The following is a 54,792-nucleotide window of genomic DNA, read 5'->3' on the forward strand; positions in this document are numbered from 1 at the left end:
TCGGTCAACCTGACCACGTCTTTGACCACTCCCATGCCCAAGATCGTCTGAAACCGGGGGCTTGAGGTCAGTGATCCAAAACGGCGGCTGAAACTGATGGTCTGGATCACGCAACACGCCGGATTTTGCCTCCGTCGTTATAATGAGTATAGTGGGTACTCGGTTCTCGTAAGAGAGCCGTCCTGAGCATCTCACGCTCAGGTAAATGCCCCTTTAGCTCAGCTGGCTAGAGCAGCGGACTCTTAATCCGCGTGTCGAGGGTTCGAGTCCCTCAGGGGGCACGGTTTGGAAGCGAGGTCATCGTTCAGCGAGGTCCATGGTTCAAATCCATGCCCCGCTACCAGGAAAGTCTCAGGTTTCACATGAAAAAAGTCTGAGGCTCTTTCTATATCATCAAGCGTCCATGTTGTTTTCCCTGCTAGCTTCGAGGAAAGCGTCGGCTGAGTAATCCCAAGAACCTTTGCTAAATCTTTTTGATATACATTTGTAATTGCCATTGCCACTTTCATATTTGTTGTGACATTGTTCCTTAGATGCAGATGCGTTTGTGCGGCAGTCATCTCTATAGTCTGTATTTCTTCCATATTTAAATTATCGAATATTTCATTGACAAATACAAAATAGACACGCCGGAATAGATTAAATCTATCTATTTTGCAGTACTATATAGATATGGTCAATATGGATTTAAATAAAGATAGTCTCAAACGAAAAATTCGCATATTTTGTGCAGAGCGAAATTGCACGATGAGCCAGGTTGCAAAAGAGATAGGAATTTCCCAGCCGACTCTTTCGTCGAAACTTAATGGGCACACTCGTTTTTCCGCTAATGAAATCATCGGTCTTGCACATCTGCTTGGCGTCACTCCTAATGATTTATTGCTTTCGGATCGGGGGGTGGAGTGATGTGTGTTTTTGTGGCTGGTGTGGGAGGCCCCCAGCGGGGGTGGCCTGCTGGGGGTGGTTTCCAATATTCATGGTTTTTGGATTTGGAAAGAGGGGCCGGGTTGGTTGGCGGCCCGTGCTCGAGTTTACGGGATGTTCCTGGGATTGGTGGCCGTTCGGCGTGTCGTGAGGCTGTCTTGCGGGCTGCTTGTTTGCGGTCTCATCCGTCGTATCGGGTTGGGAAAGCTGAGGTGATGTGAGTGAGTTGGCAGGCGAGTAGTTGGGCGTTGAGGGAGGCTCCGGCGGCGACTCCTTATGCGCGGCTTGTGTTGATGGCGTTGGCGGATCGTGCGCATCCGGATGGGTCGCGTTGTTGGGCGCGTGTGGAGGTGTTGGCCGCTGAGGCTCATTGTTCCCGGCGGACGGTGATCTCCTGTTTGCATTCGTTGGAGGAGTCGGGGGCGATCAGCCGGGGGGATCAGTCGTTGGCGTGTTATGACGAGCGCGGCCGGTATCTGGCTCCGCAGCATCGGCCGATCGTGTGGAACCTGAACATGGGGGTGACTTTGGAGTCTTTGGAAGAGGATCCCGACGTGCATGAGGGGCCGGATGGTTTCGACCGGCCGGATGCTGGTTCTAGGGGTGCAAAAGTTGCACGTCTGGAAAATGGCGGGATTCCAACGGTTTCCAGAGGTGCAGAAATTGCACCTCGGAATCCCAGAGGTGCAAATGATTGCACGTCTAGAGGTGCAAACTGTTGCACCTCTAATAAGGAAGAACAGAATATAAACATAACTACCCCCCTAGGGTCCCCCCAGCAGGGGGACGCCGACCAGGGTGAGGGTGATGACGGCTGCTCTGAGGGGCTTGCCGAAAAGGCTGGTCGTGTGGGGGAGGTGTTGGCCGCGGCGGGCGTGGTGTTGCCGGCTGGGTGGCCGGATCGTCGTGAGCTGCGTTGTCTGCGCGCTCTTCTTGGCTCGTACGGCCTGGATACGGTGCTGGCGGTGACCGGCTGGGCTGTCGGCCGGTCGTATTGGCTTCCCCGCGTCTCCTCGCTGCGTGGCTTGGCTCGGGTGTTCGAGCAGGCGCGCTTGGAGATGATCTCGCAGCGGAATCCCGGCCCGGCCGGGACGGTGGGCTCGCGGCCGGCGCATCGGCATTCGTGGGCGTGCGAGCATACGCTCGCCGCCGTGGGCGCGTCCTGTCAGGATGATGTGTGCGCTGATGGCGGGTTGTTCGCCCGGGCGGTGCGAGCGGCCCGGCTGTTGAACGAGGGGCGCGATCCGGATTCGGTTTGCGGCCTGTTGGACGCCGCCCAGGATGAGGGGAGGGGTTCTCCCGCTTCGCCTGCGGGTCTTGCTGCCGTCCCTGGCTCTGGTTGCGGGGGCTCGCCTGCCGCGCCGGCTGGTGCGTCTGGTGGTGGTTTCCGGTCCCGGTTCAGCCGGTTCCGGTGAACAGAGTAATGATCCATGGTTTTCGTTGATGGAGGTTGGTATGAACGGTTTTCGCAGGACCGATTCCGCCGGTAAGGGTGTCTTCTCTTGGCTGGGGCGGGCGCGGTGTCGTAGCTTGTCGCGCCAGCGGGCGGATGAGCTGTTTTTCGCGGATGGTCGGCGGCCGGATACGGTGGCTCACGCCCGCCGCTTCTGCGCGGGTTGCCCGGTGAGGTTGGAGTGCGCCGCCTTGGGGGTTGCGGTGCGTGCGGAGTTCGGCGTGTACGGGGGTGTCCCCGGGTATGCGCGTAAGACGCTGTTGGCGTGGCTGCATGAGGCGCGGCCGGAGGTGGATCTGGCGTCTTTGGGCGAGGTGGATCTTTTCCGCCTGGCGGCCGGGTGGATCGAGGAGGATCCGTCGGTGTTGGGTCGTTCGATTCGGGAGGCCAGTCGGCGGCATAACAGCGCGTACCACCGGCGGCGTCACGCCACCCGTACCAGTGTGGATACGCCGCCTGAGGCGGCGGAGGACGCGCGGTGGGTGGAGGTGCCGTCCGGCTCCTGGCAGCCCACCCTGTTCTAGGAAGGGGGGTGTGTTGTATGCGTGATGGTGATCTGCTGGTGGAGCGTGTATTGCTGCTGGCCCGCATGCGGGCGGTGGCGGCGGCCGTGCCGGCGGCGGCTGGTGGGCCTCGTTTGGCGCAGACGGGCGTGGACGCTTCGCGCGCCACGCTGGTCGGCCTCATCCTGGCCGGATTGGCTGTCGGGTTGCTGCTGGTGCGCCGCCGGATGGCGGCCGGCCGCGGCTGAGCCCTTTTTATGTCCCCCACCGCCCCCGCCGCGGGACGATGATAAGGGGAACCCCTTCCCGATGGGGGAGGGGAGGCATCGGACAAAACCGAGTAAACAGCAAGAACAGGCTTGGCCTCCTGGCTGGGCCGTTGAGTGCAAGGAGTGCATGATGCAGGATATGATTCTGGCCGCCGGACAGGTGGCCGTGGCCGCGGCGGGCGGCCAGGTGGTGACGGACGTGTTGAACACGCTGTCCACGTGGGTGATCATCGGCGGCGGCTTGTGGGGCGTGTTCGGCGGCGTCACCCTGGCCGGGGGGTTGAAGGACCACGCGGGTCCTCAGATCCAGTCGGGCGTGTGGCAGCTGGTGGGCGCGGGGATCATCATCGCCGTGGCCGCCATCTTCAAGACACTCGTATAGAGGGTTCCGATGCTGAATCCATTCGACGGGCTGAAGGATGGTCTGAAGCTGCTTTTGAACCAGATCGGCAGCGGTGCGGGCGGGAGCGTGACCGACCTGCTGACCAAGACCCCGGCGGGCCAGTATCCGCAGGCGTACAGGACGGTGACCTCGATCGCGACGACCGCGGTGAAACCGGTGGCGATGACGGTCCTGGCCGTCGTTTTCAGCCTGGAGGTCCTGAAGGCGAGCCGGCATGTGGAGGATGACGGGACTCGCGGGGTCAGGACGATCGTCTCCTCCTTGTTCAAGATCATCCTCATCTACCTGGCGGCGACTAACGCCGGCTGGCTGTGTCAGCTGATCACCTACCTGATCCAGCAGATGGGCACGGGGGTGTCCAAACTGGCCACGGCTGTCGCGCCCGGCGGCGGCGGGGGAGTGGAGGATCTGGGGGACAAGATGCTCCAAGCCGGCAAGATCGATGACTCCAACACGTTCCAGCAGCTTTTGGCGGCGATCTTGCTGATCATCCCTTTCATCATCTCCAAGCTGGCGGAGGTGGCGGTGAACCTGCTGGTGATGCTGCGTTTCGTCGAGCTGCTGATCCTCACGGCTTTCGGCGCCCTGCCGATCGCCTTCCTCGGCTTCGATGGGACGAAAAGCTGGGGTGAGGGGTACATCCGCGAGTACGCGTCCTGCGCGTTCAGCAACGTCACGCTGCTGATCGGATTGGGCGTGTATAAGGCGGTGGCCGACGACCTGTTCAAAGTGGGCGACTTGGCGCATCTCACGTTGAATCAGCTGGTCTTCCAGCATTGGCAGGCGCTGGTGGAGATGAGCGTCCTCATGATCGGCTTGGTGCTGATCAGCCAGAAGGCGTCGAAGGCCCTGTTCGGGCAAGTCTAGTAAAAGGGGAGGTTTTCTCATGTTGGTGATGGATGTTCCCACGGACATCAATCAGGTCGATCCCAGGCAGTGGTTCGGCTATACGGGCCGGCAGCTGGGGTGCCTGGCGGGGGTGGGCGTGTGCGCCGTCGGGGCGATCGTCTGCCAGTTCACGGTGGGCGGCCAGGTGGCGGATACGGTGAACCAGGTGGTGATCATACCGATCGCGCTGCTGGTCTTCCTGGGCTGGTTCCGCAAGAGCGGCCTGTCCTTGGAGGATTGGCTCTCCCGCTATTGGCAGTGGAGGATGGTCCTGTCCCGGCGTCCCCTGCTGTGCCAGGGGAGCATCCCCTCGCAGCGGCGGGTGGCCCGCCGGGAGTTGAAGAGGGTGGATGAACACGCCGCGGCCGCACCCACGCAGGGGGCGCACGCCCCGGACGCCGGCCACCCATGAGCGGCGCGTCTTTTATCGGATATCGGATTAATCGGATGATTTTAGGTTTTTTAAGGAGGTTTCCCCCATGTTCGGATTACCGGTGAAGGATAAGGAAGGCAAGAGCGCGCCGGCGGGCGCGGATAGGAGGCGGGCGCGGCTGGCGCGCCGGCGGGCGGCCACCGCGTCGTCGATGATCTTCCTGGATGGTTTGCGACCGGATGGCGTCGCCTATGTGGGCGACGGCTGGTGGAGCGTGACCGTGATGATCAGTGACGTGAACTACCAGCTGGCGACGGTGGAGGCTCAGAAGAAGATCCTGAACGGGTGGATGGGCACGTTGAACATGTTCGACGAAAACACGCGTATCCAGGTGACGTCCGCGAACCGGGTTCTGGATGGGGCCGGCTTGTCGCGCGGCGTGCGCATGGAGGGGCGGGGCGACCGTTTGGACGCGTACCGGCGGGCGTTCAACGATCTGGCCGGCGGCCAGTTGAAGGGGTTGGCGTCGAGCACGGTCACTGATAAATATGTCACGATTTCCGTTCAAGAGGCGGATCAGGACAGGGCGGTGGGCCGTTTGAACCGGCTGGTCGCTTCCCTGCGGTCTCAGCTTGCCGCGATGGGCTGCCAGGCTGACCAGTTGGATAGGACGGGCCGGCTGCGGGTGTTGCATTCCATGCTGCAGCCTGGGGAGCCGTTCACGTTCAGTGAGGAGGCTTTCGCCCGGGCGCCGAAGGATATGCGGGCAAAAGATTTCATCGTGCCATGGGCGATGGATTTCACGGATAAAGACCGGATCAAGCTCTCCAGCATGGATGAGGTGTGGATGTCCCATGTCTGGCTGGATTCGTGGCCGGCGCAGCTGACGGATACGCTGGTGTCGGATTTGGCGGATATCACCGCCAGTATCGTGGTCACCGTGCATATCCGGCCGTGGGATAGGGCTGATGGCCTGGAGAGGGTGAAGGCGAAGCAGGCGGGGGTGAAGAGCGAGTATGACCGGAGCGTGCAATCCCTTGCCCGGCAGGGGCTGACTGCGGAGAGCGTGCCGGATTCGATTACGGAGCGGGTGGATGAGATGACCAGCCTGCTGGACCAGCTGCGCAGTAGTAATCAGCGGATCCTGGATACTTTGGTGTTAGTGAGTGTGAGCGCATCAAGCAAAGATGAACTTGATATGGTGATTTCCGAAGTTCAAAGAGTCGCTCGACGGCTTTCCTGCCGGATGAGCGTGACCCGGTACATGATGCCGGAGGCGTTGAACGCCATGCTGCCTTTGGGCGATAATAGGCTTCCCATGAGGCGTGCGTTGACCACGGACAGCGCGTCGATTCTCATCCCGTTCACCGCTCAGGAGATCATGGAGCCTCATGGCCTGTTCTATGGGGTGAATGAGAGGAGCGGCAATCCGGTGATCGTGAACCGGGCGGCGCATATGAATTCGAATGGGTTCATCCTGGGTACGACCGGGTCGGGCAAGTCCCAGTCGGCGAAGGCGGAGATCGCGCAGCGCGTCCTGGATTCGGCGGACCGGGTGGTGATCATCGACCCGGAGCATGAGTACGTGCAATTAGCGCAAGCTCTTGGAGGCACGGTAGTCACCGTTTCGGCGGATTCCGCCCAGCATATGAATCCTTTGGACATTGATCTTATGGGGTCGGATGAGACCGACCCGGTTCGCGCAAAAGTTTCGGTAGTGCTTGATTTACTGGGATCCCTGATGGGAGGGACGACTGGTCTCAGTCAACTTAAGCGCAGCATGATCGACACGGCGGCCATGAACGTGTACCGTATCGCCCGATCTCAGCTCAATGCGACTGGACGGTATGACCAGCCGACTCTCGTGGATTTGAAAGAGCAAATTCGTCGCCTGTACGTGCAGGTGGACAACCCATCCCCGGAAGCGGCCGACCTGGTCACCGAACTGGAGATGTTCACCACCGGCTCCTCGTCGGGTTTCGCCCACCGGACGAACGTGGACCTGACGGGCCAGTTCCTCGTGTTCGACGTGTCCGCCCTGGCCGGTGAGGTGCAGACCTTCGGCATGATGGTCATCCTGGACCAGATCTGGAGCCTGGTACGCGCCAACCGGGACACCGGGTTGCGCACCTGGCTGTACGTGGACGAGTTCCACCGCTTCTTCCATAACGAGTATTCGATCCGCAGCTTCCTGGACATCTACAAGCGGGCCCGCAAATACGGGCTGGGGGTCACCGGTATCACGCAGAACATCGACGAGCTCTTGAGCAACGATCAGGCGCGGCTCATGCTGTCGAACGCGGACTTCCTGCTGCTGATGAACCAGAAGACGACGGACGCGACCATGCTCCAGGAGCTGCTGGAACTGTCGGACGAACAGGTGAGGCTGATGACAAACGCTCGATCGGGTAATGGGCTCTTGAATACGAACGGAGTTTCCTTGGGAGTGGATAATCGGATGGATCAGGGGAACCTGCTGGCCCGCCTGTACTCGACCCGGTTCGGTGATAGCCTCCCGGTCCTTCCCACGTCGAGCGTGAAGGAGTAAGCGTCATGCCTGCTTATGAGCCGGGGGAGCATCTGGCTTCCGATAACCTGTATGTGCAGGCGTCCAGCGCCCGCCAGGCCGCCAAGGTGACCGTGAAAACCGTGAAGACGGCCGCCGCCGGAGCCGCCACCCCGGTGGGCAAGGCGGCGGGCGGCGTGGCGCATGGGGTGAAAGCCGCCGTCAGGCGGGTACGCCATGGCAAACGCCTGGGGCCGAAGATCACGGTGAAAGGCCGGTTGCAACGCCGCCTGTACCTGGCCAAACGCGGGTTGAAGGCCGCGCCCAGGAAGGCGGGCAAACGGGTGGCGAAAGCGGTGGGCGGTTCCCCCGCCGCCTACGCGAAGGGCGTGAACCGCATGTCCGACGCGGCGACGCGGGCGCTGCAGACCTCGGCCGGCGACGAGACCAGCCAGGTCGCCAGCCAGGCGACCGCCCAGCTGGCGAAGACCCCCGCCCGCGGGGTGAAGACCATCCGCGGCACCATACGCAGCGCGAGGAAGGCTCGTCGGGCGGTGAAAAGGGCGCGGCTGGCCGTCAAACAGGTCAAATACGCGCGCACCGGCATACAAGCGGTGAAGGCCGTCGGCCAGGTGGTCGGCAGCTCCCTGTCCGCCCTCGGCATGATGGTCCTGCCCCTTTTGGCCGGCATCCTGGCCATCGTGGCCATCGCCGGCATGTTCACCAGCCTGATCCCCTCCGGCGCGGCCGCCTGCACGCCGCAGCAGGTGCAGGCCGCCAGCTTCGGCGCTTCCAGCGGGAAGCTGGAAGGGTTGGCCACCAGCCAGCGGCTTGGAGCGAGTGTCGTGGACTACCGGAAGATGGGGATCAGCCCCACCTGGTTCGAGAATGATGCGAGCGGCTACCAGTATGAGCAGTGCACCTGGTGGGTGGCCAACCGGTGGAAGAGCCTCGGCCTTGAGGTGGACCATCATATGGGCAACGGGGCGCAATGGGCCGCCTCGGCCAAACGCCTGGGCTACCCGACGGGGACCACCCCCCGGCTGGGGGCGATCGTCAGCATGCAAGGCGGCGTGCTGGGCGCGTCCCTCGGCCCCTACGGGCATGTGGCGGTCATCGAGCAAATCGACAAGGACGGCAGCGTCTGGGTGAGTGAGTCCGGCACCATCCTGTTCGGCCGGTATCACGCGCCGATCCTGAGCAAATACACCAAGAGCCAGCTGGACATGGCCTCCGGACGCTACACGTACATCTACTCCACCCGGGGCAAGCCCGCCGCCCAGGCGTCCTCCGGAAGCAGCGACTCCTACGATTCCTACGGCTGCCAGGCGGATGATGGCCAGGCGGGCGACACAGGAGCGTCCAGCAAGGACGCGAAGGCCGCCCAGGCGTACGCGCACGAGCAATGCGTGAAACGGTATGGGTGGGGCGAGACGGACTGGACGGCGCTGGTCAAACTGTGGAACAAGGAATCCGGCTGGAACTATCGGGCGGTGAACAAGGGCAGTGGCGCGTATGGCATCCCCCAGGCCCTGCCCGGCGGTAAGATGGCCAGTAAGGGGGCCGATTGGAAGACCAACCCCCACACGCAGATCGACTGGGGCCTGCAGTACATCCACGACCGGTACGGGTCGCCGTCCGCCGCGTGGAAGCACAGTCAACAAACCAACTGGTACTAAAGGAAGAAGGCAAACATGGACAATCAAGGCAAGAAGGACAGCCGGCTCATCCTTTCCGGCATCGTCGGCGTGATCCTCCTGGTGATCATCGGAGTGCTGGCGGGAATCCTCATCGGCTCCCGCGCCTCCCGGCCCGCCGCGCAGGCGGCGGCATCCACGACGGTGTCCGCCGCGCCGAAGGAGACGATCGATCCCCGGTATCTGTGGCATGGGATGGACATCCGCAAATCCGGCACGGGCGTGTATCCCGGCATGAGCAAGGAACGCGCCTGCCAGCAGGTGGCTACGGAGGCCGCCTACTGGCTGATCAACGGCACCGAGCCGGATCGGACGAAACAGATCTTCCAACGGTTCTTTTTACGTACCGTGGAGGAAGCCAAGGGTTCAACCGCGCATTGGATCGATCACGCCGAACCACCCTACGTGGCCAAGCGGTTCGACTCCTCATCGCTGATCAACCAGGAAGGGCCAACCACGGCATGGTGCGCCGTCGCGATCGATGGCGGCCAGCACCGCCTGGATGGGCAGACCGTTTCCAGCCAGCAGCCGGAGAAAGGAACCCTCATCATGCAACTGTCTCGCAAGGATAAGACCAGCGCGTGGAGCGTAATCAGCTTGTGGTACAACTACGATAATTACGAGTCCGATATCAAGCAGCAAGGAAACGACTAGTGGACTCTGACCCTATGACGTGCCCCCGGTGCGGCGCCTTGGCCGCTTCCGGGGCTCTTTTCTGCCCGGTCTGCCATGCGCCGCTGGCCGGACAAAAGGACGGGGACCACGACCTGTCTTGGCAGGATCCCGCGCCAGGCATCCAGGATGACGCCCACGCGCCGGCTGCCGCGGCGGGGGCCGCTTGTGGGCCGGGTCGTCGCCGGCGGCTCCTGCCGGTAGCCGTCCTGGTGGTCGTCTCCGCCATCCTCCTGCTGGCTGGTGGCGTGTGGTGGGGTTTGCAGTCCGCGCGCGGCGTGTTCGACTCCTATATGGCGGCCATCGCCTCCGGGGACGTCCGCCAGGCCGACCGGCTGTCCCTCGGCTCGCAGAAGGCGGGTCTGACGGTCGCGCCCGGCCGGCGTATCAGCCGGGTGGCCGTGTCGATGCGCGGGCGGGACGCGGCCCTGGTCTCCTGGAGTCTGGATGGCCGACGCCAGGAGGCGATTATCCGGGCGAGGAGAGTCGGAGCCGCCTACTGGAAGGTCAGCCAGGGACTGGCACGGAAGACCAGGATCAGCGGCATCACAGCCGACGTGACCGTGGAAGGCCACCGGCCTGTTGCCCGTCACCTGCACCTACACCTTCCATCAGGGGGATGCGGAAATCACCCGCAGCATCCAGGTCACCGGCTTCGCCAAAGGCGGCTGGAGGGAATCCGATGGCAGGATCCTGATCACCTTCCAGTAGCTCCGGGTAGCAGGATGCCCCCACCAACAGGTGGGGGCATCCTTTTGTATGGATCGCCTGGTTTTCACAGCCGGTTCATCGTGAGCGTTGGGAGCGTGTGGGGATGGGGTGTCCTTGGCGGTCGAGGCCGCGCAGGCGCGTGTTGTAGGAGGCGAGGAGGTCGATGACCTGCGGGTCGTCGTCCAGGTACCAGGCGCTTAGTTTCGTGTTGAATTCTTGTTTTTCGGGGTCGGTGACGGGGACGGTGAGGACGTGTGGCTGGTGGCGCATGATGAGCAGGCCGTTGGCCGCGAGGAGTGCTGTGCGCTTGTTGCCGTCGCCGAAGGGTTGTATTTTCGCCAGCTGGGCGAACAGTCTGGCCGCGTCGAGCAGGTTGCCTGGGCTGCGGGTGGCGTCCTCCAGCAGTTTCGTGATGGTGTTCTCGTCTGGTATGGGTGGGATGTAGTCGCCTTTCATGGTGTGTACCATGATGTTGGATCTTTTGCGCAGCGCGCCTGGGTCGAGGGCGGCGGTGCGTGTCATGCTGGCGTTGATGTCTTTCAGGTAGTCGAGGGTGAGCCCGTGGGAGTAGTCATAGTGGAGCATGCATCGGGAGGCGGCTTGGAGGTCTTGCAGGAGGGCGAGGTCGCCTCGGGAGCCGATGACGTGGGGGTTGTGGGTGGTGAGGAATTCCTCGGTGGCGATGTAGGTGGATGCGAGGTTGTCGAATGTGTGTCCCATCGAATAGAGCAATCCGGTTATCTGTTTGGTGGTGAGCATTTTCCTTTCCTTTCGGCCTCACATGGTTCAATGACTTGTATCCTACCACTGTCTGCCCATCCGCATGGCGACGGTTCTCCTTCCAGGCGAAGGGGAAGGTTAGTCGAGTTTTTTGCTGTGGAAGGGTTTCAATCCTCGTAGGATGTAGATGCTGGTGGTGTTGTCGAGGCGGCCGAGTTCGTCGGGGGTGAGGAGTTCCCTTTTCTGGCTTGATTGTTGGATGCTGTAGGAGCCGTTGGTTCCTCGGTTTTCCGTGGTGCTGCGTGTGGTGATTGTTTGGCTGCCGAGGATTTCGCTGTACCATTTGGTGGTGGTCAGGTCGTTGCCTCCGAGGAAGAGTTTGCTGTCGCAGTTGGCGGCGATGGTCTCCCAGTCGTCCTTGTAGAGGGCTTTGATCTGGCTGATGGTCTGGAGGATGACGCTGACGCTGATGCCGCGGCTTCGCATGGTGCTGATGAGGGTGGGGAATCCGGGGATTTTGCCGATGTTGGCGAATTCGTCGAGCATGCAGTGCAGGGGGATGGTCAGGCTTCCGGTGGGGTTGTGGTCGGCGCGGTAGGTGGCCGAGGTGAACAGGCATTGGTAGAAGATGGCGGCCAGGTAGGTGAAGGTCTGGTTGGTGTCGCTGATGATGATGTAGATGACGGTGGGCTTGTCCCCTACGGTGTCGAGGCGCATGGTGTCGTCGGAGAGGATGTCCTGGATGCGGTGGGTCATCAGTCCTGCCGTCTGGTTGGCCAGGGTGGTGATGATGCTTGCCCTGGTCTCGGCGGGGCCTTGGCTGTAGGTGCGGTATTGGGAGCAGGCGAAGGCGAGGCCGTCGAGGGCTCGGCGGGCTTCCTCGTCGTAGTCCTCTCCGGCTTGGTGGGCGTCGTCGATCCATTCGTTTGTTTCGTTCATGAGGTCGTCGATGGGGCTGGCCTGGTCGGGGTCGTTTTCCGAGGCGCGCATCCGGCTGAGCATGCTGGTGACGTTGTTGAGGCTGCGGTCGGCTGGTTCGGCGCTGAAGTAGGTGTAGGCGAGCAGGCTGGTGAGCAGGCTGCGGGCGGCTTTGTCCCAGAAGTCGCCGCTGGTTTTGTTTTTCCCGGTGTTGGTGAGGATGTTGTCGGCCAGGCGCATGATGTCGCCTTCCGGGTCGTCGGGGTTCATGTAGTCCAGGGGGTTGAAGTGGTCGGAGGAGGCCATGTCGATGAGGTTGAAGGTTTTCACCTGCCATCCGACTTGGCGCATCATGGTGGCGGTGCGGGCGCGTATTTCGCCTTTGGGGTCGGTGATGGCCAGGCTGATGGGCGTGTGGTGGCGGGCGAGGTTGGTGAGGTTGGGTAGGACGTAGCCTCTGGTTTTGCCGCTTCCGGATGCGCCGGTGACGAGCACGTTGAGGTTGCGGTGGGTTTTGTGCGTGTCCAGGCTGAGCCGTTGCGTGGCTGTCATGAGCAGGGTTTTGCCGGGGTCCTTGTCCGTGTAGGGGGTCATGTCTTTGGGGTCGGCCCAGGCTGCGGATCCGTGTTCCTCCCCGTCGCGGCGGGTCTGCCGTCCGGCCCACTGGTACAGGAGGGTGAGCAGGATGAGGGTGGCGGCGATCAGGGCGGCGGTCAGGTCGATGCGGTTGAGGCTGGGCCGGGGGTTCTTCCAGGCGTCCAGGCTGGCGTTGAGGCTGCGGGCGGGGTCGTGGCTGGCCTGCCAGGTTTGTCTCACCGGCCGGCTGATGATGTCGCCGGCCCAGGCGGCGATCAGGGGCGGGATGATCCATGCCAGGGGATGTTTTTTGCTGCTTGTCATTGGTTTTCTCCTTGAGTGTCGTCTTCTTCTTCCTGTGTCCATAGGGGCCTGTCCACCCAGGTGGGGGAGGGTTGGGCGTGGTCTTCCTGCTGCTCGCGCCAGCGGGCGGCGGCCTGTTGTTTGATGTGGTGCATGAGGGCTTGTTTCGTCCATTTGTCTTGCCCGTCTGGCGGGCGGAATCTTCGTCTGGGGTCCGCCTGCTGTAGGGCTGCCAGGCGGAGGGCGTTGGCCTCCATCCGGCTGGCCTGCTCGAGGGCGTCGCTCATGGCTTGCTGCTGGGTTTGCTCGTCCACGTCCAGGCTGTCGGGCGGTTCTTCCGTCGGTTGGGCTTGGTTGGGGGTGAGCGTGCGCCGGGGCGGGCGCGGCCAGGCGTCGCCCGCCTGCTCGTCGTCCTCGTCCTTGCTGGTGGAGCGTGTTGGCCAGGCGGGGTTGGCGTGGCTGGGGGTGATGAGGATGCTCATTGATGGCCGTCCTGTCTGCTGGTGTGGGTGGCCATGTTGAGGATGCGGATCTTCATGTTCTCCTCCCGTCCGTCCAGGCTGGTGGTGGCGGGCGTGGTGATGACGCCTTTGATGATCACGTCCTGACCGGGTCTCCAGGATTGGCTGGCGACCCAGGCGGCGGTCTTCCGGGTGGCTTTCGCCTCCACGTAGATGACCTGGTCCGCCTGGTCTTGCCGGCTGGTGTGGCAGGCGATGGTCAGGTAGTAGACGGCGCCGCCCGCCGTGGGCGTGTATTGGCGTGGCGGGCCGGTGAGGTTGCCGTCCAGCCAGACGGCGTCCCCCGCGTGCGGTGGGTTGTCCATGCTTCTCCTTTCCGGGGCCTGTGTCCGCTTACGTCTTCTATCTTCGCCCCGCGGCGGGCGGGGAGGGGGACATAAAAAGGGCTCCGGAAGACGGCCTGGCCGATTGGTCGTCTTCCGGAGCCTTTCTCCTGGTGTTTACCTGCTGCGGGGCGGTCGAGGCCGACCGGCCGGGTCAGGCTTGTCCTGGGCCGGTTCCCGCTCCTGCCTGTGTGTGAGGCTGGGGTGCAGACGTCGGCGGATTTGGGGGTCGGCCGCCTGGTAGATGCGGTCGGCCAGGTGGGTGATGATCCTCTCGGAGAGGGCTTGGCGGGCCAGTCCTGTGCGGCTGTCCAGCAGGGTGGCCAGGGTGGGGTCCTGTGTGAGCAGGCCGCTGGCGGCTTGGTCGGCTTGGCTGCGCGCGTCCAGCAGGTTGTCGGCCTGGCGGGCGATGGGGGTTGCGTAGGCGGTGATGGCCTGGCCGCTGACGGTGTCCGCCGCCTGGATGGCGGTCTCGTCCAGGCTGGTGCGGGCGGCGGCCTCCTGCTGGTAGTCGGGGTCGTCCCGCTGCTCGTCGAGGCGGGTGGCGTTGTCTTCCAGCTGGCTGGCCGCGTGGCTGATGGCCGCTTGGGATTAGGTGAGTTCCTGCTGGCTGAGGGGCTGGCTGCTGATGTGGAGCATGCGGTCGGCCACTTGGCGCCAGGCGGCGTCGGCTCCGATGGCGTTGGTGGTGGCCAGGTCGGTGATGCCGTGGTAGCCGTCGCCGATGTCCAGGCGGTCCTTGTATTCGCCGTCCACGCCGTCGATGTGGTAGTGGATGGTCAGGCGGATCTTCTCGTAGCCGATGCTGCTGGCGGGGTGGCGGAAGCGGGTGGTCTGTTTGGCGTCTTCGATGCCGGAGAGGATGTAGTCCGCCTGGTTGAGGTCGAGGGTCGTGTTGTCGGCGATCAGGCCGAGCTCGGCGGTGTCGATGGTGACCTGGATGCTGTCGGGGTCGCCGAAGCTGGGCGTGTTCTTCAGCCGGCTGCGCTTGTCCTGCTGCTCCTGGCTGATGGTCTGCGCGTACGCTTGGCGGGCTCGTTTGACGGCTGCGGCCAATGCCCAGGGATCCATGACGAGGATGTGGCGGCGGGTGGAGCCGCGGCCTTTGAACAGTTCCAGCTGCCGGTCTTCGCGGATGCTGACGGTGACCGGCTGCCGGTTGGCTTTCTGGGTGAGCATGCGGTCGCTCATGAACACGTCCAGGTTGTAGTAGGCGACGTCCACTCCGTTCAGGTAGGTGCCTTTGGGCATGGTGACCAGGGCTTTGTCCCACTGGTCGCCGTTGCGGTCGGTGATCTGGTAGGTGTGGACGAATCCGGATGGGAAACTCATATGAGCCCAGCGGGGTTCCTTGTCTGGCTGGGGGTGTGGTGTGGTGCCGCTCATGGTCTTCTCCTTTCGGCTTGTGGGGCGGTTACTGTTTGCGGCTGATGCCGGTTTTCAAATTCTGCTTGTGGGTGGGTGCGGCCGCGGCTGATCCATGGGCGCGTGTGCGTGCGGCTGCGCCTTTCTTGATGGAGTCCATGACCTCCTTTTTCGTCAGTTTGGCTCCTTTCCTGGCCTGTTTGGTCTGGTGGATGTTCTTCTCGCCGTATAGGTCGAGGTGGTCCACGGTGGCCGGATGGTCGTTGAGCCACTGGTTGGCTTGGGCGATGGTGGGGTTGGTCTCCAGGAAGGCGTCGGCTTCCTGCCGGCTGATCAGGCCCTGCTCTACTTGGTCGTGGATGAGGTTCTTCTGCCGGCTGGTGGCGGGCGTGGTCTGCCAGTGGTCCGGCCGCTCATCCCGCCCCGTCCGGGCCTGCTCCTGCGTGGGTTGGGCGTGGTCTTCCTGCTGCTGGCCGGCCGGCTGTTGGGTCTGCTTGGGGGTGGTCTCCTGGCGGATGTGGGCGAGGTTTCCGGCGACGGTCTGCATGGCTGGGTCGGAGAGGGCTTGGGCGGTTTGTTCGGCGTCCATGACCGCGTCCTGGATGTCCTGGATGCTCATGTCCGGGTTGAGCCGGTGGATGGCGTCCTGGACGAAGGGCGCGGAGATGGTGGGGTAGCTGATGATGCCCGTGCCGTCCTGCTTGTCGAGGGCGAGGTTGAAGTTGATGCCGGAGCGTTGCAGCTGACGGGCCAGCTGTTTGGATTGCTTCTCGTCCAGGTCGAACCGTTTGATCTGGCCGCCGGTGATCTGGTTGAGCCGTTTCAGGCTCATTCGCCCGGTGTTCAGTTTCTTCTGGGTGTGGGCGTCGAGTTTGCCCAGTCCGGCCGCGCCCGCGCCGAGGATGGTCTTGAGGATCCATTGGATGGTGCGGGCGGTGACCCGGATCCCGACGAGGGCCGCCTTGCGCGATCCTTCTTGGATGAGCTGGGTGGCTTGTTCTTCCATTGGCATGGTGTGCTCCTTTCATGTTGCTTGATGGCCTTGGTGGTCTCTTCCATCATCGCCCCCGGCCGGGGGTGGTGGGGGTCATAAACGGCGTGCGCCCTTATCGGCGCGGGCCGGTTGTCTTCCGCTCCTGGCTGGTTTCCCGCCGTTGGTCGCGGGCGGCCTGGCTGAGCGTGCGCAGCTGCTCGTCGAGGGTGGTGATGGCCTGGCTGAGCGTGTCCAGCTGCTTGTCCAGGCCGTCCAGCTGCGCCTGGCTTTGGTCATCCTGGTCGTCGCGGGCGGCCAGGCGGCCGATCAGGTCCTGGCGGGCGATCATGAGGCCGGTGAGCGCGTCGTCGGCGCGCATGAGCTGCCGGGTGATCGTGGCGGCCGCCTTGCCGGCGTCGCCGCCGCCGGCCTGGTTGATGAGGGTGATCGCCTTCGCCTGGCGGGCGATCTGGTCGGTGATCTGCTGCTGGTGGCGCATCCAGGCGGCCTGGCGGGGCGAGTCCGCCACGATGGGCTTCTCCTCCCGTCCGGGGCGTTCCGCCAGATGGGTGAGGTCCCGCCAGGTTTCCGCGGGAGCGCCGAAGACGCCAAACAGGTCCATCATGGAGAGCTTGCCCGCGCCTTGGCCGGCCCGGTCGGATACGGGGATCTGGCCGTCCTGGCCGAAGTAGACGCGGACGGTTTTGCCGGCCCTGGTGGTCATGCTCTTGGGTATGGTGATCCTTTTGTCGCCGTGGGTGTGGGGGATGATGATGCGCATGGTCTCGGGGTCCTCATAGTCGATGAGCCGCTGGTTGACGCTGATGTGTTTGAGGGCCTGGTGGTTGAGTTTGACCATGACGCTCCTCTCGTCGTAGGCGACGCCGAGCCTGCCGTCGCGGTATTTGCGGCCGGTGGTCAGGTCCGTGTAGGTCAGGTGCGTGCCACGGATGGAGCATTCCACCTGGTAGTCTCGCAGCGCCTGTTTGAACTCGATGAAGGTGTGGGCGTCGGTGCAGGCGCGGTCGATCATGTCGCGCACGCGCTGCTTCTGCCCCTCTCCTTTCAGGCTGGCGTAGTAGTCGGCGCCGCGCAGCCACCGGGTCGGCGCGGCGTGCTTCTCCTCCTGGTTATGGCGGGGGCTGAGGGCGAGTCCGTATTCCTGGCAGAGCTTGTCGCTGATCGGCGTCCACCTTTTCATGAGCGTCGTTTTGTCGAGCCGCATCTTGTAGTGGGTGCGGCTGTTCGTATTACACAGGATGATGTGGTTGTGCAGGTGGGCGCGGTCCACGTGCGTGGCGATCACGTACTTGTAGTCGCCCTCCTGGGAGAGTTGGTGGGCGAATTGGATGCCGATGCTGTGCGCCATGCCGGGGGTGAGGGGGTCGTCGGGGTCGAAGGATTGGATGACGTGCCTGGCCAGGGTGGTGTTGCTTCTGATGCCGGCGATGGACCGCTTGTTGTCCCAGTTCATGGCGTCGGCCATGGTTTTCGGCTCCTTCAGCTGGTCGGCGAAGGGCATCAGCCAGCTGGCGGATACCAGCCACCCGTCTTGCGTTTTCCCTGGCTTGGTGATGTATTTGATGGCCTTGTCCAGGCTTTTCTTGATCTGGCCGACTTTGACGATCGCCATCATCGCCTCCCCTGGTAGGCGCCGGTCAGTTGGGCGGCGATCAGGTCCTGGCTGTCCTGGTGGAGCTGGGATAGGGCCTGGTTCAGGCGGGTGAGGCTGGCGTTGATGTCGGCGAGGAGGGCCGCGTCCGCCTGGTGGAGCGTGTTGGCCAGGCGGGCGATCTGGTTGACGTTGGCGGCCACCCCGGTGATCTGCCTGTCCACCAGGCTGGTGTCCACGGTTTGCGTCACGGACAGGTTGAAGGGCTCGCTCAATACGCGCCTCGCCCATCGGCTGAAGGTCACGTCCTGGCCGGCGGTCTCGCACTCGTAGCGCATGCGGATGAGTTCCCACTCCTTCTGGCTGAACAGGATCTCCCTGCGGATTGTGTAGTCTTTCGCCTTGTGTCTGCCCATGATGGCCTCCCGTCTTCTTAAGGGATCAGTGGCTCCATCATCGGCCGGGATGGCCGCCGGTGGGGGCCATAAAACCCGCCCCTCAGGCTGGGGTTTTTCTTCCTTCCCTGTCTTCCTTCCCGGCCTCCTAGAGGCCGGGTTGTGCGAGGGGTCCGGGTGTCCCGACAAGGACCGCCGAAGGCGGTTTCGCCTATTCTCCGGAGAATAGGCTATCCTGGCTATTCCGAAACGGGGCCTGCGGCCCGTTTCGGACGAACGGCCGGAAACCGTTCGATTAGTTGGGGAAGAAGAGGACAAACAATGACGATGGAGCTTGTAATTTAATGAGCTTTTAGGAGACGTGTTGTACTATGAGCTTGGTATGTGAGGGATGAAATCCTTTTGCTCGTTTAAAGAAGGTTCGCTATGATGCACGAGGAGACGGTGGCGGTAGAACAACTGGAGGTGTGGAAGGAAAATCCTCGGATTGAGCCTGCCGCTAGCGAGTCTGAAGCAATGAGAAGGATTTATGAGGCGAGTGATGATAAGCCGGAGAAATCACGCAGACAATTCATGAATCTTGTCGAGTCGATTGCAGTGAACGGGTATCAGAATCTTGTCGAGCCTATCCTCGTTCTTAAAAGTGGTGATCACTATATAGTGCAGGATGCGAATCGGAGGATCACCGCCCTCAAAATGCTAAACTATCCTAATCGGTTTTCCAATATTCTTACCGTGTCTGATAAAACAAGGTTGGAGACTTTCGTCAAAGAGAGTCAAGGAACGATTGATCGGGATTTGAACGTCGTGGTCTTTGACGACACAAAGGAGGACAAGGAATCGCTCAAAGCGATTTTACAGCGTTTGCATAATGGTCCTCAGGATGGAGTGGGAACTGTTTCCTGGACCACTGAAGCCAAGCAACGTTTTACGGGAAAAGAAACTTTTTCAGATAAGCTTGAGGGCCCCTTTTGCGATCAGTTCAATCAGACCTTATCGGATTATTTCGGTGGCAATAGTTCTATTACCACGGTTCATCGGCTTATTAATGCGAAGCCTGCTCGAGACTATCTGGGTATTGATGATCCGGAAAACCCGACAACGGAGCAGCTTGATAAAGTTCGTTCATTAGTGGATACAATTAAGGACTACGCTCAGTCTCGTGGAATTCCGGCTTCCCGAATTAATGTAGCGACCCTTAATAGTGAAATCATCACCCATCTAAGTGAACAGCCTCCTTCTGCGGAGGAGCCGGATATTCCTGAGAATGGGGCAGGAATTGATGTCTCTAATTTCAAACTCAGCGTTGATTCCCCTCTTAGACGTGTGGAGAATCATATCGGAGCGAAGTGGAACAATTCGGTTTCAAATATGATTGTTGAGGACAGGTTTGAACAGATCAACGTGCTTCTTATGGCCTACGAGAAATACGGTAAGCTGACTGGAGACCAGACTGATAGGATTCAGAAACTCTCCTTATGCTGCCCCTCTATACGTGTTCTATTCGAGCTTGGCATAAGAGTCGTAATGGACAACGCTGGGCTTCTTACTAATATTGATATGAAAGGGTGGACGTCGTCCTCGACGTCTCATGGTGACCATGTGAGGGTCATATTGCAGGCAATTCGACAGGATAAGACGTTTCTCACCTATTTATCCAGCCATGGGGTTTTTGGATTGGGGTTCAAAAAACTGCAAACTATCCTCCGGCCGGAAGCGGTTGTCGCATCGGTGGATAAGTCTGAGGATACTGCGCACACTTCCAACATGAACATGTCTCGTGATGATCTCATGCCGATGTTTAATGATGCTGTGCTTTTTGCTTATCTGTGCGAGCAATATATCGTTTACAAGGAGAAAACGAGCTCGACAACAGCTGGCCAAATCTAATAAATGCCCCTACGATAGATGATATGAAAGCGCAAACTCTTACGAATGGGTCTCGGACTCCTTTGCGGTATCCAGGGGGGAAGGGGAAGGTGACCCGTTTTGTCGGGCATCTTCTTGAAATCAATCATGTGGATGGTACGTACATTGAACCGTTCGCGGGGGGTGCTGGCGTCGCCATTAATCTTTTGCTCGCAGGCTATGTGCGAAGAATTATCATTAATGATCTTGATCCTGGGGTATCCGCTTTCTGGCGTACTTTGACGCAGGAGAAGAACAAACTGGTACGTGAGATAAAAGAAGTCCCCTTTGATAGCCATACCAGTCTTGATGAGTTCACGGCTTCTGATCGTGAACAGTACTGGGAGAGGATTCATAATCGCTACCTGTATGATCGGAATCGTTCTCAAGCGGATATCGCCTTTGACTTCTTCATGCTGAATCGTATGAACGTCAGCGGGATCCTTAAAGGAGGTCCCATCGGAGGCCACTCGCAAAATGGGGCCTACAATATCGGGGCGCGATTTAGTAAAGAAGCGCTCATTCGGCGTATAGAACTCATCGCAAATCGTTCAAACGCTATTACGGTCCTTAATGACGAAGGCAGTCATTTTTGTGACAAACTTTTTGATGGCCGTATACCCGGAGCTCATTGCGATAACACTTTTATGTTTGTAGATCCACCGTATTACAAACAAGGCCAGAACCTTTATAACGCTTACGCGACAGATCGAATGCACAAGCTTATCGCAGAAAAGCTCCAGGATAAAGGCGCGGAATGGAAGTGGATTGTCACTTATGATGATGCCCAATATATCCGTAATATCTATGATGATCGACTGAATCGTTTTGAATACGACATCACTTATTCGGCGAATAAAAGAGGAAGATTCAAAGAATTGCTTTTCGCTTCTCCTTCTACGAATGTGGAATCATATGACAATGTCAATCTTGTAAAGATCTGCTAGACATAGATCCTTCTTAGCGCGGCTTAGCCATCATCATAATTATGTCCCTCCCTTTTCCCTTTCAGTGTTTGAATTGAAGATGCAGCTATACACGCATTTGAAAGGATGAAAGAATGTTGGATGGTGATTTGCGGGCGGCTCAGCGCAGGCTAGTGAAGGATTCCTTCGCGGGGAAGATGGCCGCTTTGAAGAGGCAGGAGCGCGAGTTCTCCGCGCTTGTCGGTGACTTGCTGGCCTTGCGGGATTTGCATGATCGGGTGAGGCGGGAGGCGGCCGCGTATCGGGATGAGTATTTGGCGCGTAGTCGTGCTCGTCTGGTGGAGGAGCTGGGGGTGAGTGGGGTTGAGGCCCGTTACATTTTCTCCGACATCACCACCGAACCCGTTGCGGCCGACGCTACAGGTGGCCAGGATGGGCAGGAGCGTGATGGGGGTGTGGGGGATCCTTCCGGGGTCGGCGTTGGGGAGTAGGGTGGAGGGCCACGTGCGGAAGGGAGCATGATGATGGTCATGGCGGATGCGGGGGAGACGATTCTCGCGGTGATATTGACGTCCACGCCGGACATGCGAGCCAGATCACCCTGGGAGTAACCCTCAGCCAGCCTCGCCTCACGCAAACCGGACATCACCCCTCCTTTTCGCCCATATAATTGAACTCCACCTCGTAGCCCGCCGCCCGGTAGACGTCGGCGACCGCTAGACTATCCGCGTCGGCGACCTGCCAGTCGCCCCCATCGGCATGGACCCGATCATAAGCAGCCTGACTCCGATACCAGGCGACCCGCATACGCCCCGCCTGGGAGCCTTTGGTGGCATCCTCCTCCGCCTCACGGACCATCCCCCGCCGCCGGCCGGCGAAACGGCCAGGAGAGCCGGGTAGGGCGGGCCGCTGTCACTGGGGATGGTCGTCCGGTCGTCGATACGACCGCCGCGGACCTTGAGCAAGGGTACAATGAGTAGTCATAGGATTTTGTTAGGGAGGTTGTGATGACCACTGTGATGATGGATACGCACGTGACGCCGCGGGTGGATGTGTTCCTGGCCGCTCATCCTTACGCGAGCGAGTTCGTGGTGGATGAGGCGGCCCTGAGGGCGGATGGGGCCAGTGTAGCGGCTTTCAAGGCCTATTTGGATGACAAGCTTCTGCATGAGGGCGTGGACCGTCTGGAGGAGGCCGGCCGCCTCTTCTATGGGGTGAAGACGAGCGTGGCGCAGGAGGCCGCCGAGAGCCTGGGCTTCGCTTCGCATGATCTGGAGCATCAGCCCTGGTTCAATCGTTATTTCAGCCGTGCGGTCGCCTATGAGCCGCATTACGCCCCCCAGGACGTCCTGCGTTCCCTGGAGGAATGGGATTCTAGGGGATGGAGCCGTATTCATGAGCCTGATGACTTCCACCCGAAGCGTTAAGGGTCGGCGGTGAGCGACGAGGGGAAACGGTGGAGGCGGCTGATCCATTTCGACCTGCTGGACGCCGGATTGGACTACTTCCACCTGGATTCGGCGGCCACTTATCATCATATCCGCGTGTGGATGGATGAGCATGGATTCGACCACGACCAGCTGTCCGGATACATCTCCCGCAAGCCTCTTACGGATGACCAGGTCATGCAGGTCCATGAGGCTTTCATCATGGATAATCCGCAGATCGCCGCCTGCTGCGAGGGGTGGAGGGCCACGGAGATCGGCGGCGACCTGGAACTAGGCGCGCGCACCACACGCTTTGTGAAAAGGTACGGTCCCGATTATGAGCGGATGAGTCGGATGGCCAGGCAAGTGCGCGACTTGCGCAACCAAGGTAAGAAGATCTCCTGGCGGACTGTCAGGGACGTCATCCGCTCCTGGGGCGGCCGCGGCCGGACGGATGGGGAGGGTCCCCGGCGTGGGCGGGGTCGGTAGCTTCGCCTTATAAGAGCAGGTCGGCGAGTTTTTCGTTGATGGCTCGGCGGTGTTCTGGGACGATACGCTGGTAGTGGTCAAGGGCCACTTTTTCGCTGACGTGGCCGAGGTCGTCCATTGCTTCTTTCAGGGTGCCTCCTTCGATCATGAGGAGTGTGGCGTGGCTGGCTCTGAGGGTGTGGAAGGTGATGTCCGGCCGTCCTGCGGCTCGTCGGGCGGCGCGGAAGTGGCTTTGGAGGGTCGTCGGGGCGAGGATGGCGACCCGTTTCCCTGGGAAGAGTTGGGGGTTGGTGGCTTGGCAGTATCTGGTGATGTGGTCGTGGATGTAGCCGATGAGTTTGTGGGGCAGGGGGACGATGCGGTGGCTTCCGCGGGTTTTGGCGGGGCATAGTTGCAGGGGTCCGGTGTCGGAGGGTCCGCGGTTGATGGAGTGGTGGATGTGGAGGGTTTCGGTGGTGAAGTCGATGTCGTCTTTTTGCAGGGCGCATGCTTCTCCTATGCGTAGGCCGCCGGCGAGGGCGGCGAGGTAGATGCTGAGCCGGTCGTAGTCGGGCATGGCGTGGTAGAGGGCGTGTAGTTCGGTTTTGGTGATGGGTTGAACTGTGGTCCGTTCTGATTGGGGGTGTGGTGGTATGGGTAGGTCGAAGGGGTTGGTGGCGATGAGTTTCCCCCATGGCCCGCAGGTGCCGTCCTTGGCGGCGGTGAGGAGTGATTTGAGTCTGAGGCATTGGCGTCTCCAGGAGTGGGGGCCTTCGGCGTGGGGCTGGTCGTACCAGGCGTGGATCCTGTCGTTGGTCATCTCCTGGATCGTCAGGTCGCCGAACGCGGTGATGAGGTGTTGGACGTCGGCTTTGAGGTTCCTTTTGGTCGCTCCTTGGGCCAGTCGTCCGGTGGGCAGGCGGTATTCCTCCGCCCATGTTCGGGCGAAGGTGGCGAAATCCACTGATGGGTAGGGGGTCGTCGGGTTCCGTTGGGAGGGGTGGACCCATGGTTCCAGTCCGAGTGCGTCGCGGTCTACTCGGAGGCGTTCTTGGTCGAGCCATTGGTGGGCGAGGGTTTCCTGTCCGGGTTTGAAGTTTCGTTGGACTTTTTTGCTGTGGTCTTTGGGGTTCACGTATCGGGCTTGCCATGCTGTGAGCCTGCCGTGTTTGTCGTGGCGGGCGATGACGGTTCCGAATTGTGAGTAGCGTGGTCTTCTCGTCATGGTGCCTCCTTCCGCACGTGGCCTTCAGGTTAGTGGCACTCATTGACGCACCTATAAGCGTGATGCGCTAATGTTTGTCGGCCAGGTAGTGGCGGAGGGCTTGGTCGACGAGGTTTTGCAGTTTCATGTCGTGGTCGGCGGCGTATCGTTTCGCTCTTTTCCATGTGTCCGGGTTGACTTTCAGCCCGGTGGGCTTCCATGTCTCGCCGCCGGTTGGGGTGGCGTGGGCGAGTTCCTGGATGGTGTGGCGTCTGGCGTGGGGGGTGAGGTTCAGGTTCTTCATCTTCAGACTTCCTTCCTCGGGTCGATGGTTTGTTCCATTTCCTGCCATGCTTGGGCGTACTCCCAGAGTTTGGTGGGTTTGTGTCCCATGCTGGTTTTGATGTCCTGCCGTTTGCGGATCCGGCTGTCGAAGATGGGGGTCTTCCACTGGGTGAAGGCGTCTAGGACGGCTTTCATGGCGCGGGTGGCCGGCTCGACGCGCACGAGGAGGATGGCCGCCGGCGCTTTGAGGGTTTCCAGGGTGGCCCAGGCCTGCTGCACGTCCAGGGGGCTGTCCGAGCAGGGGATGATGGTGAAGTCGGCGGTCTCCAGCGCGGCTTGGAGGCCTGGGCCGGTGGGGGCCGAGTCCACGATCTCGATCGCCCGCGTCGTCCTGGGCCGTTTCAGGGTGGCCGGATTGGCGGGCAGCACATTGAAATCGAGAGGCTGGTTTTCCTGGGCGGCCAGGTCGGCCCATTGGCTGGCTGACCCTTGGGGGTCGGCGTCCAGGACGACGGCCCGGTGGCCGCGCAGGCTGGCCGCCTGGGCGAGGTAGATGGCGGAGGTGGTCTTGCCCACTCCCCCTTTGGCGTTGGCGATGGTGATTCTCATGGTTGCTGATTCCTTTCCTGTGTTTTCGTGTGATTTCACACGTGTGTGATTGTGTGACGGAGTGAAAGGGTTTTCGTGTGAAAGTGTTATGGGTTCGGAAAATAAAAAGGCTAGGAAAAGCCTGGGGGAGAAAGGCCTCTGATCGCCGCCACTATCATGGTCCACGGCGCGAGCGGATGGGCGGAGGGGATAAGCAGAACGAGGAGGACATCGAATCGTAGGATCAGGCGTCGAGGGTTCGAGTCCCTCAGGGGGCACGGTTATCGGATGCCGTGTCATCCGGAAACATTGTTGACTTTGACCGTTGGCCTTCTCAGACAGAAGCCATCGGCTTTTTCTTTTTTCGAGCTCCTTTATCTGCTTTACCGCTGGGGAGCCGGTCTGATTGCTGAGAATCCGATTTGACCTGGGACCTTGCCTCCTGCTAGCCTTTTACCTATTAGGAGGGTGCTCAGTCTCCCTCGCCGAAAACGTCCGAAAGAGAAAAGAGCATGCCAGAATATCAGGATTATCAGAACGCTCCTCAAAACTCCGCCCCCCGGTGGTCTTACTGGGCCTGTGGGATCCACGCCCAGCATGGGTTGACCCAGATTGCTTCCAATGGTTATCTGGGGGTGGATGAGAACGGGGTTTGCGTCCTTTTCGACAACGAGTGCAACGAAATCGACCGCGCTCATCTGACCCAGGCCAAGGTCCGTCTTTCTCGCATGAAAGGGGACAAGCTCACTTTGGATAAGAGTTCCTACGCTTTGGAATTCGCCTCTTTGGGGCGGGCGACCGCCGGACGGGCCTTCGGTCTGATCGGGGCCCTCGCCGCCCAGGTCGCCGCCTCCCGCAGCTCGAATCCGGATCGCCGCAGCCCGGAGGAGAAGCGCCGGGATTTCCAGGCCGTCGTCGAGCAGCTGCCCGCAGCTTAGGGCGAGGCCGCCGAAGACCGGAATCCCCGCGATAACCGGGATTCCCGCGACAACGACAGGTAGAAGAGCACTACTGAATACCGCAAGAACGCCAATCGATAGACCAGAACATCCAGAACCCGCATTGGAGAAGAGCATGTCAATCCCAGAGCAGAACCCACCAGAGCAGAACCCCTCTTATGGCAATGGCTATCAGCCGGCGCCAGGTCAGGGCCAAGCCCAGCCCCAGCCTCAGGGCCAGGCGGCTTGGGACCAGCAGCCCCAAGAGTTCCAGCAATTCCAGGAATCCCCGGAATTCCAGCAGCAGACGGTCCAGCAGCCGCCTCAGACCACCGCCCAGCAGCCTCAACGTCCTCGGGCGGCGGACAACCAGCCTTGGTACGGGATTCCTTTTGTCGAAGCGATCAAGCGCTTCTGGCTGAAGTACGTGGTCCTCTCCGGCCGGGCTTCTCGCAGCGAATACTGGTGGCCTTTCCTGGTCAACTTCGCCGTCCTCTTCCTCCTCGCCTTGATTCCCGGCAAGGTTGGGAACTGGCTTTTCTTCCTCGCCGCGGTCTGCGTCTTCCTGCCGGCCCTGACGGTCGCCGTGAGGCGTCTGCATGACCAGAACCTGCGTGGCTGGTGGCTTCTCGTCCCTGTCGCCGTCGCCTGCCTTGGCCTTCTCCTCAACCAGGACAATCGTCCTGCGGAAGGGCCGTCCTCCACCAACCGGATCGGCGCGATCATCTTCATCTTGTCCACCATCGGCTACCTGGTCCTGATGGCCCTGCCTTCCCGTTCCGCCGGGGTCCGTTTTGACAGCAATCCCCAGGGCCAGGCCCAGAACGCCTCGAGCTGGCGGATGGCTCAGGCGAATGGCTATCAGCACCCCAGCATGATGGCCCGTCCTGGTTATGGTGTCACCCCCGCCCCCTTGGGCGACGCTGTCCTGACAAACCCGGCTCCGATCAATCGTCAGGCGGCCCAGGAAGGGGCTCATTTGGATAATCCTCAGATACAGTACTGACGGATTGGCTTAATCCCTACATTCAGTACTCATAATCATGTCTGAATGCTGAACTTTTATTGAGCTTTTCATGAAATCGTCTCAGAATGAGGATGAAAAGCATCAATTTGTCGCTGACTATTGTCAAACGTCGTACTAAAATATCAAGCACGCGTGTTTTCCGTCCGAGAACCCATCAACGATGTTAGTGAGAGTCGAGAGGCTGGAATGAACACGTGACAAGGTTAATAACAGAATCAAAATATAAATCAATGAGAGAAAGGCGATTTGGATGTCTTCCCAGATTTCAGGGACTACAGGCCAGGGATTCCCTCGTTTGTATCAGTCTAAAATCGTACGGCTGATGGTGGCATTGGTGTCCGCCATCGCCATGCTTGTGGCAGTTTTCTTCGCTGCCCCTCGTGTCACCTATGCGGTTGAGCTTTCGGACAACATCATCACCGATGCGTCTTTGACCAAGAAGGAAGTGAATTCCAATGGGTCCACCACCGATCTGGTGATGAATTTCAAGCTTCCCAACAATAAGATCAAGGCGGGCGATACTTCCACGATCTCCCTTCCTGAAGGTTTCGTCTTCAACCGTTCCATCGACTTCGACGTCAAATCGAGTGATGGCAATGTTGTCGCCCACGCCCACATGGATGAGAAGACCGGCAAGCTGACCATGACCTATACCGATTATGTGGAGAAGAACTCCGACATCACCGGTAGGATCGTCGCTTCGGTGAAGGCGGACAAGCAGCACAACACCAACTACACGACCACTCCTTTCAACATCGACGTGAACGGCCACACCGTGAACGCCGGTGAGATCACTTATGGCAAGTGGACCGGCGACAACCCTGAGGAAGTCCTCAGCAAGTGGGCCTCCATCAACGTTACGGACAACACTTTGCAATACTGGGTCCGTATCAACGGCAAGGGGATTGACCTGCATGGGGTGACCATTTCCGATCAGCTCAAGAGCACTGGCATGACCTATGACAAGGACAGTTTCACTTTCATCGAAGGCAAGTTCTTCATCAACAAGGCCGGTGGCCTGGAAATGAATGGTGGCCGTGACGTCACCAGCCGTTACAAGAACGCCATCAAATTCAACGATACGAACACCGCCTTCAGCGTTCCTCTTGGCGACATCGGCACCAACGGTTACTACATCAAGTACACCGTCAAGCTGAACCACACCCCGGTCAATCATGAGGCCTTCGACAACAAGATCAGAATGACTTACCCCGGGCAGACCGAGAAGCATGAGTATACGAACCGCACCACCTGGGAGACCGCTTCCGGCGAGGCCAACGGTTACAACTACTCCATTAAGATCAACAAGAAGGGTGAGGATGGAAAGGCCCTGGCCGGGGCCAAATTCACCGTCACCCGTGATCGTTCCGGCGAGACCGTCGGCACCATGACGACTGACGCCAACGGCGCGGCTTCCCTCGAGAACCTGCTCCGCGACGATTACACCCTCACCGAGACCGAGGCTCCTGCCGGCTACCAGAAGGCCGACCCTGTCAAGGTGACCGCTGACGAGCTGAACAACGAAGCTAAATCCTATTCCGTCTGCATCACCGACCGTGTCACTGACACCTCCGTCAAGGTGGTCAAGAAGTGGGATGACGCCGATAACCAGGACGGTAAGCGTCCTTCCTCCGTCAAGGTGCAGCTTTATGCCGATGGCCAGACTTCCGGCGAACCGGTGGTTTTGAACACCGCCAACGGCTGGAGTCATGAATTCACCGGCCTGAAGGAATACAACCAGGGTCAGAGGATCGTCTACACGGTCAAGGAGGTGGACGCTCCGGAAGGTTATACCGCCACGGTGTCCGGTTCCGCCGCCGACGGCTTCACCATCACCAACAAGCACACGCCCGCGGTGACGAGCCTGTCCGGGTCGAAGACCTGGAACGACAAGGATGATCAGGATGGGAAGCGTCCCGGCTCGATCACGGTGAACCTGCTGGCCGACGGGCGGAAGGTGAAGTCGGTGAAGGCGACCGCCGCCGGCGGGTGGAAGTACTCGTTCGCCGACGTGCCCGTGTACGCCAACGGCCGGAAGATCGTTTACACGGTGAGCGAGGACCTCGTCAAGGGGTACACTCCTTCCGTCAAGGGCTTGGACATCGAGAACTCCTATACTCCCGGCCAGACGAGCGTGTCCGTGGTCAAGAAGTGGGACGACCATGACGACCAGGACGGGTCCCGTCCCGCTTCCGTCCAGGTGCAGCTTTATGCCGATGGTCAGGCCTCCGGCTCTCCGGTGGTGTTGAACGCCGCGAACGAGTGGACCTACCGGTTCACGGGCTTGGCGGTGAACAAGGCAGGCAGGAAGATCGCCTACACGGTCAAGGAGGTGGACGCTGCGCAAGGCTATACCGCCACGGTGTCCGGCTCCGCCGCCGACGGCTTCACCATCACCAACAAGCACACGCCCGTGGTTCCTCCCACCCCGCGCAAGCCGTCCAAGCCGGTGACCCCGCGTCACCCGGTGTTGGCCAAGACGGGCGTGAACGCCATGGTGTTCGCCATCGCCTCCCTGGCCCTCCTGCTGACCGCCGGAGTGGCCCTGAGCCTGCGCCGCCGCCTCCAATAAACACAACCCACTCCCGGCTTCTTCTTCCCCGTCTGCTGATGGGGGAGGGAAGATAAGGGGATGGATGAGTTGACATGGCTGGGGCCCTGTCGGATTCGATTCCGGCAGGGCCCTTTTCTTATGCTTCAGTGTGTCTTGTATCTTCTCGGCATCTTCTTGAATCCTTGGTGGTCGCTGCCTCAACCGTGGTCGTAAGCGCAAAAGGTCGCAGATATCAGTGGGCGCGAAAGCGAGAGCGGCCAAGAGGAGCAGGTAGAGGTTCGCGCTGTACAGGTAGGTCCTTTCCATCAGGCCGAAAAAGCGTTTCAGGAAAGGCAGGATCATGGCAGCCACCAATCCATACAAGCCGATCCGGATAATCACCATCAACACGCCCACCAGGCCCATGCAGGAGGGGATGAGGGAAGAAAGCCGAAATTCGCTGTCGAAGATGAAGATGGCCACCGCCGTGAATTGCAGGACAGCGAAGAAAAGGTGGGTCAGCCCCTTCACTGTGCGCTTGGAGCCTTCCAAGTCGGTGGGGAAGATGGCCACCCCCCAGGTAGCCGACGATGGAGAGGGCCAGAAGGATCAAGGACCGCAACCGTATGGGTTCCATGGCCGGCCAGGTGGCCATGACGAGCAGGAGGGAGAGGTTCCTGAGAAGGGTCATGGCTCCGGCTCCGAGGAACCAAGGTCGGCTGGGACCGACCCCGTAATCGCTGACCGCATGGGAGACGGGGGCATAGGCTCCCCGGTCCCTGACATGCAGGACGATCATGATCACGAAATAGGCCAGGGAGCAGGCTATGCCGACGGCGCTGGAAAAATAGCGGAAAACGCTGAAATCAATCATCAAGGTACTCGTCTCTCTCGTTTATCATCGGTCACTCTTCATCGTAAGGGACCCCGGGGAGAAGATGAATAAATCCCAAAGCATCAAGATTCCGTATACGCCTGAAAGTGTAAAAAATTGATACTGGTTTTCCCCTCACCGGGCAAAGCTCCTTCGGTGCGGATAGCATGGGAACTTGGTCAGGTGGTGAATCCGTCTGTACCCGACGGCCATGTATCGCGGACGCAACGGGCTGGTCGGGTGGAAAATCAAGGAGCGACCGCCGGCACAGAGCGGTCGCCGCTCATGAACAAGCAAGATGAATGTTCTCGTGGGAGGGAAATTATGGAATACAGTTTGTGGATGCGCGTGCTCGCCGAATGCATCGGCACCGCCATGCTCGTTCTTTTCGGATGCGGCTCCATCGCCGCGGCTAATCTCAAGGGCTCCAAGGCCAAAGGGGCCGGCTGGCTCAACGTGTCCCTAGGCTTCGGCGTGGCCATCGGCCTGCCTGTGATGATCTTCGGCGGCGTCTCCGGGGCTCACCTGAACCCCGCCATCACCCTGGCCCTGGCCGTGTATGGCCAGTTCAAGTGGGCCGAAGTCCTGCCTTACATCCTGGGTCAACTGGTCGGGGCCTTCATCGGCGCCGCCGTGGTTTACTTCATGTACTACCCCTATTTCCGGAAGGAAGAGGACCCGGCGACCATCTTCGGCGTTTTCGCCACCAATGACGCCAATGAATCCAAGCTCAACTATTTCGTGAGCGAGTTCTTCGCCACCATGATGCTGGTCCTGGGCATCTTCGGCTCCCTCAACATGGCCGGCAAGACATCCAAGGCCGCCGGTTTCATCATGATCGTGGCCCTGGTCGCGGCTTTGATCGCCGCCATGGGCGGTCCGACCGGCGCCGCCATGAATCCGGCCCGCGACCTGATGCCCCGTCTTTTCCACCAGATGGTCCCCATCGCCCACAAGGGCGGTTCCCGCTGGGGTGAGGCTTGGATTCCGGTCATCGCCCCGATTTGCGGCGCCATCTGCGGCTATGGCATCTACTTCCTCTTCGCCCGGTAAAAACGACGCGATATGACGATGGAAAGCGATGATAGGGAACGAGGCCGCCAAAGGGCGACGGAAGTCGCCGATGTAAAGCGGCAGGTGTAAAACTGCATAACCGACCATCGTTTAAGGAGGCACCATGGGCATTCGATTCAGGAAGACATCCAATCGACCTAGGGTGCCTTTCTTTATGCCTTTTTCGCGATTTCGCGCCGCTGCCGTCATGAAGGACGGCCAGTCTTTCCTGATCAAAGGCTTGGCCTTCCTTCTTGCGGTCTGCCTCCTGCCGGTCTTCGCTTCCTGCGGTCCTGAAGAGGCCGGTTCCCCGGAAGCGGGTCAATCCGGGCCCACTTGGCAAAGTGGCCAAGAGGGGCCCGACGACCAAGAGGGGCCAGGCGGCAAAAGCGGCGAAGACCAGGCCCGCAAGAAAGCCGAAGCCGAGGCGGAGGCCAAGGCCCGCGCGGCCCAAGCGGGTCGTGAGCTCAAAGATTATCAGGATCTGGTCCGCGCCTTGCAGGCCAAGACGAAAAAACGGCTGACTGGTATCCAAACCTACCGGCCAACCCCGGACTCCTACTCCCACCTCCTGCCGGTGGACCAGCGGGGGAAGGTGGAGAAAGTCACCTACACCACCACCTACCAAGGGAAGGAATACCGGAAGGCGGCCGAAGTCTATCTGCCCGCCGGCTACGAAGGCAGGCCTTGGATGAAGTACAACGTCATGTACATCATGCACGGCTACAGCGGCGGATTCACAGCCTACCTGGGCAAGACGGGGACCGGGTCCACCGCCGGCATCAAACTCCTGCTGGACCACATGATCGCCGACAAATCCTTGGCCCCGGCCATCTTCGTCTTCCCCGAATATTATCCGGACCGATCCTTCTACGGGGAGAGCTACCTGCCTGACGGGCCTTTGGTCAAGCGGTTCGCCCAGCATGAGCTCTTCCACGACCTGGTCCCGGCCGTCGAAGGCCATTACCGCACGTATACCACCCGCTTCGACAAGGCCGGGTATCGGGCCAGCCGCCTGCACCGGGCTTTCGGCGGGTTCTCCATGGGGTCGGCCGCCACCTGGTACAGCTTCCAATACGATTTGGATAAAATGGCCTACTTCCTACCGGTCGCCCAAAGCTCCTGGGCCTTGCATCCCCACGGCGGCCTCACGGATCCGGCGGGAACGGCCAGCGTGCTCTCCTCGGCCGTGAGCGGGCAGGGGCTGACAGCCAAGGATTTCCTCATCGCCGGCGGGGCGGGGACCCAGGACGTCACTTACCTCTATATGCGGTATCAGGTGACCGAAATGCGCAAGCATCCGGCCGTTTTCACTCCGGCCAACCTGGAGTTCGGACCGGCCATGGGCATGGGACATACGCGGGCTGCCCTGATCAACATCCTTCACCAGAACCTGCCTTTCATGTTCCTCAACACCCAGGTTTGAGAAGGGCCAGGCGAAGGATAGGATAAAGCATGACCTCCTACATGAACCGGAAAGACCTGACTGAGACCATCATTCCTCCGCAAAGACGGGAGGAGATTTCCGATGCGGTCCGCCGGGCTTTCGACTCCATCGCCCAAGCGGCCGAACAGGCCGGGCGGCGGCCTTCGGACGTACGGCTACTGGCTGCGGTCAAGACCAGAAATGTGGGAGAAATCATGGCCGCCGTAAAGACCGGGGTCCGTCTGCTGGGGGAGAACCGTCCCCAGGAGGTGATGGCCGTCGCTTCCGGCCTGGCCCAGGCTTGCCGGGAGGAAGGCTTGGACTTGGGCGAGCAGGTGGGCTTCCACTTGATTGGCCAGCTGCAATCCAATAAGATCAACAAGATTCTCGGCTTGGTCAGCACGGTGGAGTCGGTTGATTCCTTGGAACTGGGAGTGAAACTGTCCTCCCGGGCCGTCCGCGCGGGCCTAAGTCTGGATGTCTTCCTGGAAGTGAATGTCTCCGGGGAGGAAGCCAAATCCGGCTGCCGGCCACAGGAGGCGGAAGACCTCGCTTTCGCCCTTGCCCAGCTTCCGAACCTGGTCGTGCGTGGGCTGATGACGGTCGGGGCCCACGTGGACGACGAGGCGCAGGTTCGTTCCGGCTTCGCCCACCTGCGCCGCATCCGGGAGGGAATCCTCAGCCAAGGGGAAGCCGGCCTGGATTCCTGCCGGGACCTGTCCATGGGCATGAGCGGGGATTATCCCCTGGCCATCGCCGAAGGGGCCACCATCGTCCGTCTGGGGACGGCCCTCTTCGGTCAGCGGGCCTATCGGTGATCAAGGCCGCGATGAAAGGCCGCGGCGACCGTAGACTAAGCTCAGAGAGGTTCTCTCCCCAAGGTCAGCTAGACTGGAAGCTATGAGAATCGCACGCTTCAGTCATGATGACTCCGTCTCCTATGCCTTCGTCCAGAAAGACGCGAACGACCGGAAGGATTATCTGGTCGAGTTGACCGGCTACCCCTTCGGTCCGAATCCTGTGGAGCCGACCGGGCGGCGCTTCGAGGTGGAAGGGGAGGGGATCCGCCTCCTGGCCCCCATCATCCCATCCAAGGTCTACGGTCTGGCGAAGAACTATCAGAAGGCTGGGGCCAGTCAGGCTGAGCGGGAAGAGGCTGCCCGGCAGCCAGCCGTGATCTTCACCAAGCCTTCCACTTCCGTCATCGGCCCTGATGACCCCATCGTCCTGCCTTCTTTCGCCCATGCCATGAATTTTGAGCCGGAAGTGGCCGTGATTATGGGCCGGATCACCAAGAAGGTGACCCCGGCCGAGGCCATGGATTACGTCTTGGGTTACACCTGCGTCAACGACGTCACCTTGACCGACATCGCCGCTGAAGACCCCACCTGGACCCGGGCCAAAGGGTTCGACACCTCCTGCCCTCTCGGCCCCTGGATCGAGACCGACTTGGATTACGCCGACGCCCAGATCTTCTTCAATCTCAACGGGGTCGGCGTGCCTGAGGCTTCGGGGTCGACGGCCGGGCTCATCCATTCCATCCCCGAACAGATCGCGGAGATCTCCCGCTTCTCCACCTTGCTGCCCGGCGATGTGATCATGACCGGCACCCCTTACGCCGCCGGCTCCCTCAAGCCGGGCGATGAGACCCTGGTGACCGTGCGAGGACTGGGGTCTTTGCGCAACGTCGTGGTGCAAGGCGACTGATGGACGACCTTTTCCGCATCCTGGACCGGCCCCCGCTTTCCCTCATCCTGGCCTCCCAGTCCCCCTCCCGCCGCCGGCTCCTGCTCAACGCGGGCATCCGGCCTACCATCAGCCTTTCCCATGTGGATGAAGGCGAGGCTCTGGCCCGGGCGGCCGCATCCGCCGGCATCGGTTTGGCGGATATGCCCGCGGCCATGCGGGTGGAGATCCTTTCCCAAGCCAAGGCGAGGGCGGTGGCCCGGACTTACTCCGACATCGCCCAGGCCCTGCGGGAGGCGGAAGACGGAGCCGATGGCCTGATGGAATTCTACCGGCCCCAATTCGGTGGATCCGGTTCCGCGTCTTCTGCGGTTTCTAAGACTTCCGGAATTTCTGGGACTTCCGAGGCCCCCGCGATTTCCGCAGTTTCGCAGCCGAAAGCCCAATCCCTGCATGATTTTCTCCAGGCCGACCCCGGTTACGCCGGCCTCCACCGGCTTTATGGGGCCGGGCCTTTGGTCTTGGGGGCCGATTCGCTTTTCGCCCTGAATGGGCACGTCTTCGGCAAGCCACACAGCCCTGAGGTGGCCCGGGATCGGCTTCGTCTCATGCGCGGCCAGACCGGCGTCCTGTGGACCGGGCATTGCCTGATCGACCCTTTCAGCGGAAGGGAGGAAAGGGCCGTCAGCCAGGCCCGGGTGCATTTCGCCGATTACACCGACGCCGACATCGAGGTCTACATCGCCTCCGGGGAGCCTTTGGAAGTGGCCGGATGCTTCACTTTGGAAGGTCTGGGGTCCGCCTTCATCGACTCCGTTTCCGGTGACCCCAGCGGGGTGATGGGCCTGAGCCTGCCTTTGCTGAGGAAGATGCTCGGCCGTTTCGACCTGCCCTGGCCCGCCTTGTGGAACATGGCGAAGTCGCGGGGGAGGCTTGAGCTGGCCACTGATTCGCTTTCCGACTCCAACTCCGATTCCGCCAGCTCCTCCGCCGCAGCTACCAGCCAAGCGCCCGCCTTCCGCGATTATCTGTCCGGGAAAGACCGCCGAGCCGCCGTGAACGTGCCGGATGGGAACATCAACCAACCCGGCGATGGATGGATCGACTGCCCGTGCGGCCACCGGCACTGGGGTCTGAACGGGGCCGCCGGCCTTCTTCTGGTCCGCCGGGACCCTGCCACCGGCTCGCCCACCCATGTGGTCCTGCAACATCGGGCCGCCTGGTCGGCCGAAGGGGGAACCTGGGGAGTGCCGGGCGGGGCCTTGTCCGATGGGGAGAACCCCCTGGAAGGGGCCTTGCGGGAAAGCGGGGAGGAAGCAGGCATCTCCGCCGGCGACCTGGCCATCCGCGCGGCCTATCGCGAAGACCACGGACCCTGGGCCTACACCACCGTCATCGCCTTCGAAAAACCCGGCCGGCAGGTCCATCCTTACGCCAGCGACGATGAAAGCACGGAGGTCGCCTGGATCCCCCTTGAAAGGATACCCGACCTGCGGCTTCTGTCCGCCTTCGCCCAGGATTGGCCGCATTTCCTGGCCACCATCAATCGTCTGGCCCCGGCAGAATCCTGAACCGCCGGAAACCAAGAAATAAAGAAACTGGGAAACCAAGAAATCGGGAATTTCGGAAGCCCAGGAATCATAATCATGCGGGAGGCGAATCAGTGACGGCTTTCATCAGCTCGTTGCAAGGGTTTTTCATCATCGGGGCGGTCATTCTCACGGGATACATCGCCGCCCGTTTTCGCGTTGGCGGGCCAAACGCCCAGATGGTGCTGAACAGATACAGCTTTTTCGTAGCTAATCCCTGTCTTATGTTCACGATTCTATCCAGGGAGAAGTTGGGGACCCTTTTCGATAGAACCATTATCGTCGCTTTTTTCTCCGCTATGGCCGTCGGAGCGCTTTTTCTTATCATCAATGCGCTCTTTTTCCACCTCGACGCCGCCAATGCGACCGTAGGAGCTTTGAATTCCCTCTATTTGAATTCCAACAATATCGGTCTGCCTGTGGCGACCTATATTCTAGGCAGGCCGACTCTCGTGGCCCCTATCCTGGTCATGCAACAGGCCCTCTTCACCCCCATCGCCCTGACAGTATTGGATGGGACCACAGGGGCTAAGATCTCCGCCAAGCGCATAGCCACGGAGCCCTTGCGGCAACCCTTGTTGATCGGTTCCCTGGGGGGCATCGCGGTCTCCGCCATCTCCGGAGCGGTCGGACACTACATCATCCCGAATATACTCTTCCAACCTCTTCACATGATCGGACAATGCGCCGTTCCCATGATTCTTATGGCATTCGGCATGTCATTGCATGGCAGCCAACCCTTGAGCGACAGACGAACGAACAAGGCCGCCGTCTTCACCGTTTGCGTGTTGAAAAACATCGTCATGCCGATTGTGGCTTTCCTCCTTGCCTATGCCATGGGTTTTAGGGGCCGTGTCCTTTACGGCTGCGTTGTCCTTGCCGCCTTGCCCGCCGGGCAGAACGTCTATAATTACGCCGTTCAATACGATACAGGGACTGCCTTCGCTCGGGATGGGGTCCTGATATCCACAATGACCGCTCCTGCCAGCATCGCTTTGGTAGCTTTGCTGTTAGGATAGGTATGTCGAATTTTGGGAGGTGTTTTTCATGACTGATAAAGGGCAGACCTTTTCCCTGTCGAATGATGGCGAGGCGGCTTCTGTCCAAGCTTCGCCGGATAAGGCCAGAGGGGACTTCGCAGGCCACAGGCCAAGGTCCCGTGTTTACGGGAACGGCAAAGAGGCTTTCACCGCCCGCCGGATTCGTGAAGTGGCCGAAAACCGTTATCAGGCCCAACTGCTGACCGAAGCCGTACACCGGCGTTTCTCCCTGGCCTTCGACAAGACTTTCGCCTATTACGGCCGCTTGGGCTATGATTACGGCCCGGCCTCCACCTCCTTCGCCCTCTGGGCTCCCACCGCTTACAAAGTCACCCTTTGCCTCTACGACTCGGATGAGGCTTACGCCGTGGAGACGGACTCCTTCCTCATGGAACGTACGTACCGCGGAGTTTGGCGGACCTGCGTCCGCGGAGACCTTAACGGCAAGGCTTACGACTTCCGCATCGAATTCATGGACGGCAGCCTGACGACGGCTTCCGACCCCTATGCGAGGGCCACCGTCGCCAACGGAGGTAGGGCCGTCATTCTCAGCGATCCGGCCATGCGGCCGGAGGATCCGGACTGGCAGGCGGACAAGCCGCGGGCCGTCTCCTTGGAAGCCACCCGGACCATTCTGGGAGCAGGCCGCCTTCAGGATACAATCATGGAGCTGCACATCCGCGACTTCACCATCGCGGAGAACTCCGGGGTCCCTGAGCCTAAACGTGGCCGCTTCCGGGGAGTCATCGAGCCGAATACCCATACCCTGGATGGGGCCCCTACCGGTTTGTCCTACCTGCTCAGCCAGGGCATCCATTACGTGCAGATCATGCCCATGTACGATTACGGGTCCGTGGACGAGCTCAAGCCTCATCACGTTTTCAACAGTCAGTACAACTGGGGGTATGACCCGGTCAACTACAACGTGCCGGAAGGCTCCTATTCCTCCGACCCCTCCGACCCCCGCGCCCGCGTCGTGGAGATGAAGGCCATGATCAACGGCCTGCAGAAGACCGGGATTCGGGTGATCATGGACGTGGTTTACAACCATGTTTATGATGTGGCTTCCCACCCCTTCGAGCGGACCGTCCCCGGCTACTTCTTCCGGACCAATCCTGATGGCACTGCGTCCAATGGGACCGGTTGCGGCAACGACGTGGCCTCCGAACGTCTCATGGCCCGCAAATACATCGTGGATTCCGTCCTCTACTGGGCCCGCGAATACCATCTGGACGGCTTCCGCTTCGACCTCATGGGGAATCTGGATATAGAGACCATGAACATCATCCGTCGCCAGCTGAACAAGATAGACCCCACCATCGTCGTCCTGGGCGAAGGGTGGAATTTGGAGACCAGCCTTCCTGCCGGGGAGCACGCCAGCCAGCGCAATGCCCGTAAGATGCCGGGGATCGGCTTCTTCAATGATGTTTTGCGTGACGCCCTCAAAGGCGATACCTTCAACCAGCGCTCCCTGGGCTTCGTTGCCGGCAGGAGGGGGGAAGAGGGGGTCATCGCCTCCGAGATGCTGGGCGGCTACTATCGGCCCCATTACTTCACCGATGCTTCCCAGCGGGTGCAATACGTGGAAGTGCATGACAACTACACCCTTTTCGATAAGCTCAAGGCCTCCCTGCCCGGGGATACTTTGGCCGATCTGCGCCGCCGCTGCGACCTGGCCACTTCCATGGTCTTGCTGTCACTGGGGATTCCGGAGGTCCAAGTGGGGCAGTGCTTCCTGAGGACCAAAGGTGGGGATGGGAATTCCTACCGTTCGCCGGACAAGGTCAACGCCGTGGACTGGGAGCGGTCCGAAGAGTTCCAAAGTAGTGTGGATTACGCCCGCGGGCTTATCGCCTTCCGGCGCGATTGCCCCTATTTCCGGATGAGTGATTACGGGCAGATCACCGCTCATTCCCGGATCATCAAGCAGGAGGACGGCGTGGTGGCCTTGGAATTCTTCGACACCCGAAAACGGTATGAATCCTATGTGCTGATTTTCAACTCCAACCTGAACCCCCGGGTTGTGCCGGGGGTGGAGTCCGGCGTCTGGGAGACCGTGGTCAGCGACCGGCATGTGTGGGATTATTCGACTATGCCCCAGCGCGATCGTTTGCCTTTGAAGAACCGGTTGATCGTCAACGATGAATGCCGGGTCGCTCCTTTGGAGACCCTGGTTCTGCGGTCTACCTACCGGAAGTAGCTGGAGATACGGGAGTAGCGCGCAGCGGTAGTCGAGGGCAGCGGGAAGTAGCTGAGCGATCGTTGGGCGGTCTGTTTTTTGCTAGCTGCGCTTACCGCGTGTGTTCCGCGTGCTTCAGGAGATAAGGCCGAGCTTGTCAAGCGTGGTTCCCTTGATGTGATGGAGGCGGAACCAGGGGCACCAATCGCTCGTGTCGTCCAGACTGAACCGGGTCCCGTCCGGGGCGATGTAAAAGCCTTCCGTCCCCATGCGGTCCGTCTCCTTATATCCGAGTTTGAGGAGCCTGTCGTTGGTCCACGCGTGGTCCGTGAGGAAATACTCGCCTTTTCCGTCTTTCCCGACCGAGACGAGATCATGGCGCAGGTTGACCTCTACGACTTGCGGAAAGGTGACTCTTCCCGCCCCGTATCGGTGGATGTCGATCATGATGATTGCGCCACCGATAAGGGCGATGGCTACGATGATTCCTAAAATCCCGCATATCCAGCGAAAAAGCTTTTTCATAAGAATCCTCCTGTCGGACTACCCCTATCATGAGTATATTCGCGTCTGGCGAAATAAGGCTTCTGTCCACGGCACGGTGCGTATGAACGCTTCCTGTCGTCCTGGTTGGCTGACTGCGGTCAATAATCGTCGCGAAAGGCCTTTCGGCGCAAAATGATATCCGATGGCGTGAATTGATATGATTATGGCGTGGATTGATGTCATGTGTTTCGGGGTTTCTGCGTATACTGGAAACGTTCACTCGTAATCTCGTGATTCATTCCAGGAGGGATTCCTATGACTGATAAAGGGACAGCGCTTATCACCGGCTCTTACGGTGGTCTTGGCACGTGCTTCACTGATATCCACGCCGCAAGTGGCGGCGGTCTCATTCTTGTCGGGCGCAGCCAGCGGAAGCTGGAGGAGCAGGCGGAGAAGGTGGGGAGGGAATACGGCGTGCAGGTTCATACCATCGCCGCTGACCTGTCTGACCCGTCGGCAGCGGCCATGATCTATGACACTTGCAAAAGTCATGGTTGGACCGTGAATTATCTCATCAATAACGTCGGTTTCGGCGGGCAGGGGATTTCGCCCGGGAAAGGACCATGGAGCAGGACATGTCCATGATCGCGGTGAACATCGAGACCCCCACACGACTGTGCAAACTCTTCCTTCCCGATTTCATCGACAGGGCAAGCGGGAGGATCCTGAATGTGTCTTCCACAGCCGCCATCATGCCCGGGCCGCTGCAGGCGGTGTATTACGCGACCAAAGCTTATGTCACCAGCTGGTCGAACGCCTTATGGAGGGAGCTGAAGGGGACGGGCGTGACGGTCACCGTCCTGATGCCTGGGGCGATGCAAACGGGCTTCGCGAACGCGGGAGGCCTCTCCGACACGAAGCTGTTCGCGAACGCCGTCGACCCCATGGCGATCGCCCGGGCGGGGTACGACGGCATGACTGCCGGCAGGCTCAGCGTGACGGCGGGTCTTCCCGGCTGGCAGAAGCCGATGATGGCCCTGGCCCCGATGTCCCCCAGGAAGGCGATGCTGGACTTCGTGTACGACCAGCAAACCGCCGGGTCGGCGAAGAGGGAGTAAACGGCGGCGTGGGGAAATACGTTCTGGACGGGCGATACGGCAGCCACCTCGAAATGTTCGGTATCAACGTCGGCGAAGCCCTCAGGGAAGCCGGAGCGCCGGAAGACTTGTTCAGCCGCCACCGGCCGACCCTTGAGGAGGCGGCTTACTACAGGTTCATGGACGCAGTCGGCTCCCAAGCCAAGGATCCGCAGCTGCCGATCCGAATCGCGTCCGCCGACGGCGTCGAATCCTTCTCCCCGCCCCTCTTCGCCGCCTATTGCAGTGAAAACGCGAAAACCTGTTGCGAGAGGCTCAGCGAATACAAACGGATCATCGCCCCCATGAGATACCGGACGATATCGACCGAACGCACCGTCGAGGTGGAAATGGCGGCAAGCGGCGTTGGACTCTCCCTCCCGCAATTCCTGGTGGAATCGGAAATGGTATTCCTCCTCCACATCATCCGCGCCGCCACCCGGACGGTCATCCACCCCATCCAAATCCACATGACAGACCCGCCGACGACCGGAGACCTGTCCCGATACGCGCGATGCCCCATACGGAAAAGCGGAAGGAACCGCATCATCTTCCAACGCACCGATATGGACAAACCCTTCATCAGCTACAACGAAGGAATGTGGGACTACCTTGCGCCCGAACTGCAAAGACGGCTTTATGAAATGAAGGAAGGCGATCCAGCCGCCATGAAAGTGCGCAGCGCCCTGACCGGCCTCCTGCCCAGCGGGAGGACGACCATCAAAGACGTCGCCTCCACCCTCGGGATCAGCCCACGCACATTGGAACGAAGACTCGCCAAGGAAAACACCACATTCCAACAACAACTCAACAGCACACGCGAGCTCCTGGCGAAACATTACATACGAAACACGGATATGAGCAGTGGCGACATCGCCTTCCTCCTGGGATACCAGGAACCAAACTCCTTCCTCAGAGCCTTCACCCAATGGACCGGACTAAGCGTCAGCGAATACAAAAACACCACAACCACCCAACAACCCAAGAATAAAACCCCAACAACCCTAAGCATCCTCAAAAACCCGATAGAAGAAAGGTCTGAATGACTCCATCCGCGCCTGATGCATGCCGCATGGTAAACGCCTTCTCTTCAAAAACCTATGATCAAAAAACCTATGGTTTTATTGCTCTTTTGTGCGGGGATGCCAGTTGAGCTTATCCATCACACAAGCGAGAAAAAGAGTAGGAAGGATTCGTGCTTTCATACGATTCTTTTTGGCGTCATAAGCGACTTTTTATCAGGAATCGCAGTGACAAGCGGAACCGCTTCAATTATTACAGGGCTGACTATTCTAGAACGCAGCACGCTTCAAACAGTAGGAACTTCGGTTTTCGTTTTATCTGGCCTGTCACTAATTGGATTTCTTATTCATGCATATTTCGGAATGGTCAACTGAGTTCTCGCTTTGACTCTTACTGTCAGCGCGGCTATTGGAGCGGTAAGCGGAGCCTTTTTCTTCCGTAAGAGCATCCTTCAAATAAAGGATGGAGAAAAGAACAATTCGATTGTGACTGTTGGAATTATCCTGGTCAATCCAGGTATGGGGGTCGCATTACTTGTCAAAGAAAAATACGAAACCCATCCATGATGTGCCATGCCTTAGGACAGTCACGGTTCTTTCATATGAATCCTTATGGTTCTTATTGGGAACAGTCGCTTGTCTAAAACTTTGACTCAGTGGTAGCCGGATTTTTAAACACTATAACCTCAACATAGTGAAGAGATTGATTTATACAAATATATAAAAGAGGGGGTGCCAGGTATTCGTTATGCTTGGCACCCCCTCGCTCCTCTCTGAGCCCGCCTGTTCTAGTGGGAATCATAGGTGAGAGAAAGTAAGTCCTATGAATTTCTCATCAATGTGAACAGATTAGCCCAGTTTGCGTTACAAGGTACATGAAAACGCCGCCATGAGGAGGATGGCGACCGTTACGCCGGACAAGGTTTTTGGAACGCCGGCGTAACGGAGTATTTGAAATGGCGGGCGAATCTACTCCATTCGCTTGCGCAGGCTCAGGGCCACCCCGGCGGTCAGCAGGAGGGCCAGGGAGGCGATGGCGAACACCATGGCGTTCACGCCCGTCTTGGCCAACACCGGGTGACGCGGGGTCACCGGCTTGGACGGCTTGCGCGGGGTGGGAGGAACCACGGGCGTGTGCTTGTTGGTGATGGTGAAGCCGTCGGCGGCGGAACCGGACACCGTGGCGGTATAGCCTTGCGCAGCGTCCACCTCCTTGACCGTGTAGGCGATCTTCCTGCCTGCCTTGTTCACCGCCAAGCCCGTGAACCGGTAGGTCCACTCGTTCGCGGCGTTCAACACCACCGGAGAGCCGGAGGCCTGACCATCGGCATAAAGCTGCACCTGGACGGAAGCGGGACGGGACCCGTCCTGGTCGTCATGGTCGTCCCACTTCTTGACCACGGACACGCTCGTCTGGCCGGGAGTATAGGAGTTCTCGATGTCCAAGCCCTTGACGGAAGGAGTGTACCCCTTGACGGGGTCCTCGCTCACCGTGTAAACGATCTTCCGGCCGTTGGCGTACACGGGCACGTCGGCGAACGAGTACTTCCACCCGCCGGCGGCGGTCGCCTTCACCGACTTCACCTTCCGCCCGTCGGCCAGCAGGTTCACCGTGATCGAGCCGGGACGCTTCCCATCCTGATCATCCTTGTCGTTCCAGGTCTTCGACCCGGACAGGCTCGTCACCTCAGGCGTGTGCTTATTCGTCACCGTAGAACCGGAAACGGTGGAGGTGTATCCAGCGACCGCATCCTCGGTAACGGTATAGGAAATCTTCTGACCTTTGGCGAACTCAGGAAGATCCTTGAAAATGTATCCCCACTGAGTCGCCGCGGTCGCAGTCGCGCTCTTCACCTTCACGCCATTGGCCAGCAGGTTGATGGTCACGGACTGAGGCCTCTTGCCATCCTGGTTATTGGCGTCATCCCAGACCTTTTTCCCACAAATGTTGATGGTCTTCGTCTTGTGGGTATTGGTGATGGTGTAGCCGTCAACGGTGGAAGTGTAACCATCAACAGGGGTCTCCTTGACTGAATAGGAGTAGGCCTTCCCCTTGTCATCGGTCTTGGGGACACCCTTGAAGGAGTACTTCCAGCCATTAGCGGCATTGGTCTGAGTGGTCAGGTAATCCTTGCCGTTTTGCAGCAGGGTGATGGTCACGCTGCTGGGACGGATTCCGTCCTGGTTGTCGGAATCCTTCCAGACCTTTTCGCCGGAAAAGTCGATCTTTTCGACTTGCTTGTAGGTGTTCGTGAGAGTGAAGGCATTGACGCCAGTGGGATCCAGGGCGAAATGGTCTTGGTATCCAGAAGGAACGGAGACCTCTTCAAGGGTGTACTTGATCGGTGCTCCCTTGGCGTTCTTGACGAGCTTCTCCCACGTGTGGGACCAGCTGTTCGAAGCGTCCAAGGTGACTGGAGAACCGGTCTTATACCCGTTGGCGAGCAGCTGCACTTGAACCTTTGCGGGACGCTTGTGCCGGCTGTCGTTATTGTCGTTCCAGACTTTCTTGACGGATACGCTTGTCTGGTTCGTGCCATCGATCCCGCCATTCGCGTTCACGTTCTGAACGGTATAATCGAACTCTTTCCCGTTCACGGCATCCTTGTTGTGCTCGTGGTACCAGGCTTGGCTGTTGTTCTTGAATTCCTTCGCGTTATAGTCATCGACACTTGTCAGATACATGACGCTGAAGCTGTTCAGGTTCGCCTGATCCTGCGGAATCGAAACGGTGATCTTACCGGTGCTGGCATCCGCTGAGATGGAAGCGCCAGGATAGGCCTGTTCGAATTTCGCGATGGCGTCGGCACCGTCAAAATGGCCGGGGTTATACCCTTCCACCGTGATGTCGAAGCTCTTGGGGTCGAGGGTCTGCCCTGGCTGAATCTGATCGGTCACGTAGATGCGGTCATCCACATAGGCCTTCTCGTTATTCATGTTCAGGAACCAGCGCACGTGATCCGTGTCGTCTGGTTGCATGTCGCCGGTCTTATAGTAGAAGACCCCGACGGTACCGGACTTCGACTTGGTCACGGAGACGCTGGTTGAATATCCGCCACTGGTGATGGTGAAAGATCCGGTGTTCTCGTCACTGGTGTTGGCCAAGTTGCGGCCTTCGATGTCGAATTCCGCCCATCCGTGGACGTTCTCCACATCGTTGATATTGCTGTTGAAAGTGATGACGGCATTTTGCGGCGTCACCTTGAGGACGCCGACGTTGACTCCGTCGATGTAAAGATCGATTGTTTTCGAATAGCCTTCGCCATAAACGGTTCCGCTACTCGGCCAGCTTACGGTGATGGTATCTCCGTCCTTGATTTTCTGGGCGTGATCATCGTAAGACATTTTGAAAGTCGTCTTCTCCCCATCGTTGATATGGTCGGGAGAAACAGACACGGAAGTTACATTGCTGCTGACGTCATTCCCTGCCGCATGAGCGACGCTGGAAGGGAACAAAGAAATCAACATGGCGACAGCAACGAGAATCGCCCATGTTATCCTCGCGAAGTAGCGGGGGGGGGGGGTGCGATTCTTAGATGGTTATTGTTACCCACCTTATTGCTCCTTATCTTTGTTTTATCATTCAATTTTGAGCATGATTCTGGGACCATGCCGACCGGAATCGGGCTCTGCTCATGCAGATTGCGACGCCGTAAGCGGATATAAAAGGAGATCCGAAACCCTCCAGATACTGAGACTTCACGACGGTGTCATGAGATGATTAAGGAGGGGAGAGGTTGTCTCTCTTCATATATCAGCTATACGGCCAATAGTACTCTGACAGACAGAAATCTTCCATTGATCTTCCATACGCTGGACAGGCGGAGTTCTTCAATCCAGTGGCACTTGTGGCATCCCTCGGGCTCCAGACATCAAATGATCGTTCTGTGGGGTGTGTCAGTTTTGTTTGTTTGTTTTTTGGGCGAGGGTATGTATGAGGATCAGGTTGCCGGTTACGAGGATGGCTGCCGGGGGCAGGCAGGCGGCGACATGGGTGAGGTGGGTCTCGTGCCAGGAGGTGTGGAGGAGCCAGCTGACCAGGAGCATGGAGAGGATTCCCAGCCATAAGCCGGGGACGTATGATTTCAGGGTGATCGCCTGGATGATGTGGATGATGATGTGGAGGTTGTAGACGATCATGATCGCCTGGTAGAAGGCGAGCCAGTGGGCTGTCAAGCATATGCCGGTGATGCCGAGCAGCAGGATGTACTCCTCCAGGACCATGAGGGTGAAGTCCCTCGCGGAGACGGGCGGTATCCGTTTCCTTTTCTTTCCGGGTTTCGCTTGCATCCGTTGCCGGATCGCCCAGTGGGGCATGAAGGCGGTCTCTTCCAGCTCGTGGAGCATGAAGAACAGGGGGAACAGGAGATAAACGGTTGATGAGGGCATTCTAGGTCTTTTACCTTTCATGGTAAGGGTGATGGGCTGGTATGACTCATGATACCCGTGGTCCCCGTAGGGAGGGTTCCCTCGTGGTGGATTCATCCAAGGGGCTGGTGCGGCTGGCCAGCTGGCCGGTGGGGTGTATTGTTGCTGGTGTCCAGTGCTGCCGGTGTCGAAGGGATGGGGTTCATCATGGTTTATCTGGTTTCTTATATTCTCAGCTGGCTGGTTGGCGGTGTTTTGTGTCTGCTGTGGCCTGATAGGGGTTTTGCCATGAATTGTCTGCAGGCTCATCTGGCATGCGGGGTCGGTTTCTTCGGTTTGTTTAATTTCGTCGGCCATTGCTTTTTCAGTGAGCGGGTGGCGAAGAGTATCGGCTGGGTCTCCAATGGGTTTCAGAAGGAGATCGGGGTGATATCGTTGGGGATCGGCGTCAGCGGCGTCTACAGCGGTCTTGTTGACGGTGGCAGGGGTTGCCTTCCCCTGGTCATTGTTCTCGTCTTCTTTCTCGTAGGCGCCGGGGTGAATCATATCCGGGAGGATCTCAAAGAGGGGAACCATAAGGTGGGGAACGTGCTGATCATCCTGCCTGATTTCCTCATTCCCCTCACTCTGCTTGCCCTCTTGTTCCTGGTACGCTGATTGACGATCCGGATTGTTGCGCGGCGCCCCCGTCGGCCAATCGGATACTCGGTAATTGTACCTTTTTATAGTATTTGCGTATGCTTGGTGGTATGCGGCTGCCTGGGTGTTTGAAGGTTCTTGCCGAGTGGGATGGTCGGTTCGACCGGTATGTGTATGCGAAGCGGGATGTGGCGAAGCTGCTGGGCGAGTCGGGTGACGTCTTGTCCGCTACCTTGTCTCGGCTGGTGAAGGCCGGGGTTTTGGTGCGGGCCGCGCATGGCGTGTATGTGTATGCGTATTCGCGGCATGTGGCTGAGGCGAACACGGTCCATTTGATTGCCAGGAGTCTGCGTCGGGGGTGTGTGACGTATGAGAGTCTGGAGTCGGCTTTGTTTTCGTATGGGGTGATCAGTCAGGTTCCTGTTGGTCATACCATGTATATGACGACGGGCAGGAGCGGCGCGTATGATACCCCGTATGGCAGTATCGAGTTCACGCATACCAAGCGGGGTGTGGGGGATATCCTTCCTGGTTTGAAATATCCGCAGGGGTGTGCTTTGCCTTTGGCCAGCCGGCGGATGGCTGTGGATGATTTGAGGCATGTGGGCCGTAACCTGGATTTGGTGAGGGAAATGGAGGATGCGGATGAGCCGGAATCATGATCTGCGCTTCCGCTGGATTGGTGTCCTCATTCGTGGGATCTGAACTGGCTGTCCCGCATAAGCCAGGTGGACGTCTCCCATGCGGTGGGATTACGGAGTTTGAAAGAAGAGGATCACCGGGAGCGATCGGTTTACCGGGATCAGTATCCGCTTGTTTTCGACCGCATCCATCACGCCTTATCCGACAGTACCGCCTTCACCACGGAGATGAGCCGCTTCCTGCCCTCCGCCGTTCGGGAAAGAACCATGGCCGCGGAGTATGGGTCCAAGCCATGGAATCCACCCGCACCAACATTTTCAGCGCATTCCCACCAGACAATACGCTTGTGGATTAAGTATCCAATACGATAACCTAGCGGTTCATAAGGGGTACGGTTTGTCTCTTAAACCAGGATCAAGCCGGGCTACGGTATGAACATTGAGGCGGCAGTATTTAGTTATGGCATAGGCGTGGCTTTGTTCCTACTGTCGCATATGGTGTGCCTTAGAGTTTAAGCAAGAGTTTGAGAAAAATATGTTTGACCAGATCCTGCGGGATGATGTGGGCGGCTGCGAGCCTTTGGCCCTGAGTCTCATCAGTGCGGCCATGTACGCGGAGACGGGGCTTTCCACGGAGAAAATCGCCTCCGGTCTCAGTCTCCTCGCCCGTAATCTCCCTAGTTTCTCCGGCAGCCCTCCCGATCTCGCCTGCAATCTTTCTGTCCTCTCCAGCGATTTTCCTGTCTTTGAAGATGACAGGCCTGCCGAAGACGTCATCCTTTCCCTGAACCAGAACGACGACTATCCGAAAATCTCCCATACACGCCTTTCCGGCAGGCAGTACTCCACCCGGGTGCTTCCCTCCTCCGCCTTCCAGGCAATGGCCACATCCATCCTCGCCTCCTGCCTCCAACTCATCTACCCTCTATGGGCGGCAGAGGAAGCCTCCCGCGCGGACTCGTCTGGCGGGCGGTCATCCTCCCCGGGCGGCCTGCCATCGATCCGAGTCACGTTGACTCCAAAGAAGTGCAAGATATACAGTCTTATGCGGCTCACCCTCGCTCCTAGTTCCGCCCGGCATTGCGAGATCTTCGAAGGCAGCAGCGCGCTGATCGCCATCGTCTCCCCGCCACAGGATCTGTGGCCGAACACGCCCCTCACCGATGCGCAGGCATCGTCCGCGCTCCCTCCCACCCGTCTTATCCAGGAGGTGCAGCCGCCAAGCGTCTGCGAGTGGCGGGCCCGGCTCAACCTTCCAAACATCCCCGTAGACCTGTCGGTGTCCCAGCCGCTCTCCTGCTACTTCGACTCGCGGACCAGGTGGCGGATGCAAACCGGCGCCATCACCCAAACCGTCACTCTTGAACGGCGGCTCCTGCCTGACCTCCTGCACCGCTGCGACCGCTGCGCGATGACGGGGCAGGCCATCATCCTGGCCTTGGAGACGACCGTGGCCGTCGATTATTCCGGGAAAATCCTCAGCTCGACCCTCATCACGGCGCTGCACTCGCAAGCGCAATAAGTTAAGGTGAGAAAGGACCGGGGAATACTCTTGGTGGGTATATGCCTGATCGTTGTCTTCGGGATAGTACTCCTCGCTTCCAAGGATTACAACGACCAAACCGAGAAAACCTTCGCCAAGATCGGCCGGTGGAACCTCATGACCATGAAGGACTGGGCTCTGCTGATCCTTTTCGCTGTCTCCCTTGGAGTGATTCTAGTAGCACTTAGTTGCAGTAACTTCGAAAACTATAGAATTCGGGAAGATACCCCCATTCGGGATTACTTGAACGAGATGGCCCGCCAGCAACACCTGCAGGGATGGGATCAGACCAAGCAAGAAGCCCACGAAAGGGCCACCCGCAAGCGTCATCACGGCGACGCTCCCAAGCCCCTCTGAGAATTGGGCAGAGAGCGCTGGCGGCGTGCGGCGAGCAGGCCAACCAGCTTTACGATTCCCACGGCATCATTTGGGAGCCCGACAAGAAATAGGCTCAGCTAATTTCCCATGATGCCAAAAAGATGATGCTAAAGCGCGATAGTCCTTGCAAAAGTACAAGGATAGAATCGAGGACAAGAGGTAAGCGTGAAGTATAAAAAAGCGTGCCCCCCGTGGGACTCGAACCCACAACCCACGACTTTACGATCCGAAGCCATTATCGCTCTGCTCTTTTCTTTCGCGAATTTTCATTTTAGTGTGCCTTTGACAGTGATGTCAATAGTTAGAGGCGTTTTCTAAGCCTTTTTATTTTCCGAACTCATAACACATTCACACTATAACTATTTCACTCTGTCACACAATCACACGTCAACACAAGTGTGAAAGAGCATAGAAGCGACAATAGGGAGGAATCATGGACGATAAGCAAGAGATCCGCATCCTGGACGCCTGCTACGGATCCCGCATGTTCTGGTGGGACAAGACCGAACCTCACACCACTTTCATGGACATCCGCCAGGAGAACAGGGACATCACCAACGGCAGCGTCACCAAGCACGTGACAGTCAATCCGGACGTGATAGCCGACTTCCGGCGCATGCCCTTCCCTGACAATCACTTCGACCTGGTGGTCTTCGACCCTCCCCATCTGATCTGGGCAGGACCCAAGTCCTTCATGAAAGCACAATACGGGCAACTACCCGCCGACTGGCGCTCCTACATGAAAGACGGATTCGACGAATGCCTCCGAGTCCTGAAAAACACCGGCATCCTCCTGTTCAAATGGTCGCAGGCACAAATCCACCTGGCCGACGTCCTGGCCGTCCTCGGCCGCACCCCCATCCTCGGAGACAAGCACGCCTCAACCCGCTGGGAAGTCTTCCTCAAACAACCCAACCCCCTACCCCTAGAAGACACGGGATTCCTGCAAGGAACCCTCCTCGAAGAAACCTCAACACAAGCGTGAAATCACACAATCACACGAAAACACAGGAAAGGAATCAGCAATCATGAGAATCACCATCGCCAACGCCAAAGGGGGAGTGGGCAAGACCACCTCCGCCATCTACCTCGCCCAGGCGGCCAGCCTGCGCGGCCACCGGGCCGTCGTCCTGGACGCCGATCCCCAAGGGTCAGCCAGCCAATGGGCCGACCTGGCCGCCCAGGAAAACCAGCCTCTCGATTTCAATGTGCTGCCCGCCAATCCGGCCACCCTGAAAAGACCCAGGAAGACCGACCGCATCGAGATCGTGGACGCCGCCCCCACCGGCACAGCCTTGGCCGTAGCCATGGAAACCGCCGACTTCACCATCATCCCCTGCTCGGACAGCCCCCTGGACGTGCAGCAAGCCTGGGCGACCCTGGAGACAGCGAAAACACCAGCGGCCATCCTCCTCATCCGCGTCGAGCAAGGCACCAAAGCCCTCAAAGCCGTCACCGACGCCTTCCAGCAGTGGACCACACCCATCTTCGACGCCCAAATCCGCAAACGCCAGGACATCAAAACAAGCATGGGACACAAACCGGTGAAGCTCTGGGAATACGCACAAGCATGGCAGGAGATCAGCCAAACCATCACAGGAGAACAATCATGAAAACCTACCTCATCCAGCAGAAAAGAACCATCTGCCAATACCAGAGCGCCACCATCAGCGCCGACAGCAGCCAGGAAGCCATCGAGATCTTCAACCAGCTGAGCGATGAAGACAAACAATGGCAGGAAACCGACCACACCAGAGTCAGCAAACCACACGCCTGGCTCATCAGAAACTACCAGCAATAACACCAGCGTGAAATCACACAATCACACGAAAACACAGGGAAAGAACAACCATGAAAAACATAAACCTCATCCCACAATCCACACACCACACCATCCAGGAACTCGCCCACACCACCCCACAAGCCACGAGCGACGAATGGAAAGCCACCGGGCTGAAAGTCCGTCCAGATACGTGGAAAAGAGCGAAACGATACGCCGCCGACCACGAGATGAAACTGCAAAACCTCGTCGACGAAGCACTCCGCCACTACCTGAACCAGATGAACTAGCCGCTAGAAACGCTAGTATCGCGGGTATTGTAAGGGGAAATCTATGCATGTGAGAGGAAGGATACGGTTATGGAATATCCAACGCACAGACAACCACCCCAGGAATGGGTTCCCCTGCTCGACCAATGGGTCAAATACCTCAGAATCCGCGGCTGCACACCAGCCACTATCGAAAACTGGTGGTACAACGTCAGCCGTCTCGCTCTCATCCTGAACAAGCCCGTCTACCAAATCAGTGACGAGGACATCATCGACTACATGGACAGGGGATTAAGCGCCAATGGAATCAGAAACAACAGGAACGCTTTCAACAGCTTCTTCGACTACCTGATCACCGCTGGCCTACGGGAAGACAACCCCCTGGCCGCACTGCCGAAAGTCAAAAGAGACAAGCACAAAATGAGGCCCGCCAGCCGTCAACAAGTCGAGAAAGGCCTGCACGACCCGGACCCCACCGCGCGCCTCATGGTCATGATGCTCGCCGACCTAGGAGTCCGTAGAAGTGAGCTCGCCCAAATTCGCAAAGAGGACCTCATCCAAGAAGACAAATACACGACCATCATCATCCATGGCAAAGGCGATAAGGACAGGATCCTACCGCTATCCCAACGCCTGCAACAAATCCTCACCGCCATGCCAGACGGCTACCTCTTCCCAGGACGCTTCCACGGGCACGTCCACCCTGATACCGTCTACCGGTACGTCAAACGAGCCACAGGAGCCACACCGCACGCCATCCGCCGCCGCTTCGCCACCGACCTCTGGCATGCGACCGGAGACGCAGTCAAAGTCCAAGGAATGCTAGGCCACGAGAGCCTGGCCACCACGCAAGCCTACATTTACAGCACGCAAGACGATCTGAAACAAGCGGTAGACCAGCTGGTCATCTACCGGCAACATCGCCAAGCCTAACTACAATCAACAGTGAAGGGAGCACACATCATGGAAACAATGGAAAAACTCATAGGGTTCATCGCCGGCATCGTCATCCTCATCTGGATATGCGGGAAACTCTTCACAGCGTTCCTGCCCTGGCTCTTCGGCATCACCATCGCCCTGATCATCATCAAGACAGGCGTCTGGATGTACAAGAACTCCCGAGAGGACGAGGACCAACCCTACATCGACACCACCGCAGAACCCTACAACGAGTAAGCGGTTTTACTGTGGAATGATTGCGTTGCATCTACACAAATACATGGCGGTATCCTCTAAAGACATAAGTATTATGGCTTCCCAGTGAGATAGGATAAAGCTTATGCAGATGTTATTTCTTGACGAGAGCGGAACAGCTCCGAATAAAAATGACGTGAGCAAAAGCCCCTATTTTGTGCTTGGTGGTATCATCGTCCCCGAAGCACAATGGAAGTCGCTTCAAAGAAATCTTCGCCAAACAAAAAAGGAATATAACGTTGACGGCGAGATTAAGTGGAGATACTTTATTTATCATCCACTGGCAAAAAGAACGACACCTACATCGCATCTAGACCAAAATCAGCTTGATAATCTACGCGATGATTTGTATCAGATCATCGCACGGACTAAGAGCTTTCGCCTCCTTGCCGCCGTTGTAGATACGAAAGCGTACTACCAACGGCATCCATCAAATGATGCTGAGGATTTATATCATGACGCATTCGAGGTCATTTGTGAGAGGTTCCAGTATTACTTACAAGATATGGGTAGGGCAACAACGGGGACCAATATTTATGGCATGATTGTGATTGATGAGAGAAATCAATGGCAGAATAAGCAACTTGATGAGTTCCATTATCAACTACTGAATAATCATGATGCACATCGTTCAAATTACAATAATCTTGTTGAAGGTCTTTTCATAGCAGCATCCCATCATAGTGTTGGAGTCCAATTTGCTGATTTAGTCGCAGGCGCCGTCTACCGGATGGTATCCAAGAATGATGATCGTTTCTATAACAAGATTAAAGATAACTTTAGAAAGAGTCCCGAAGGAGATGTAAACGGATATGGAATCGTATCTGTACCTCATAGAGCAATAAGAATCAGATAAAAATAGACGCCGTGTCGAGGGGTGTACCCTCAAACCTGCAATGTGGCGCAGTCACGGCGTAAGACCTATTGTAATGGTGAGCGATAAAGTTGTCAACTCATCTTTGTACCTAAAGATGGGCTAGTACCAGTGGTGTGTTTGCCAGAATGCCTGCGCGCCGAAGGGATCATGGTAGCGGCTCTTGATGTACTGCAAACCCCACTTGATCTGGGTTAACGCGTTATCATGCCAATCATCACCGGCGGAAGCCATCTTCGCCCCGGAATGACCAGGGCCTAAAGCCTGGGGAATACCATAAGCGCCACTGGAAGGATTGGTCGCATCCCACCTCCAACCGGACTCATGCTCCCATACCCATACCAGGGCGTTCCACTGCTTGTCATCATCCCAATCCTTATACGCCTGGCTGATATACCGTTTGGCCAAGGCTTTCGCCTGCATGGGAGTCGCATGCCTCCCATCGCCGTGATAATCCTTGTCAATATCCATGCTGGCGGCGGAAACCGTGGCGGTACCAGCCGCCGGACACGCCGGAGAAGAGGCCGTGGATACGGTGCTTTGGGCAGTGGAAACAGCAGGCTTGAGCGCGCCGGTATACCGGTAAGCGGCATTCAGATACGCTTTACCCGCTCCGGATGATGGCTCACTGCTGATCTCATGATGCGTCTGGTCCCCAGGAGCACCGTCAATGCCGCCATTCTCCGCGGAATGGGCCGCGATGAAACGTCCCTGACCCTCATAAATCTCCGTATGCGTGGCAGCGTTCACCAGGATATCCCCACGCTGCAGCCTGCTGAGGTTGCCACCCCAGGAGAATTCTTGGAATCCCATCCGTTTCAAAGCCGCATCCATCCCCGTGGTCGCGAAAGGATACGAAGGAACCATCGTGAAGCCCGCGGCTTTCAGCGCGTACCAGACCAGGGAGGAGCAATCATAATCAGGATTCCCGTTCCGGCGTGACTGGGAATACCCGTGAGAATCATCGTCGGCGATATCCTCGGCATACTTCACGTACTTCTCCACCGTCGCATTATCCGCTACCGGCAACGAAGCCGTGCTGGCACCCTGCCCCGGTGCGGGGGCGGAGGAGGAGCCGGAAGAAAAGAGGATAGACAGTACGGTCGGCATATCATAACAGCCATTCAGCATGGCCGTCATATCCTGCGGCCCGCACGCGGACAGCAAGCCAACCATCACCGCCAGGCAACCGGCCAGGAACATCCG

The 54,792-nt window shown here is 58.9% G+C and carries 59 protein-coding genes, 1 tRNA gene and 1 pseudogene (1 of these 61 running past the window's edge); 43 read left to right on the plus strand and 18 right to left on the minus strand.

Features of this window, described 5'->3' with window-relative positions; genetic code table 11:
- Together PSDT_RS00690 and PSDT_RS00695 are read left to right on the plus strand one after the other, a co-directional pair.
- Positions 1-51 carry the 3' end of a formate--tetrahydrofolate ligase gene (locus PSDT_RS00690; RefSeq protein ID WP_006289480.1) on the plus strand. Its footprint begins 1,518 nt before the window's first position, so the window shows 51 of its 1,569 coding nt (coding positions 1,519-1,569); the start codon falls outside the window, past its left edge; its stop codon occupies positions 49-51.
- A gap of 156 nt (positions 52-207) precedes the next feature.
- A tRNA-Lys gene (locus tag PSDT_RS00695) sits at positions 208-281 on the plus strand.
- Here PSDT_RS00695 and PSDT_RS08460 read toward each other — a convergent pair.
- Entirely contained in the window at positions 243-584 is a 342-nt protein-coding gene (locus PSDT_RS08460) for a helix-turn-helix domain-containing protein (RefSeq protein WP_143828326.1), read from the minus strand. The genes PSDT_RS00695 and PSDT_RS08460 overlap by 39 nt on opposite strands.
- Positions 585-681: 97 nt before the next feature.
- Here PSDT_RS08460 and PSDT_RS07960 point away from each other — a divergent pair, with 97 nt between their 5' ends.
- The 11 genes from PSDT_RS07960 (at position 682) to PSDT_RS08630 (ending at position 10,399) form a co-directional block, all read left to right on the plus strand.
- Positions 682-906, plus strand: a complete 225-nt coding sequence (locus PSDT_RS07960) for a helix-turn-helix domain-containing protein (protein WP_190273303.1) — start codon at positions 682-684, stop codon at positions 904-906.
- Positions 907-1,145: 239 nt separating this feature from the next.
- Positions 1,146-2,339: a helix-turn-helix domain-containing protein gene (locus tag PSDT_RS08715; protein WP_006289482.1), complete on the plus strand. Its 1,194-nt coding sequence runs from the start codon at positions 1,146-1,148 to the stop codon at positions 2,337-2,339.
- Positions 2,340-2,379: 40 nt separating this feature from the next.
- Complete coding sequence (locus PSDT_RS00710; RefSeq protein WP_169309816.1) at positions 2,380-2,901, plus strand: WhiB family transcriptional regulator; 522 nt, start codon at positions 2,380-2,382, stop codon at positions 2,899-2,901.
- A gap of 17 nt (positions 2,902-2,918) precedes the next feature.
- On the plus strand, positions 2,919-3,128 hold the full coding sequence (locus PSDT_RS00715) for an LPXTG cell wall anchor domain-containing protein (RefSeq protein WP_006290770.1): 210 nt from the start codon (positions 2,919-2,921) through the stop codon (positions 3,126-3,128).
- Positions 3,129-3,276: 148 nt separating this feature from the next.
- Positions 3,277-3,531, plus strand: a complete 255-nt coding sequence (locus tag PSDT_RS00720) for a hypothetical protein (protein WP_397224607.1) — start codon at positions 3,277-3,279, stop codon at positions 3,529-3,531.
- 9 nt (positions 3,532-3,540) lie between these two features.
- Positions 3,541-4,419 carry a type IV secretion system protein gene (locus PSDT_RS00725; protein ID WP_006290769.1) on the plus strand — a complete coding sequence of 293 codons (879 nt, stop codon included), beginning with the start codon at positions 3,541-3,543 and terminating at the stop codon, positions 4,417-4,419.
- 19 nt (positions 4,420-4,438) lie between these two features.
- Positions 4,439-4,852 (plus strand): PrgI family protein, encoded by a 414-nt coding sequence (locus PSDT_RS00730; protein WP_006289487.1) that lies wholly within the window; start codon positions 4,439-4,441, stop codon positions 4,850-4,852.
- Positions 4,853-5,024: 172 nt separating this feature from the next.
- Positions 5,025-7,361: a VirB4-like conjugal transfer ATPase, CD1110 family gene (locus PSDT_RS00735; protein WP_006289958.1), complete on the plus strand. Its 2,337-nt coding sequence runs from the start codon at positions 5,025-5,027 to the stop codon at positions 7,359-7,361.
- 5 nt (positions 7,362-7,366) lie between these two features.
- Positions 7,367-8,998, plus strand: coding sequence for a CHAP domain-containing protein (locus tag PSDT_RS00740; RefSeq protein WP_006290767.1), 1,632 nt, complete (start codon positions 7,367-7,369; stop codon positions 8,996-8,998).
- A gap of 15 nt (positions 8,999-9,013) precedes the next feature.
- Positions 9,014-9,670 carry a hypothetical protein gene (locus PSDT_RS00745; protein ID WP_006289489.1) on the plus strand — a complete coding sequence of 219 codons (657 nt, stop codon included), beginning with the start codon at positions 9,014-9,016 and terminating at the stop codon, positions 9,668-9,670.
- Between the two features lie 600 nt (positions 9,671-10,270).
- A complete protein-coding gene (locus PSDT_RS08630) occupies positions 10,271-10,399 on the plus strand; it encodes a hypothetical protein (protein WP_006290765.1) in 129 nt (42 codons plus the stop codon).
- Between the two features lie 75 nt (positions 10,400-10,474).
- Here the strand turns inward: PSDT_RS08630 and PSDT_RS07885 are convergent, their stop codons facing one another.
- From PSDT_RS07885 to PSDT_RS00790, 8 genes are all read right to left on the minus strand, one after another.
- A complete protein-coding gene (locus PSDT_RS07885) occupies positions 10,475-11,158 on the minus strand; it encodes a Fic family protein (protein WP_006290764.1) in 684 nt (227 codons plus the stop codon).
- Positions 11,159-11,257: 99 nt separating this feature from the next.
- On the minus strand, positions 11,258-12,937 hold the full coding sequence (locus PSDT_RS00760; protein ID WP_006290763.1) for a VirD4-like conjugal transfer protein, CD1115 family: 1,680 nt from the start codon (positions 12,935-12,937) through the stop codon (positions 11,258-11,260).
- On the minus strand, positions 12,934-13,398 hold the full coding sequence (locus PSDT_RS00765; protein WP_006289493.1) for a hypothetical protein: 465 nt from the start codon (positions 13,396-13,398) through the stop codon (positions 12,934-12,936). The genes PSDT_RS00760 and PSDT_RS00765 overlap by 4 nt, the downstream gene beginning before the upstream one ends.
- Positions 13,395-13,742 carry a single-stranded DNA-binding protein gene (locus tag PSDT_RS00770; RefSeq protein ID WP_006289494.1) on the minus strand — a complete coding sequence of 116 codons (348 nt, stop codon included), beginning with the start codon at positions 13,740-13,742 and terminating at the stop codon, positions 13,395-13,397. Before PSDT_RS00770 ends, PSDT_RS00765 begins: the two co-directional genes overlap by 4 nt.
- Before the next feature lie 609 nt (positions 13,743-14,351).
- On the minus strand, positions 14,352-15,146 hold the full coding sequence (locus PSDT_RS00775) for an LPD25 domain-containing protein (RefSeq protein ID WP_006289495.1): 795 nt from the start codon (positions 15,144-15,146) through the stop codon (positions 14,352-14,354).
- Between the two features lie 28 nt (positions 15,147-15,174).
- Positions 15,175-16,137 (minus strand): PcfB family protein, encoded by a 963-nt coding sequence (locus tag PSDT_RS00780; RefSeq protein ID WP_006289496.1) that lies wholly within the window; start codon positions 16,135-16,137, stop codon positions 15,175-15,177.
- Between the two features lie 94 nt (positions 16,138-16,231).
- Entirely contained in the window at positions 16,232-17,734 is a 1,503-nt protein-coding gene (locus tag PSDT_RS00785) for a relaxase/mobilization nuclease domain-containing protein (protein ID WP_006290760.1), read from the minus strand.
- Complete coding sequence (locus PSDT_RS00790; protein ID WP_006290759.1) at positions 17,731-18,126, minus strand: MobC family plasmid mobilization relaxosome protein; 396 nt, start codon at positions 18,124-18,126, stop codon at positions 17,731-17,733. Before PSDT_RS00790 ends, PSDT_RS00785 begins: the two co-directional genes overlap by 4 nt.
- 405 nt (positions 18,127-18,531) lie before the next feature.
- Here PSDT_RS00790 and PSDT_RS00795 point away from each other — a divergent pair, with 405 nt between their 5' ends.
- From PSDT_RS00795 to PSDT_RS00805, 3 genes are all read left to right on the plus strand, one after another.
- Positions 18,532-19,995 carry a ParB/Srx family N-terminal domain-containing protein gene (locus PSDT_RS00795; protein WP_006289498.1) on the plus strand — a complete coding sequence of 488 codons (1,464 nt, stop codon included), beginning with the start codon at positions 18,532-18,534 and terminating at the stop codon, positions 19,993-19,995.
- Positions 19,996-20,018: 23 nt separating this feature from the next.
- Complete coding sequence (locus PSDT_RS00800) at positions 20,019-20,960, plus strand: DNA adenine methylase (protein WP_036737482.1); 942 nt, start codon at positions 20,019-20,021, stop codon at positions 20,958-20,960.
- Between the two features lie 113 nt (positions 20,961-21,073).
- The gene (locus PSDT_RS00805; protein ID WP_006289500.1) at positions 21,074-21,430 is read left to right on the plus strand and encodes a hypothetical protein; all 357 of its coding nucleotides are present in this window, start codon (positions 21,074-21,076) and stop codon (positions 21,428-21,430) included.
- Between the two features lie 154 nt (positions 21,431-21,584).
- On the opposite strand, the gene PSDT_RS00810 is transcribed toward PSDT_RS00805, so the two are convergent.
- Positions 21,585-21,797 (minus strand): hypothetical protein, encoded by a 213-nt coding sequence (locus PSDT_RS00810; protein ID WP_006289501.1) that lies wholly within the window; start codon positions 21,795-21,797, stop codon positions 21,585-21,587.
- A gap of 149 nt (positions 21,798-21,946) precedes the next feature.
- Here PSDT_RS00810 and PSDT_RS00815 point away from each other — a divergent pair, with 149 nt between their 5' ends.
- Positions 21,947-22,366, plus strand: a complete 420-nt coding sequence (locus PSDT_RS00815; RefSeq protein WP_006290757.1) for a hypothetical protein — start codon at positions 21,947-21,949, stop codon at positions 22,364-22,366.
- A 9-nt stretch (positions 22,367-22,375) separates the two neighbouring features.
- On the plus strand, positions 22,376-22,855 hold the full coding sequence (locus tag PSDT_RS00820) for a hypothetical protein (protein ID WP_006289503.1): 480 nt from the start codon (positions 22,376-22,378) through the stop codon (positions 22,853-22,855).
- Between the two features lie 7 nt (positions 22,856-22,862).
- Here PSDT_RS00820 and PSDT_RS00825 read toward each other — a convergent pair whose 3' ends face one another.
- The 3 genes from PSDT_RS00825 to PSDT_RS00835 all read right to left on the minus strand — a co-directional run bounded on the left by PSDT_RS00825 (position 22,863) and on the right by PSDT_RS00835 (position 24,932).
- Complete coding sequence (locus PSDT_RS00825; protein WP_006289504.1) at positions 22,863-24,059, minus strand: tyrosine-type recombinase/integrase; 1,197 nt, start codon at positions 24,057-24,059, stop codon at positions 22,863-22,865.
- 67 nt (positions 24,060-24,126) lie between these two features.
- Positions 24,127-24,342 carry a hypothetical protein gene (locus PSDT_RS00830; RefSeq protein ID WP_006290756.1) on the minus strand — a complete coding sequence of 72 codons (216 nt, stop codon included), beginning with the start codon at positions 24,340-24,342 and terminating at the stop codon, positions 24,127-24,129.
- A gap of 2 nt (positions 24,343-24,344) precedes the next feature.
- On the minus strand, positions 24,345-24,932 hold the full coding sequence (locus tag PSDT_RS00835; RefSeq protein ID WP_006289506.1) for a ParA family protein: 588 nt from the start codon (positions 24,930-24,932) through the stop codon (positions 24,345-24,347).
- 491 nt (positions 24,933-25,423) lie between these two features.
- Here PSDT_RS00835 and PSDT_RS00840 point away from each other — a divergent pair, with 491 nt between their 5' ends.
- The 3 genes from PSDT_RS00840 (at position 25,424) to PSDT_RS08465 (ending at position 29,448) form a co-directional block, all read left to right on the plus strand.
- The gene (locus PSDT_RS00840; protein ID WP_006289507.1) at positions 25,424-25,849 is read left to right on the plus strand and encodes a hypothetical protein; all 426 of its coding nucleotides are present in this window, start codon (positions 25,424-25,426) and stop codon (positions 25,847-25,849) included.
- A 136-nt stretch (positions 25,850-25,985) separates the two neighbouring features.
- Entirely contained in the window at positions 25,986-26,855 is an 870-nt protein-coding gene (locus PSDT_RS00845) for a DUF805 domain-containing protein (RefSeq protein WP_006290755.1), read from the plus strand.
- A 343-nt stretch (positions 26,856-27,198) separates the two neighbouring features.
- Entirely contained in the window at positions 27,199-29,448 is a 2,250-nt protein-coding gene (locus PSDT_RS08465) for a Cna B-type domain-containing protein (RefSeq protein ID WP_006290753.1), read from the plus strand.
- Between the two features lie 294 nt (positions 29,449-29,742).
- On the opposite strand, the pseudogene PSDT_RS08720 reads toward PSDT_RS08465, so the two are convergent.
- Positions 29,743-29,982, minus strand: a pseudogene (locus PSDT_RS08720) (DUF998 domain-containing protein); the annotation flags it as partial.
- Positions 29,983-30,607: 625 nt separating this feature from the next.
- Here PSDT_RS08720 and PSDT_RS00860 point away from each other — a divergent pair.
- From PSDT_RS00860 to pulA, 7 genes are all read left to right on the plus strand, one after another.
- On the plus strand, positions 30,608-31,336 hold the full coding sequence (locus PSDT_RS00860; RefSeq protein ID WP_036737616.1) for an MIP/aquaporin family protein: 729 nt from the start codon (positions 30,608-30,610) through the stop codon (positions 31,334-31,336).
- 175 nt (positions 31,337-31,511) lie between these two features.
- Entirely contained in the window at positions 31,512-32,762 is a 1,251-nt protein-coding gene (locus PSDT_RS00865) for an alpha/beta hydrolase (RefSeq protein WP_006290750.1), read from the plus strand.
- A 29-nt stretch (positions 32,763-32,791) separates the two neighbouring features.
- A complete protein-coding gene (locus PSDT_RS00870; RefSeq protein ID WP_006289513.1) occupies positions 32,792-33,580 on the plus strand; it encodes a YggS family pyridoxal phosphate-dependent enzyme in 789 nt (262 codons plus the stop codon).
- Between the two features lie 82 nt (positions 33,581-33,662).
- Positions 33,663-34,469, plus strand: coding sequence for a fumarylacetoacetate hydrolase family protein (locus tag PSDT_RS00875; RefSeq protein WP_006289514.1), 807 nt, complete (start codon positions 33,663-33,665; stop codon positions 34,467-34,469).
- Positions 34,469-36,019 (plus strand): Maf family protein, encoded by a 1,551-nt coding sequence (locus PSDT_RS00880; protein WP_006289515.1) that lies wholly within the window; start codon positions 34,469-34,471, stop codon positions 36,017-36,019. The genes PSDT_RS00875 and PSDT_RS00880 overlap by 1 nt, the downstream gene beginning before the upstream one ends.
- A 92-nt stretch (positions 36,020-36,111) precedes the next feature.
- Positions 36,112-37,056, plus strand: a complete 945-nt coding sequence (locus PSDT_RS00885; protein ID WP_006289516.1) for an AEC family transporter — start codon at positions 36,112-36,114, stop codon at positions 37,054-37,056.
- A 28-nt stretch (positions 37,057-37,084) separates the two neighbouring features.
- Positions 37,085-39,277: a type I pullulanase gene (gene pulA, locus PSDT_RS00890; protein WP_006290749.1), complete on the plus strand. Its 2,193-nt coding sequence runs from the start codon at positions 37,085-37,087 to the stop codon at positions 39,275-39,277.
- Between the two features lie 114 nt (positions 39,278-39,391).
- Here the strand turns inward: pulA and PSDT_RS00895 are convergent, their stop codons facing one another.
- Positions 39,392-39,781 (minus strand): hypothetical protein, encoded by a 390-nt coding sequence (locus PSDT_RS00895; protein ID WP_006289520.1) that lies wholly within the window; start codon positions 39,779-39,781, stop codon positions 39,392-39,394.
- 276 nt (positions 39,782-40,057) lie between these two features.
- On the opposite strand from PSDT_RS00895, the gene PSDT_RS08635 reads away from it, so the two are divergent.
- From PSDT_RS08635 to PSDT_RS08215, 4 genes are read left to right on the plus strand one after another with little or no spacing between them, the layout of a single operon-like run.
- Positions 40,058-40,387, plus strand: coding sequence for an SDR family NAD(P)-dependent oxidoreductase (locus PSDT_RS08635; protein WP_006290748.1), 330 nt, complete (start codon positions 40,058-40,060; stop codon positions 40,385-40,387).
- Positions 40,366-40,860: an SDR family NAD(P)-dependent oxidoreductase gene (locus PSDT_RS08640; RefSeq protein ID WP_006290747.1), complete on the plus strand. Its 495-nt coding sequence runs from the start codon at positions 40,366-40,368 to the stop codon at positions 40,858-40,860. The genes PSDT_RS08635 and PSDT_RS08640 overlap by 22 nt, the downstream gene beginning before the upstream one ends.
- 53 nt (positions 40,861-40,913) lie before the next feature.
- A complete protein-coding gene (locus PSDT_RS00905; protein WP_006289521.1) occupies positions 40,914-41,924 on the plus strand; it encodes an AraC family transcriptional regulator in 1,011 nt (336 codons plus the stop codon).
- A gap of 54 nt (positions 41,925-41,978) precedes the next feature.
- Positions 41,979-42,275, plus strand: coding sequence for a hypothetical protein (locus PSDT_RS08215; RefSeq protein WP_154645722.1), 297 nt, complete (start codon positions 41,979-41,981; stop codon positions 42,273-42,275).
- 594 nt (positions 42,276-42,869) lie between these two features.
- Here PSDT_RS08215 and PSDT_RS00910 read toward each other — a convergent pair.
- Complete coding sequence (locus PSDT_RS00910) at positions 42,870-45,296, minus strand: Cna B-type domain-containing protein (protein ID WP_006290743.1); 2,427 nt, start codon at positions 45,294-45,296, stop codon at positions 42,870-42,872.
- 501 nt (positions 45,297-45,797) lie between these two features.
- Positions 45,798-46,289: an HXXEE domain-containing protein gene (locus PSDT_RS00915; RefSeq protein ID WP_006290742.1), complete on the minus strand. Its 492-nt coding sequence runs from the start codon at positions 46,287-46,289 to the stop codon at positions 45,798-45,800.
- A gap of 186 nt (positions 46,290-46,475) precedes the next feature.
- Between PSDT_RS00915 and PSDT_RS00920 the strand changes: the two genes are divergently transcribed.
- The 11 genes from PSDT_RS00920 (at position 46,476) to PSDT_RS00970 (ending at position 53,568) form a co-directional block, all read left to right on the plus strand.
- A complete protein-coding gene (locus PSDT_RS00920) occupies positions 46,476-46,925 on the plus strand; it encodes a DUF6790 family protein (RefSeq protein WP_036737611.1) in 450 nt (149 codons plus the stop codon).
- Between the two features lie 92 nt (positions 46,926-47,017).
- On the plus strand, positions 47,018-47,569 hold the full coding sequence (gene abiEi / locus PSDT_RS00925) for a type IV toxin-antitoxin system AbiEi family antitoxin (protein WP_397224638.1): 552 nt from the start codon (positions 47,018-47,020) through the stop codon (positions 47,567-47,569).
- Positions 47,570-48,083: 514 nt separating this feature from the next.
- Positions 48,084-49,070 (plus strand): hypothetical protein, encoded by a 987-nt coding sequence (locus PSDT_RS00930; RefSeq protein WP_006289526.1) that lies wholly within the window; start codon positions 48,084-48,086, stop codon positions 49,068-49,070.
- 6 nt (positions 49,071-49,076) lie between these two features.
- A complete protein-coding gene (locus tag PSDT_RS00935) occupies positions 49,077-49,448 on the plus strand; it encodes a hypothetical protein (protein WP_006289527.1) in 372 nt (123 codons plus the stop codon).
- A gap of 454 nt (positions 49,449-49,902) precedes the next feature.
- Positions 49,903-50,454: a class I SAM-dependent methyltransferase gene (locus tag PSDT_RS00940; RefSeq protein WP_006289528.1), complete on the plus strand. Its 552-nt coding sequence runs from the start codon at positions 49,903-49,905 to the stop codon at positions 50,452-50,454.
- A 43-nt stretch (positions 50,455-50,497) separates the two neighbouring features.
- The gene (locus tag PSDT_RS00945) at positions 50,498-51,082 is read left to right on the plus strand and encodes a ParA family protein (protein WP_006289529.1); all 585 of its coding nucleotides are present in this window, start codon (positions 50,498-50,500) and stop codon (positions 51,080-51,082) included.
- The gene (locus tag PSDT_RS00950; RefSeq protein WP_006290739.1) at positions 51,079-51,270 is read left to right on the plus strand and encodes a hypothetical protein; all 192 of its coding nucleotides are present in this window, start codon (positions 51,079-51,081) and stop codon (positions 51,268-51,270) included. Before PSDT_RS00945 ends, PSDT_RS00950 begins: the two co-directional genes overlap by 4 nt.
- 50 nt (positions 51,271-51,320) lie before the next feature.
- A complete protein-coding gene (locus PSDT_RS00955) occupies positions 51,321-51,539 on the plus strand; it encodes a hypothetical protein (RefSeq protein ID WP_006289531.1) in 219 nt (72 codons plus the stop codon).
- 69 nt (positions 51,540-51,608) lie between these two features.
- Complete coding sequence (locus PSDT_RS00960) at positions 51,609-52,451, plus strand: tyrosine-type recombinase/integrase (protein WP_006289532.1); 843 nt, start codon at positions 51,609-51,611, stop codon at positions 52,449-52,451.
- Between the two features lie 30 nt (positions 52,452-52,481).
- The gene (locus PSDT_RS00965) at positions 52,482-52,694 is read left to right on the plus strand and encodes a hypothetical protein (RefSeq protein ID WP_006290738.1); all 213 of its coding nucleotides are present in this window, start codon (positions 52,482-52,484) and stop codon (positions 52,692-52,694) included.
- A gap of 103 nt (positions 52,695-52,797) precedes the next feature.
- Complete coding sequence (locus PSDT_RS00970; protein WP_006289534.1) at positions 52,798-53,568, plus strand: DUF3800 domain-containing protein; 771 nt, start codon at positions 52,798-52,800, stop codon at positions 53,566-53,568.
- A gap of 120 nt (positions 53,569-53,688) precedes the next feature.
- On the opposite strand, the gene PSDT_RS00975 is transcribed toward PSDT_RS00970, so the two are convergent.
- Positions 53,689-54,696 carry an aggregation-promoting factor C-terminal-like domain-containing protein gene (locus PSDT_RS00975; RefSeq protein WP_223293591.1) on the minus strand — a complete coding sequence of 336 codons (1,008 nt, stop codon included), beginning with the start codon at positions 54,694-54,696 and terminating at the stop codon, positions 53,689-53,691.
- Positions 54,697-54,792: the final 96 nt, after the last annotated feature.

Origin of the sequence: Parascardovia denticolens DSM 10105 = JCM 12538, assembly GCF_001042675.1 — a bacterium.
Classification (GTDB): Bacteria; Actinomycetota; Actinomycetes; order Actinomycetales; family Bifidobacteriaceae; genus Scardovia; species Scardovia denticolens.

What these genes read in the sequence shown, in the direction of transcription:
- PSDT_RS00715 (WP_006290770.1), top strand. Translation starts at nt 2,919, where the DNA reads ATGCGTGATGGTGATCTGCTGGTGGAGCGTGTATTGCTGCTGGCCCGC.
- PSDT_RS00920 (WP_036737611.1), top strand. Translation starts at nt 46,476, where the DNA reads ATGGTTTATCTGGTTTCTTATATTCTCAGCTGGCTGGTTGGCGGTGTT.
- PSDT_RS00945 (WP_006289529.1), top strand. Translation starts at nt 50,498, where the DNA reads ATGAGAATCACCATCGCCAACGCCAAAGGGGGAGTGGGCAAGACCACC.
- PSDT_RS00775 (WP_006289495.1), bottom strand. Translation starts at nt 15,146, where the DNA reads ATGAGCGGCACCACACCACACCCCCAGCCAGACAAGGAACCCCGCTGG.
- PSDT_RS08460 (WP_143828326.1), bottom strand. Translation starts at nt 584, where the DNA reads ATGGAAGAAATACAGACTATAGAGATGACTGCCGCACAAACGCATCTG.
- pulA (WP_006290749.1), top strand. Translation starts at nt 37,085, where the DNA reads ATGACTGATAAAGGGCAGACCTTTTCCCTGTCGAATGATGGCGAGGCG.
- PSDT_RS00840 (WP_006289507.1), top strand. Translation starts at nt 25,424, where the DNA reads ATGCCAGAATATCAGGATTATCAGAACGCTCCTCAAAACTCCGCCCCC.
- PSDT_RS00930 (WP_006289526.1), top strand. Translation starts at nt 48,084, where the DNA reads ATGTTTGACCAGATCCTGCGGGATGATGTGGGCGGCTGCGAGCCTTTG.
- PSDT_RS00790 (WP_006290759.1), bottom strand. Translation starts at nt 18,126, where the DNA reads ATGGGCAGACACAAGGCGAAAGACTACACAATCCGCAGGGAGATCCTG.
- PSDT_RS00895 (WP_006289520.1), bottom strand. Translation starts at nt 39,781, where the DNA reads ATGAAAAAGCTTTTTCGCTGGATATGCGGGATTTTAGGAATCATCGTA.
- PSDT_RS07960 (WP_190273303.1), top strand. Translation starts at nt 682, where the DNA reads ATGGATTTAAATAAAGATAGTCTCAAACGAAAAATTCGCATATTTTGT.
- PSDT_RS00870 (WP_006289513.1), top strand. Translation starts at nt 32,792, where the DNA reads ATGACCTCCTACATGAACCGGAAAGACCTGACTGAGACCATCATTCCT.
- PSDT_RS00745 (WP_006289489.1), top strand. Translation starts at nt 9,014, where the DNA reads ATGGACAATCAAGGCAAGAAGGACAGCCGGCTCATCCTTTCCGGCATC.
- PSDT_RS08465 (WP_006290753.1), top strand. Translation starts at nt 27,199, where the DNA reads ATGGTGGCATTGGTGTCCGCCATCGCCATGCTTGTGGCAGTTTTCTTC.
- PSDT_RS00880 (WP_006289515.1), top strand. Translation starts at nt 34,469, where the DNA reads ATGGACGACCTTTTCCGCATCCTGGACCGGCCCCCGCTTTCCCTCATC.
- PSDT_RS00835 (WP_006289506.1), bottom strand. Translation starts at nt 24,932, where the DNA reads ATGAGAATCACCATCGCCAACGCCAAAGGGGGAGTGGGCAAGACCACC.
- PSDT_RS08635 (WP_006290748.1), top strand. Translation starts at nt 40,058, where the DNA reads ATGACTGATAAAGGGACAGCGCTTATCACCGGCTCTTACGGTGGTCTT.
- PSDT_RS00825 (WP_006289504.1), bottom strand. Translation starts at nt 24,059, where the DNA reads ATGACGAGAAGACCACGCTACTCACAATTCGGAACCGTCATCGCCCGC.
- PSDT_RS00765 (WP_006289493.1), bottom strand. Translation starts at nt 13,398, where the DNA reads ATGAGCATCCTCATCACCCCCAGCCACGCCAACCCCGCCTGGCCAACA.
- PSDT_RS00810 (WP_006289501.1), bottom strand. Translation starts at nt 21,797, where the DNA reads ATGGTCCGTGAGGCGGAGGAGGATGCCACCAAAGGCTCCCAGGCGGGG.
- PSDT_RS00950 (WP_006290739.1), top strand. Translation starts at nt 51,079, where the DNA reads ATGAAAACCTACCTCATCCAGCAGAAAAGAACCATCTGCCAATACCAG.
- PSDT_RS00740 (WP_006290767.1), top strand. Translation starts at nt 7,367, where the DNA reads ATGCCTGCTTATGAGCCGGGGGAGCATCTGGCTTCCGATAACCTGTAT.
- PSDT_RS00845 (WP_006290755.1), top strand. Translation starts at nt 25,986, where the DNA reads ATGTCAATCCCAGAGCAGAACCCACCAGAGCAGAACCCCTCTTATGGC.
- PSDT_RS00710 (WP_169309816.1), top strand. Translation starts at nt 2,380, where the DNA reads ATGAACGGTTTTCGCAGGACCGATTCCGCCGGTAAGGGTGTCTTCTCT.
- PSDT_RS00805 (WP_006289500.1), top strand. Translation starts at nt 21,074, where the DNA reads ATGTTGGATGGTGATTTGCGGGCGGCTCAGCGCAGGCTAGTGAAGGAT.
- PSDT_RS00905 (WP_006289521.1), top strand. Translation starts at nt 40,914, where the DNA reads ATGTTCGGTATCAACGTCGGCGAAGCCCTCAGGGAAGCCGGAGCGCCG.
- PSDT_RS00760 (WP_006290763.1), bottom strand. Translation starts at nt 12,937, where the DNA reads ATGACAAGCAGCAAAAAACATCCCCTGGCATGGATCATCCCGCCCCTG.
- PSDT_RS00965 (WP_006290738.1), top strand. Translation starts at nt 52,482, where the DNA reads ATGGAAACAATGGAAAAACTCATAGGGTTCATCGCCGGCATCGTCATC.
- PSDT_RS00720 (WP_397224607.1), top strand. Translation starts at nt 3,277, where the DNA reads ATGATGCAGGATATGATTCTGGCCGCCGGACAGGTGGCCGTGGCCGCG.
- PSDT_RS00860 (WP_036737616.1), top strand. Translation starts at nt 30,608, where the DNA reads ATGGAATACAGTTTGTGGATGCGCGTGCTCGCCGAATGCATCGGCACC.
- PSDT_RS00940 (WP_006289528.1), top strand. Translation starts at nt 49,903, where the DNA reads ATGGACGATAAGCAAGAGATCCGCATCCTGGACGCCTGCTACGGATCC.
- PSDT_RS08215 (WP_154645722.1), top strand. Translation starts at nt 41,979, where the DNA reads ATGATCAAAAAACCTATGGTTTTATTGCTCTTTTGTGCGGGGATGCCA.
- PSDT_RS07885 (WP_006290764.1), bottom strand. Translation starts at nt 11,158, where the DNA reads ATGCTCACCACCAAACAGATAACCGGATTGCTCTATTCGATGGGACAC.
- PSDT_RS00865 (WP_006290750.1), top strand. Translation starts at nt 31,512, where the DNA reads ATGCCTTTTTCGCGATTTCGCGCCGCTGCCGTCATGAAGGACGGCCAG.
- PSDT_RS00955 (WP_006289531.1), top strand. Translation starts at nt 51,321, where the DNA reads ATGAAAAACATAAACCTCATCCCACAATCCACACACCACACCATCCAG.
- PSDT_RS00735 (WP_006289958.1), top strand. Translation starts at nt 5,025, where the DNA reads ATGATCTTCCTGGATGGTTTGCGACCGGATGGCGTCGCCTATGTGGGC.
- abiEi (WP_397224638.1), top strand. Translation starts at nt 47,018, where the DNA reads ATGCGGCTGCCTGGGTGTTTGAAGGTTCTTGCCGAGTGGGATGGTCGG.
- PSDT_RS00875 (WP_006289514.1), top strand. Translation starts at nt 33,663, where the DNA reads ATGAGAATCGCACGCTTCAGTCATGATGACTCCGTCTCCTATGCCTTC.
- PSDT_RS00770 (WP_006289494.1), bottom strand. Translation starts at nt 13,742, where the DNA reads ATGGACAACCCACCGCACGCGGGGGACGCCGTCTGGCTGGACGGCAAC.
- PSDT_RS00975 (WP_223293591.1), bottom strand. Translation starts at nt 54,696, where the DNA reads ATGCCGACCGTACTGTCTATCCTCTTTTCTTCCGGCTCCTCCTCCGCC.
- PSDT_RS00815 (WP_006290757.1), top strand. Translation starts at nt 21,947, where the DNA reads ATGACCACTGTGATGATGGATACGCACGTGACGCCGCGGGTGGATGTG.
- PSDT_RS00915 (WP_006290742.1), bottom strand. Translation starts at nt 46,289, where the DNA reads ATGCCCTCATCAACCGTTTATCTCCTGTTCCCCCTGTTCTTCATGCTC.
- PSDT_RS00960 (WP_006289532.1), top strand. Translation starts at nt 51,609, where the DNA reads ATGGAATATCCAACGCACAGACAACCACCCCAGGAATGGGTTCCCCTG.
- PSDT_RS00830 (WP_006290756.1), bottom strand. Translation starts at nt 24,342, where the DNA reads ATGAAGAACCTGAACCTCACCCCCCACGCCAGACGCCACACCATCCAG.
- PSDT_RS00785 (WP_006290760.1), bottom strand. Translation starts at nt 17,734, where the DNA reads ATGATGGCGATCGTCAAAGTCGGCCAGATCAAGAAAAGCCTGGACAAG.
- PSDT_RS00780 (WP_006289496.1), bottom strand. Translation starts at nt 16,137, where the DNA reads ATGCCAATGGAAGAACAAGCCACCCAGCTCATCCAAGAAGGATCGCGC.
- PSDT_RS00730 (WP_006289487.1), top strand. Translation starts at nt 4,439, where the DNA reads ATGTTGGTGATGGATGTTCCCACGGACATCAATCAGGTCGATCCCAGG.
- PSDT_RS00970 (WP_006289534.1), top strand. Translation starts at nt 52,798, where the DNA reads ATGCAGATGTTATTTCTTGACGAGAGCGGAACAGCTCCGAATAAAAAT.
- PSDT_RS00795 (WP_006289498.1), top strand. Translation starts at nt 18,532, where the DNA reads ATGATGCACGAGGAGACGGTGGCGGTAGAACAACTGGAGGTGTGGAAG.
- PSDT_RS00725 (WP_006290769.1), top strand. Translation starts at nt 3,541, where the DNA reads ATGCTGAATCCATTCGACGGGCTGAAGGATGGTCTGAAGCTGCTTTTG.
- PSDT_RS00800 (WP_036737482.1), top strand. Translation starts at nt 20,019, where the DNA reads ATGAAAGCGCAAACTCTTACGAATGGGTCTCGGACTCCTTTGCGGTAT.
- PSDT_RS08640 (WP_006290747.1), top strand. Translation starts at nt 40,366, where the DNA reads ATGGAGCAGGACATGTCCATGATCGCGGTGAACATCGAGACCCCCACA.